The organism is Streptomyces sp. NPDC090045, from assembly GCF_044747975.1.
In the GTDB taxonomy this organism is placed as follows: Bacteria; Actinomycetota; Actinomycetes; order Streptomycetales; family Streptomycetaceae; genus Streptomyces.
Genome location: NZ_JBIVFA010000010.1, coordinates 5,255 through 61,160, shown reverse-complemented (window position 1 = coordinate 61,160; position 55,906 = coordinate 5,255). Strand labels below are relative to the sequence as shown.

Annotated in this window: 55 protein-coding genes, 2 pseudogenes and 1 riboswitch (1 of these 58 only partly in view); of the genes and pseudogenes, 40 read left to right on the top strand and 17 right to left on the bottom strand. The window is 72.4% G+C overall.

Features of this window, described 5'->3' with window-relative positions; translation table 11 throughout:
* The 7 genes and pseudogenes from ACIPYQ_RS25290 to ACIPYQ_RS25260 all read left to right on the top strand — a co-directional run.
* Positions 1-63 (top strand): annotated as a pseudogene (locus ACIPYQ_RS25290) (serine hydrolase); its annotated part reaches 117 nt to the left of the window's first position; the annotation flags it as partial.
* A 374-nt stretch (positions 64-437) separates the two neighbouring features.
* Positions 438-1,007: pseudogene (locus ACIPYQ_RS25285) on the top strand (rhodanese-like domain-containing protein).
* A gap of 63 nt (positions 1,008-1,070) precedes the next feature.
* Positions 1,071-1,343: a metal-sensitive transcriptional regulator gene (locus tag ACIPYQ_RS25280; RefSeq protein ID WP_401255201.1), complete on the top strand. Its 273-nt coding sequence runs from the start codon at positions 1,071-1,073 to the stop codon at positions 1,341-1,343.
* Positions 1,344-1,818: 475 nt separating this feature from the next.
* Positions 1,819-2,205 carry a hypothetical protein gene (locus ACIPYQ_RS25275; protein WP_401255198.1) on the top strand — a complete coding sequence of 129 codons (387 nt, stop codon included), beginning with the start codon at positions 1,819-1,821 and terminating at the stop codon, positions 2,203-2,205.
* Complete coding sequence (locus ACIPYQ_RS25270; RefSeq protein WP_401255195.1) at positions 2,205-2,363, top strand: DUF6126 family protein; 159 nt, start codon at positions 2,205-2,207, stop codon at positions 2,361-2,363. Before ACIPYQ_RS25275 ends, ACIPYQ_RS25270 begins: the two co-directional genes overlap by 1 nt.
* Before the next feature lie 451 nt (positions 2,364-2,814).
* A complete protein-coding gene (locus ACIPYQ_RS25265) occupies positions 2,815-3,189 on the top strand; it encodes a hypothetical protein (protein WP_401255192.1) in 375 nt (124 codons plus the stop codon).
* 191 nt (positions 3,190-3,380) lie between these two features.
* Positions 3,381-3,755: an ArsR/SmtB family transcription factor gene (locus ACIPYQ_RS25260; protein WP_401255189.1), complete on the top strand. Its 375-nt coding sequence runs from the start codon at positions 3,381-3,383 to the stop codon at positions 3,753-3,755.
* Between the two features lie 393 nt (positions 3,756-4,148).
* Here ACIPYQ_RS25260 and ACIPYQ_RS25255 read toward each other — a convergent pair whose 3' ends face one another.
* From ACIPYQ_RS25255 to ACIPYQ_RS25215, 9 genes are all read right to left on the bottom strand, one after another.
* Entirely contained in the window at positions 4,149-4,484 is a 336-nt protein-coding gene (locus ACIPYQ_RS25255) for an ArsR/SmtB family transcription factor (protein ID WP_401255186.1), read from the bottom strand.
* Between the two features lie 176 nt (positions 4,485-4,660).
* On the bottom strand, positions 4,661-4,882 hold the full coding sequence (locus ACIPYQ_RS25250; protein WP_030648694.1) for an alkylphosphonate utilization protein: 222 nt from the start codon (positions 4,880-4,882) through the stop codon (positions 4,661-4,663).
* 47 nt (positions 4,883-4,929) lie between these two features.
* Positions 4,930-5,340, bottom strand: a complete 411-nt coding sequence (locus ACIPYQ_RS25245; protein WP_401255182.1) for an STAS domain-containing protein — start codon at positions 5,338-5,340, stop codon at positions 4,930-4,932.
* 16 nt (positions 5,341-5,356) lie between these two features.
* A complete protein-coding gene (locus ACIPYQ_RS25240; protein WP_401255179.1) occupies positions 5,357-5,782 on the bottom strand; it encodes an ATP-binding protein in 426 nt (141 codons plus the stop codon).
* Complete coding sequence (locus ACIPYQ_RS25235; protein WP_401255177.1) at positions 5,779-6,201, bottom strand: pyridoxamine 5'-phosphate oxidase family protein; 423 nt, start codon at positions 6,199-6,201, stop codon at positions 5,779-5,781. The genes ACIPYQ_RS25240 and ACIPYQ_RS25235 overlap by 4 nt, the downstream gene beginning before the upstream one ends.
* Complete coding sequence (locus tag ACIPYQ_RS25230) at positions 6,198-7,925, bottom strand: SulP family inorganic anion transporter (RefSeq protein ID WP_401255768.1); 1,728 nt, start codon at positions 7,923-7,925, stop codon at positions 6,198-6,200. Before ACIPYQ_RS25230 ends, ACIPYQ_RS25235 begins: the two co-directional genes overlap by 4 nt.
* 2 nt (positions 7,926-7,927) lie before the next feature.
* Positions 7,928-8,269 carry an ArsR/SmtB family transcription factor gene (locus tag ACIPYQ_RS25225; protein WP_401255174.1) on the bottom strand — a complete coding sequence of 114 codons (342 nt, stop codon included), beginning with the start codon at positions 8,267-8,269 and terminating at the stop codon, positions 7,928-7,930.
* 503 nt (positions 8,270-8,772) lie between these two features.
* Positions 8,773-9,762: a sphingomyelin phosphodiesterase gene (sph, locus tag ACIPYQ_RS25220; protein ID WP_401255171.1), complete on the bottom strand. Its 990-nt coding sequence runs from the start codon at positions 9,760-9,762 to the stop codon at positions 8,773-8,775.
* Positions 9,763-9,886: 124 nt separating this feature from the next.
* Positions 9,887-10,090, bottom strand: coding sequence for a hypothetical protein (locus ACIPYQ_RS25215; protein ID WP_401255168.1), 204 nt, complete (start codon positions 10,088-10,090; stop codon positions 9,887-9,889).
* A gap of 92 nt (positions 10,091-10,182) precedes the next feature.
* Here ACIPYQ_RS25215 and ACIPYQ_RS25210 point away from each other — a divergent pair, with 92 nt between their 5' ends.
* Positions 10,183-11,085 (top strand): oxygenase MpaB family protein, encoded by a 903-nt coding sequence (locus ACIPYQ_RS25210; RefSeq protein ID WP_361751875.1) that lies wholly within the window; start codon positions 10,183-10,185, stop codon positions 11,083-11,085.
* A 63-nt stretch (positions 11,086-11,148) separates the two neighbouring features.
* On the opposite strand, the gene ACIPYQ_RS25205 is transcribed toward ACIPYQ_RS25210, so the two are convergent.
* Both ACIPYQ_RS25205 and ACIPYQ_RS25200 read right to left on the bottom strand, forming a co-directional pair.
* Positions 11,149-12,732, bottom strand: coding sequence for a M1 family metallopeptidase (locus ACIPYQ_RS25205; RefSeq protein ID WP_401255165.1), 1,584 nt, complete (start codon positions 12,730-12,732; stop codon positions 11,149-11,151).
* Between the two features lie 398 nt (positions 12,733-13,130).
* Positions 13,131-14,165: a helix-turn-helix domain-containing protein gene (locus ACIPYQ_RS25200; RefSeq protein WP_401255163.1), complete on the bottom strand. Its 1,035-nt coding sequence runs from the start codon at positions 14,163-14,165 to the stop codon at positions 13,131-13,133.
* Between the two features lie 108 nt (positions 14,166-14,273).
* Between ACIPYQ_RS25200 and ACIPYQ_RS25195 the strand changes: the two genes are divergently transcribed.
* The 8 genes from ACIPYQ_RS25195 (at position 14,274) to ACIPYQ_RS25160 (ending at position 23,284) form a co-directional block, all read left to right on the top strand.
* Positions 14,274-15,170 carry an alpha/beta hydrolase gene (locus ACIPYQ_RS25195; RefSeq protein ID WP_401255161.1) on the top strand — a complete coding sequence of 299 codons (897 nt, stop codon included), beginning with the start codon at positions 14,274-14,276 and terminating at the stop codon, positions 15,168-15,170.
* 149 nt (positions 15,171-15,319) lie between these two features.
* On the top strand, positions 15,320-16,447 hold the full coding sequence (locus ACIPYQ_RS25190; RefSeq protein ID WP_401255765.1) for a serine hydrolase domain-containing protein: 1,128 nt from the start codon (positions 15,320-15,322) through the stop codon (positions 16,445-16,447).
* Between the two features lie 60 nt (positions 16,448-16,507).
* On the top strand, positions 16,508-17,371 hold the full coding sequence (locus ACIPYQ_RS25185) for an SCO6745 family protein (RefSeq protein ID WP_362236091.1): 864 nt from the start codon (positions 16,508-16,510) through the stop codon (positions 17,369-17,371).
* A gap of 84 nt (positions 17,372-17,455) precedes the next feature.
* Entirely contained in the window at positions 17,456-19,933 is a 2,478-nt protein-coding gene (locus ACIPYQ_RS25180; RefSeq protein WP_401255157.1) for a Tex family protein, read from the top strand.
* A gap of 272 nt (positions 19,934-20,205) precedes the next feature.
* Complete coding sequence (locus ACIPYQ_RS25175; protein WP_401255154.1) at positions 20,206-20,706, top strand: hypothetical protein; 501 nt, start codon at positions 20,206-20,208, stop codon at positions 20,704-20,706.
* Positions 20,696-21,901, top strand: a complete 1,206-nt coding sequence (locus ACIPYQ_RS25170) for an MAB_1171c family putative transporter (protein ID WP_401255152.1) — start codon at positions 20,696-20,698, stop codon at positions 21,899-21,901. Before ACIPYQ_RS25175 ends, ACIPYQ_RS25170 begins: the two co-directional genes overlap by 11 nt.
* A gap of 7 nt (positions 21,902-21,908) precedes the next feature.
* Positions 21,909-22,700: an SDR family NAD(P)-dependent oxidoreductase gene (locus ACIPYQ_RS25165; protein WP_401255149.1), complete on the top strand. Its 792-nt coding sequence runs from the start codon at positions 21,909-21,911 to the stop codon at positions 22,698-22,700.
* Positions 22,697-23,284 carry a hypothetical protein gene (locus tag ACIPYQ_RS25160; protein ID WP_401255146.1) on the top strand — a complete coding sequence of 196 codons (588 nt, stop codon included), beginning with the start codon at positions 22,697-22,699 and terminating at the stop codon, positions 23,282-23,284. The genes ACIPYQ_RS25165 and ACIPYQ_RS25160 overlap by 4 nt, the downstream gene beginning before the upstream one ends.
* Here ACIPYQ_RS25160 and ACIPYQ_RS25155 read toward each other — a convergent pair.
* Positions 23,281-24,918: an ABC-F family ATP-binding cassette domain-containing protein gene (locus tag ACIPYQ_RS25155; protein WP_401255144.1), complete on the bottom strand. Its 1,638-nt coding sequence runs from the start codon at positions 24,916-24,918 to the stop codon at positions 23,281-23,283. The genes ACIPYQ_RS25160 and ACIPYQ_RS25155 overlap by 4 nt on opposite strands.
* 102 nt (positions 24,919-25,020) lie before the next feature.
* Between ACIPYQ_RS25155 and ACIPYQ_RS25150 the strand changes: the two genes are divergently transcribed.
* Both ACIPYQ_RS25150 and ACIPYQ_RS25145 read left to right on the top strand, forming a co-directional pair.
* The gene (locus tag ACIPYQ_RS25150) at positions 25,021-25,989 is read left to right on the top strand and encodes a GlxA family transcriptional regulator (RefSeq protein WP_401255141.1); all 969 of its coding nucleotides are present in this window, start codon (positions 25,021-25,023) and stop codon (positions 25,987-25,989) included.
* A 64-nt stretch (positions 25,990-26,053) separates the two neighbouring features.
* A complete protein-coding gene (locus tag ACIPYQ_RS25145; protein ID WP_401255138.1) occupies positions 26,054-26,683 on the top strand; it encodes a DJ-1/PfpI family protein in 630 nt (209 codons plus the stop codon).
* 38 nt (positions 26,684-26,721) lie between these two features.
* On the opposite strand, the gene ACIPYQ_RS25140 is transcribed toward ACIPYQ_RS25145, so the two are convergent.
* Positions 26,722-27,474 carry an enoyl-CoA hydratase-related protein gene (locus ACIPYQ_RS25140; protein ID WP_362234419.1) on the bottom strand — a complete coding sequence of 251 codons (753 nt, stop codon included), beginning with the start codon at positions 27,472-27,474 and terminating at the stop codon, positions 26,722-26,724.
* A 76-nt stretch (positions 27,475-27,550) separates the two neighbouring features.
* Here ACIPYQ_RS25140 and ACIPYQ_RS25135 point away from each other — a divergent pair, with 76 nt between their 5' ends.
* Both ACIPYQ_RS25135 and ACIPYQ_RS25130 read left to right on the top strand, forming a co-directional pair.
* The gene (locus ACIPYQ_RS25135; protein ID WP_401255135.1) at positions 27,551-28,243 is read left to right on the top strand and encodes an HdeD family acid-resistance protein; all 693 of its coding nucleotides are present in this window, start codon (positions 27,551-27,553) and stop codon (positions 28,241-28,243) included.
* A gap of 130 nt (positions 28,244-28,373) precedes the next feature.
* Positions 28,374-28,874 (top strand): ATP-binding protein, encoded by a 501-nt coding sequence (locus tag ACIPYQ_RS25130; RefSeq protein ID WP_401255763.1) that lies wholly within the window; start codon positions 28,374-28,376, stop codon positions 28,872-28,874.
* A gap of 26 nt (positions 28,875-28,900) precedes the next feature.
* Here ACIPYQ_RS25130 and idi read toward each other — a convergent pair whose 3' ends face one another.
* From idi to ACIPYQ_RS25115, 3 genes are all read right to left on the bottom strand, one after another.
* Positions 28,901-29,500 (bottom strand): isopentenyl-diphosphate Delta-isomerase, encoded by a 600-nt coding sequence (gene idi, locus ACIPYQ_RS25125; RefSeq protein ID WP_401255132.1) that lies wholly within the window; start codon positions 29,498-29,500, stop codon positions 28,901-28,903.
* A 154-nt stretch (positions 29,501-29,654) separates the two neighbouring features.
* Positions 29,655-30,947, bottom strand: coding sequence for a GNAT family N-acetyltransferase (locus ACIPYQ_RS25120; protein WP_401255129.1), 1,293 nt, complete (start codon positions 30,945-30,947; stop codon positions 29,655-29,657).
* 414 nt (positions 30,948-31,361) lie between these two features.
* Positions 31,362-31,505: a hypothetical protein gene (locus ACIPYQ_RS25115; protein WP_351287205.1), complete on the bottom strand. Its 144-nt coding sequence runs from the start codon at positions 31,503-31,505 to the stop codon at positions 31,362-31,364.
* On the opposite strand from ACIPYQ_RS25115, the gene ACIPYQ_RS25110 reads away from it, so the two are divergent.
* The 16 genes from ACIPYQ_RS25110 (at position 31,500) to ACIPYQ_RS25035 (ending at position 49,403) form a co-directional block, all read left to right on the top strand.
* Positions 31,500-33,116 carry a DUF5941 domain-containing protein gene (locus ACIPYQ_RS25110; RefSeq protein ID WP_401255126.1) on the top strand — a complete coding sequence of 539 codons (1,617 nt, stop codon included), beginning with the start codon at positions 31,500-31,502 and terminating at the stop codon, positions 33,114-33,116. The two genes, ACIPYQ_RS25115 and ACIPYQ_RS25110, sit on opposite strands and share 6 nt — an antisense overlap.
* A complete protein-coding gene (locus ACIPYQ_RS25105; RefSeq protein WP_401255123.1) occupies positions 33,113-33,862 on the top strand; it encodes a sugar phosphate nucleotidyltransferase in 750 nt (249 codons plus the stop codon). The genes ACIPYQ_RS25110 and ACIPYQ_RS25105 overlap by 4 nt, the downstream gene beginning before the upstream one ends.
* Positions 33,850-34,911 carry an iron-containing alcohol dehydrogenase family protein gene (locus tag ACIPYQ_RS25100; protein ID WP_361751912.1) on the top strand — a complete coding sequence of 354 codons (1,062 nt, stop codon included), beginning with the start codon at positions 33,850-33,852 and terminating at the stop codon, positions 34,909-34,911. The genes ACIPYQ_RS25105 and ACIPYQ_RS25100 overlap by 13 nt, the downstream gene beginning before the upstream one ends.
* Positions 34,889-35,668 (top strand): CDP-alcohol phosphatidyltransferase family protein, encoded by a 780-nt coding sequence (locus ACIPYQ_RS25095; RefSeq protein ID WP_361751914.1) that lies wholly within the window; start codon positions 34,889-34,891, stop codon positions 35,666-35,668. The genes ACIPYQ_RS25100 and ACIPYQ_RS25095 overlap by 23 nt, the downstream gene beginning before the upstream one ends.
* An 8-nt stretch (positions 35,669-35,676) precedes the next feature.
* Complete coding sequence (locus tag ACIPYQ_RS25090; protein ID WP_401255760.1) at positions 35,677-36,549, top strand: glycosyltransferase family 2 protein; 873 nt, start codon at positions 35,677-35,679, stop codon at positions 36,547-36,549.
* A 94-nt stretch (positions 36,550-36,643) separates the two neighbouring features.
* Positions 36,644-37,573 (top strand): ABC transporter permease, encoded by a 930-nt coding sequence (locus ACIPYQ_RS25085; protein ID WP_401255119.1) that lies wholly within the window; start codon positions 36,644-36,646, stop codon positions 37,571-37,573.
* On the top strand, positions 37,566-38,348 hold the full coding sequence (locus ACIPYQ_RS25080) for an ABC transporter ATP-binding protein (protein WP_030712860.1): 783 nt from the start codon (positions 37,566-37,568) through the stop codon (positions 38,346-38,348). Before ACIPYQ_RS25085 ends, ACIPYQ_RS25080 begins: the two co-directional genes overlap by 8 nt.
* Positions 38,349-38,712: 364 nt before the next feature.
* Positions 38,713-39,651 carry a squalene synthase HpnC gene (gene hpnC, locus ACIPYQ_RS25075; protein ID WP_401255112.1) on the top strand — a complete coding sequence of 313 codons (939 nt, stop codon included), beginning with the start codon at positions 38,713-38,715 and terminating at the stop codon, positions 39,649-39,651.
* Between the two features lie 44 nt (positions 39,652-39,695).
* Positions 39,696-40,616, top strand: coding sequence for a presqualene diphosphate synthase HpnD (hpnD, locus tag ACIPYQ_RS25070; protein WP_361751922.1), 921 nt, complete (start codon positions 39,696-39,698; stop codon positions 40,614-40,616).
* Positions 40,616-41,179: a hypothetical protein gene (locus tag ACIPYQ_RS25065; protein WP_401255108.1), complete on the top strand. Its 564-nt coding sequence runs from the start codon at positions 40,616-40,618 to the stop codon at positions 41,177-41,179. Before hpnD ends, ACIPYQ_RS25065 begins: the two co-directional genes overlap by 1 nt.
* A complete protein-coding gene (hpnE, locus tag ACIPYQ_RS25060) occupies positions 41,176-42,555 on the top strand; it encodes a hydroxysqualene dehydroxylase HpnE (protein ID WP_401255105.1) in 1,380 nt (459 codons plus the stop codon). The genes ACIPYQ_RS25065 and hpnE overlap by 4 nt, the downstream gene beginning before the upstream one ends.
* Before the next feature lie 98 nt (positions 42,556-42,653).
* Positions 42,654-43,754: a polyprenyl synthetase family protein gene (locus tag ACIPYQ_RS25055; protein WP_401255102.1), complete on the top strand. Its 1,101-nt coding sequence runs from the start codon at positions 42,654-42,656 to the stop codon at positions 43,752-43,754.
* 120 nt (positions 43,755-43,874) lie between these two features.
* Positions 43,875-46,262 (top strand): squalene--hopene cyclase, encoded by a 2,388-nt coding sequence (gene shc / locus ACIPYQ_RS25050; RefSeq protein WP_401255099.1) that lies wholly within the window; start codon positions 43,875-43,877, stop codon positions 46,260-46,262.
* The gene (locus ACIPYQ_RS25045) at positions 46,262-46,954 is read left to right on the top strand and encodes a 1-hydroxy-2-methyl-2-butenyl 4-diphosphate reductase (RefSeq protein ID WP_401255096.1); all 693 of its coding nucleotides are present in this window, start codon (positions 46,262-46,264) and stop codon (positions 46,952-46,954) included. Before shc ends, ACIPYQ_RS25045 begins: the two co-directional genes overlap by 1 nt.
* 5 nt (positions 46,955-46,959) lie before the next feature.
* Positions 46,960-47,991, top strand: a complete 1,032-nt coding sequence (gene hpnH, locus ACIPYQ_RS25040) for an adenosyl-hopene transferase HpnH (RefSeq protein ID WP_361751932.1) — start codon at positions 46,960-46,962, stop codon at positions 47,989-47,991.
* Positions 47,988-49,403 carry an aspartate aminotransferase family protein gene (locus ACIPYQ_RS25035; protein WP_401255092.1) on the top strand — a complete coding sequence of 472 codons (1,416 nt, stop codon included), beginning with the start codon at positions 47,988-47,990 and terminating at the stop codon, positions 49,401-49,403. Before hpnH ends, ACIPYQ_RS25035 begins: the two co-directional genes overlap by 4 nt.
* An 18-nt stretch (positions 49,404-49,421) precedes the next feature.
* Here the strand turns inward: ACIPYQ_RS25035 and ACIPYQ_RS25030 are convergent, their stop codons facing one another.
* Positions 49,422-50,213 carry a tyrosine-protein phosphatase gene (locus ACIPYQ_RS25030; RefSeq protein ID WP_401255089.1) on the bottom strand — a complete coding sequence of 264 codons (792 nt, stop codon included), beginning with the start codon at positions 50,211-50,213 and terminating at the stop codon, positions 49,422-49,424.
* Between the two features lie 282 nt (positions 50,214-50,495).
* A riboswitch (cyclic di-AMP (ydaO/yuaA leader) is annotated at positions 50,496-50,702 on the top strand.
* Between the two features lie 4 nt (positions 50,703-50,706).
* Here ACIPYQ_RS25030 and ACIPYQ_RS25025 point away from each other — a divergent pair.
* The 4 genes from ACIPYQ_RS25025 to ACIPYQ_RS25010 form a co-directional block, all read left to right on the top strand.
* Positions 50,707-51,684 (top strand): LysM peptidoglycan-binding domain-containing M23 family metallopeptidase, encoded by a 978-nt coding sequence (locus ACIPYQ_RS25025; protein WP_401255086.1) that lies wholly within the window; start codon positions 50,707-50,709, stop codon positions 51,682-51,684.
* A gap of 163 nt (positions 51,685-51,847) precedes the next feature.
* Complete coding sequence (locus ACIPYQ_RS25020) at positions 51,848-52,633, top strand: SGNH/GDSL hydrolase family protein (RefSeq protein ID WP_361751940.1); 786 nt, start codon at positions 51,848-51,850, stop codon at positions 52,631-52,633.
* Positions 52,634-52,737: 104 nt separating this feature from the next.
* Positions 52,738-53,940, top strand: coding sequence for an MBL fold metallo-hydrolase (locus tag ACIPYQ_RS25015; protein WP_401255082.1), 1,203 nt, complete (start codon positions 52,738-52,740; stop codon positions 53,938-53,940).
* Between the two features lie 180 nt (positions 53,941-54,120).
* On the top strand, positions 54,121-55,906 hold a 1,786-nt coding region (locus ACIPYQ_RS25010; protein ID WP_401255079.1), incomplete at its 3' end, for an ATP-binding protein.

Here is a 55,906-nt window from a genome sequence, read left to right as displayed (position 1 = left end):
GACGGAGTCCTCCACGAAGCACTTCACCGCCGACCCGGCGAAGCCGTCGAGCCCTCACCTCGCACACGCCGATGAGGTCCCTGGAGGTCGGCGCCAAGCCGACCAGCCAGTACGAGCTGCCGCTGGGGAGGAAGTGGGCCGCCCCGAGGGCTGGCATCCGCGCCTGACCCTATGGGCCCAGGAGGTACGCCAACCGAGTGGTGAACACCGCTTTCGTGACACTCCCGGTCCTGTGGACGTTTCTCATCCTTGAGGCGCGCCGTCGTTCCTGATGACTGCCTTGTGGACGTCGTGGATGAGGTGTTCCTGCGCCTCGGTGAGGCTGCAGGTGACGGGGTGCCTGAAGCCGGGGTCGACTTTCTCCGGCCGCCTTCACCGATACCTCCAGGGGTACCGGGCAGAACGGGCCGGCACCCCACCAGGACGGAACCCGCACCATGACCCACCCCCGCACCCTCGACGCCCACCAGGCCAGCAGCCGCCTGCACGAACCGATCGTCCTGGACGTCCGCACCCCCGGCGAATACGCCACCGGCCACCTCCCCGGTGCCCTCAACATCCCCCTTGACCACCTCACCCGCGCCCTGCCCGACATCCGCGCGGCCGCCGCCCGCGGAGACATCCTCGTCGTCTGCGCCTCCGGCGCCCGCTCCGAGAGCGCCTGCGACACCCTCGCCGACAACGGCATCACCACCGCCACCCTCACCGGAGGCACCGGAGCCTGGGCCGCCGGCGGCCACCCCCTCGACCACCCCCAAGGCGCCACCCGCACCATGGAGCATGGAACGCCAGGTCCGTCTCACCGCCGGCGCCGTCGTCCTGACCGGCCTCGCACTGGGCCGCCTGCGCCCCGCCTTCCGCCTCGCCTCCGCGGGCGTCGCCGTCGGCCTGGCCTTCTCCTCCCTCACCAACACCTGCGGCATGGCCGCCCTGCTCGCAAAACACCCCCACAACCGCCCCGCCAGGGCGACCTGGAGGCCACCCTTGCCGCCCTCCGCAACCACTGACCCAGAGGTCGGATACCCCCTGGGGTACCGTGGGACGAGAATGCAACGGCCCGGGAGGCGCCAGTGAAGGTCGACGACGACGCAGTCAACGCAGTCCTCAACCGACTGCGCCGCGCTCAAGGGCAGCTCGCCGGCGTCATCGCCATGATCGAAGCCGGACGCGACTGCAAGGACGTCGCCACCCAGCTCGCGGCGGTCTCCAAGGCCCTGGACCGCGCCGGCTTCAAGATCGTCGCCAGCGGCATGCGCCAGTGCATGACCGACGTCGGCGAGAACCAGGCCCCCATGACGGAGGAAGAACCCGAAAGGCTCTTCCTCGCCCTCGCCCTCGCCTGACCCGCCTCCGCACCAGAACGGACCGGCCCCCTCACCATGGCCGACGTGGCGCCACGGCGTGGAGCCGGCCGTGCCGCAACAGTAGGGAGGCGGCACCGTCGGCCCGCGCTACCTCCGCTGGACGGCCGAAGTCGTGGGGACCGGACGGATGGTGTACTCCACCGACTACCCCTTCACCTACGGGTTCCGCCCCGGCGGTTTCCCCTTCGTGGACACCGGCGCCGGCGTCGCCCGGTCCTTCCTGGAGGGCGCCCCCCTTCGCGGACGAACAGAAGGCCGACATCGCGCACTGCAACTGGGAACGTTCTGTGTCCCGCGGCGCAGACCAGGGGGCACGGTACGAACCGACCAGCCAGCGGGTCCACCGGATCCACTGACCCCCGCCCACCGTGAACCTCCCGGCGGACCCGCCCCCGCTAGACTTGCAGAGTTATGCAATTTACTAGTTCTGGATCTAATGGGCGGGGGTTGCGGTGTGGCCGGGTTCGAGGAAGCGGCGCTGGAACGGGTCCGCATGGCGCGGGCTCGTCTCCAGGCTGCGCGGGAAGCTGGCGATGCCTTCGAGGAGGCGCAGGCCGCGGAGGAGCTGGAGGACGCACTGCGCGTGGCCCACGATCACGGGGTGGCCACCGACGCCGGGGCCAGGCACGGCCTGCACTCCTTGACCCGCAGCAGCCGAAGCGCCGTCCAGCTGTATGAGATCACCTATCTCGGTACCGGTCCCGAGCCGGATGTCCGTATGGTCGCGGCCAGGGAAGTCGCGGCCGTCATTGAGCATGCCGACGAGCACGGCATGCAGATCCTGATCCGCCCGGGCCCCCGCCCGCTCCGGGAGCCGGACACCAGAGAGGAAGACGCGTGATGACGGACAACCCGCCCACGAAGAACACGGAGGCGGACCAGGAGAAGTGGAAGGAAAAGGGCGTCGCCATGCGGGCCTTCTTCTATATCTTCGGCACGCACGTATTCGCCGGGTTCATCTGGCTGCTGTTCTACCTGGGCCAGCACGCCCAGAAGTGAGATCTTGTCGGGCGGACACCACGGGCCGATGTGCGCCCCGGTGTCCCGCCCCAAAGCCGAGAGCCCTCGCCCAGGCATGCCGCGAGCCACGGCCGACCGCCGCCGCGGCGCGACAGACCAGGGCTCCCTGCTGCAGGTTCAGGACGTGAGGAAAGGCCGCGGGTTCGAGTTTCCGAAGGGGGCTCGTAGCCGGACTCGCGGGTGGTGCGTCCATAACGGTACCGGGGCGGGCCCGGGTTCGTCCGAGTATGCCTCTGCGCCGCGCGCCGCGAAGCCGGGCGGCGCGTCGACGGGCACCTCGCGGGGCGAATGTTAGGGCACGGGAGGTTGATTCCTGCCGGATTCCCGATGTTCCCGTAACTCCTGGCGGCGTGTGGGTAGCGTCTACGGTCATCACTCGGCCGGGGCGTGAGGCCGGCCGGGGTCGCCCAAGACAGAAGGAGCGGTACTGATGCTGACTGTGGAGACGTCTCTGAAGGAGGCGATGACCTCGATCGAGGGGAGCGTGGCGGCCGCGCTGGTCGACTACACGAGCGGGATGGCGCTGGGAACGCTGGGCGGGGGCAAGGACCTCGATCTGACGGTGGCCGCAGCGGGGAACACCGATGTGATCCGGGCGAAAGTCCGCACGATGGAGATGCTGGGCCTCAAGGACGACATCGAGGATGTGCTGATCACCCTCGGTAGCCAGTACCACCTCCTGCGGCTGATCAGGGGCCGCGGGGGCAACGGCCTGTTCCTGTACATCGTCCTGGACAAGGGCCGGGCGAACCTGGCCATGGCCCGGCACCAGCTCAGGCGCATCGAGAGGGAACTGGAGCTGTAGCCGTCCCCTTGTTTCCCGGCTCCGCTTGCCCACGAATTGAAAGAGTCTTCAACTCGGCACATCCGAATGTGATCAAGTCAGGGCGGGCCGGGCCGGGAGACGGGAGGATGGCTGGAGCCGGGCACCGAAAATCCGGCAGGTCCAGCTGCCGGCCCTGGAATGGTCGAACCGCGGGTTGGGAGTGTTGTCGCATGCAGGTGCCGCTGTACCAGGCCAAGGCGGAGTTCTTCCGCATGCTCGGGCATCCCGTCCGGATCCGTGTACTGGAGCTGCTCCAACACGGTCCTGTACCCGTACGCGAACTCCTGAACGTGATCGAGATCGAACCATCGAACCTCTCCCAGCAACTCGCAGTACTGAGACGGTCCGGCATCGTGATCTCCATCCGTGACGGCTCCACCGTCAGCTACGCCCTCGCCGGCGGCGACGTGGCGGAACTCCTGCGCGCCGCACGGCGCATCCTCACCGAACTCCTGGCCGGACAGAATGAACTCCTCGCCGAACTCCGGCACACCGACAGCTCGGCGCAGGCGGGGTCCTCGGCCCTCCCCCCTCCGGGGAGATGACCTCCGGCCGGAGGGGTGGGTTGCCGATGTTGCGGTGCTTCTGCGACTGCGCCGGCGCTTCTGCGAGGACGTCCCCGGCTGACCGGGTTCAGTGCCTGGGTCGGCCCCATTCCGTTCCGCCTGCTCCGCCCAGCTGGGCCGCGAACATTCGGTGAGGGTGGGGGAGTGGGGGTGGGACCGGTGCACGAGATGGGTCTGGCGGCGTAGGGGCTGACCGCGGCTCTGGGCGGCTACCGCGCCACCGTGTCGCCGCGGCACGGCGACGGAACTCACGGGAGTCACGACAGAGCGGCCGCCTTCCGGTGTCAGAAGCGCAGGTGAACCCGCACTGACGGAAGACGGCCGCCGTATGTGGGGTGCGGGCCCCGCAGGGCCGGCACCGTGGGGCACCGTTCAGGCGTGGCGGCTGGCCTTGAGGTCGGCCAGGAGTTCGGCCTGGCCTTCCAGGACGCCGGAGAGGATGCCGCGGGCCACCTTCAGGAGCTCGGCGAGCTGGGGGCTGGTGAGCTTGTAGTACACGTTGGAGCCTTCGCGGCGGGTGATCACCAGGTTGGCCTTGCGCAGGACGGCGAGCTGCTGGGAGAGGCTCGCGGCTTCCACCCCGACCTCGGGCAGCATCTCGGCGACGGCGTGCTCGCGTTCGGACAGGAGTTCCAGGACGCGGATGCGGACCGGGTGCCCCAGCGTTTTGAAGAACTCTGCCTTGAGCTGGTACAGCGGTGTGCTCACCTGGGTACCTCGGTCGTGACTGCCCATCTCATCCACCCGGAACCGTTCCTTCGTAGGGGCATCCGTTCGCCCCTCTTCACACCTTGCGGCCTCCACAATTGCAGATCCCTGCAACTCGCGGGACCCGGCGGGGCGCCTTCGTGACGTTCGGCCCCGAGACGTGGGTCCTTCGCCGGTCAGGCCTTCTTGAGGAACTCGGTCTTCAGGACCAGGCCCTTGACCTTCTTCGTGTTGCACTCGACCTCGCCGGGGCGGGAGGTGAGGCGGATGTTCTTGACCAGGGTGCCGCGCTTGAGGGTCTCGGAGGTGCCCTTGACCTTCAGGTCCTTGGTCAGGGTGACCGAGTCCCCGTCCTCCAGGACGGTGCCGTTGGAGTCCTTGAAGATGATGTCGCTCATGGCGTAGGTGTCCTTCGTCGCTGTTCTTGTGGAGGGTGGTGCTGGTATCAGGTGAGGGTGGGTGCCTCGGGGGACTGCGGAGCGGGCCAGTCGTCGGTGGTCCACTGCTTGAGGGTGCCGTGGGCGCCGTGGGCGGCCAAGGCTGCGGCGAGGTCGCAGTGGACGGGGACGGGCGGGCAGGTGGCGTCGGGGACGAGGGAGCCGTCCGCGGGTATCGCGGCGAGCTCGAGTCTGCGGCCGTTTTCGGCGAGGCGGCGTGCGGCTTGGGCGACGGCGATCTGCCCGCCGGCCGACCAGCCCAGCAGGCCGGTGAGGTCGAGGACGACCGGGCCGGTGCCCCTCGCGATCGCCCAGCCGATGGCGCCGGTGAACCGGTCGGTGGCGTCCGCGCCGAGATACCCGGCCAGGGACAGCACGCCCAGGTCCTGGCGGGTGGTGTAACGCCATTCGATCGTCATCGTCAGCTCCTCGGGTTCACAGGGGAAGGGTGATCCAAATGGCTTTGCCGCGTCCGTCCGCATCCGCCCGTACGACGGCGGTGCCGCCGAGCTCCATCGTCATCTCCACCACCATGGCCAGACCGCTGCGCGGGGCGGTGGCAAGGCCATCGAACAGGGCGGGCAGGTAGGGGTGGCGGTCGTGGACAGCGAACGCGAACGCCCCCGGCCCGTGCGCGTAGGTGACCGTGATGATCGGGGACGTCACGGCGGCGTGGCGGACGGCGTTGGTGACCAGCTCGGCCAGGATCAGCAGCGCCGGACCGACACTCGGGTGGCGAAGGCCCACCCCGCACTCGACGAGGGCAAGCTCGGTGGTCTCGCGGGCGATGCGGACGGCCGAGCCCATGGCCGGCACGTCCAGCACATGCCGGTAGGGCATCGCCTCGACCTGCACGCTCACCGCCCCGCCGCCGTCACGGTGCGGGCCAGGCGGAACCCGGACACCGACTGCGGGTGCAGCCGCAACAGGGTGTCGTGCGGGCCGTGCGCCCATCCCGGCAGGGTCCGCCGGTAGTGGGCGGCCTCGTCCGGGTCGGCGATGACATCTGCCGGGCCGTGCGCGCTGACCGTCCAGCCGGTGCCGGCCGGGCTGCGGATCTCGTCCACCTGGTAGGTCAGCAACGCCCGGCCGGGGACGGTGGCGGCTTGTACGGGGGCCCGGACGACGAGGCGTCCGTACTCCATCACGTGTGCGGCGGGGCGGACGACGGCCAGCTCCCTCTGGATGTAGACGAGTCGGCCTCGGGCGGAGCCTTCGAGGAGCCACAGGGCCTCGGTGCCGGAGACCTCGATCATGCGCAGGTCGGCGGGGACTGTCATCGTGCGGCCTTCCGGATGCGGTGCGGTCGGTGATGCGTACGGGGCAGAAGGCCCGCCTGCTCCAAGTGCTTGCGGGCCCCGGCAATCGCCTCCGGGGTGGTGGCGTACTCGCGGCCTGCCAGGCGCAGCAGCTCCAGGGCGCCGACGGCGTCCAGGGCCTGGCGCTGAGCGGGCCGGATACCGGAGGTCAGCACGGCGATGCCGCGCCGGTTCAACTTCTCGACCGCGTCTTTCAGGACGAGGGCGCCGGTGGCGTCCAGGGTGGTCACCCGCGCCATGCGCAGGATCACCACCTTCACGTCAGAGACCTCGGAGAGTTCGAGGAGGAAGCGGTGGGCACCGGCGAAGAAGAGCGGTCCGTCGATGCGGTAGGCCACGATGTGCTCGGCCAGCAGAGCGTGCTCCTCGTCGCTGTGCTCGCCGGGCAGGTCCGGGCGGAAGTCGATCTGCTCCATCCGGGCCTGACTCGCCACCGCCTTCAACGCGAGGGCTCCGGCGACGACGAGGCCGATGATCACCGCGTACACGAGGTCGAGGACCAGGGTGGCAGCGGCGGTCAGGACCAGCACGACGGCGTCAGAGCGGGTCGCCTTCATCATCGCGCGCAGCGAGCCGACCTCCACCATCCGGATCGCCGTCGCCAACAGCACACCAGCCAGCGCCGCGAGGGGGATCTTCGAGACGAGAGGCGCTGCGGCGAACACGATCACCGCGAGCACCGCCGCGTGCGTGAGCGCGGCCAGCCGGGAGGAGGCGCCCGTACGGACGTTGACCGCGGTCCGGGCGATGGCGGCGGTGGCCGGGACGCCGCCGAACAGCGGGGCGGCCAGGTTCGCGACGCCCTGCCCGAACAGTTCCTTGTCCGGGTCGTGCCGCTGCCCGACCGTCATCCCGTCCGCCACGGTCGCCGACAGCAGGGATTCCAGCGCGGCCAGGGCGGCCACGGCGACCGCCGGGGCCAGCAGTGAGCCGAAGGCGGAAGCATCGAGGAAAGCGAGGGACGGGGCGGGGAGCCCGGAGGGAAGGTCACCGATGGGGGCCGCCGCCTCGAGGTGGAAGAGCTGCGCGACCGCGGTCGCGGCGATGACAGCGACGATCGAGAACGGGACCGTCGGCTTCCAACGCGCTCCGGCCAGCATCACCGCCGCGACACCCAGCGAGAGGCCGATCGCTGTCCAGTTCGGGGAGGCCAGGAACTCCACGAGCGCCCGCCAGGCCACCAGCAGGACCTTCTCGCCTGCTGGCTTCTCGACCCCGAGGGCGGAGGGGATCTGCTGGAGGCCGATCACGCACGCGATCCCCAAGGTGAAGCCCTCCACCACGGGCGCCGGCACGTACCGCATGTACTGCCCGGCCCGCAGCAAGGCGAGAGCGATCAGCAGCACGCCGGCCATCAGCCCGACGGTGAGGACGCCGCCGGGCCCGTACTGGGCGACGATCGGCACCAGGACCACGGTCATCGCACCGGTCGGGCCGGACACCTGGAGATTCGACCCGCCGAACAGGGCGGCGAGCGCGCCCGCGACCACGGCGGTGGCCAGCCCCGCTTCCGCGCCCAGCCCGGAGGAGACCCCGAACCCGAGGGCGAGGGGAAGGGCGACGATCGCCACGGTGAGGCCGGCCAGAAGGTCCCGGCGGGGGCCGCGGGCCATGACCGCGTAGTCGGCCCGGGCGGGCAGGACGGAGCGGACCCGTCCGAGCACAGCCGTCAGCGCAGCGTTCATGCTCACGAGGCCGGGACCTCGGACTCGCGCAGTTCCTCCAGCAGTTCGCTCTGCCCCGTCAGGACCTCGGTCAGGATCCGCCTCGCCGCCAGCATCAGCTGCGCGACGTCCCCGCCCGCCAGTTCGTAGACGACCGTCGCGCCGTTACGGGTCGAGGTGACGATCCCCGAGCGGCGCAGGACCGCGAGCTGCTGGGACAGTGCGGAGGGCTCGACCTCGATCGCGGCCAGTAGGTCCCGCACCGGCATCGGCTCGTCCTGCAGCAGCTCCAGAACCCTTATCCGCACCGGGTGCCCAAGCATCCGGAAGAACTCGGCCTTCGCCTGATACAGCGGAACCGGCATGGCCTCGCACCCTTCTCACCACCCCGGGCTCTGGGGCGAACGGCTTGGTGCCGTGCCCGCGGCTACCTACAGGCACAGCACTCACAGCATCTATGAAATTGCAGACTTCTGCAATTTGATGATTCTGTCAGCTGTGTCGTTCGGCGCGGACCTCGACGCCCCCTGGTCGGCGAGACCCGCCCGATGACGGCTGGCCGGAACGCCCGAGTGGTGGGCCGACGGCGCAAAGGACAAGATCGTGAGACGGATTGCCGTATCCCAGATCGCGGAGCACCCGGGGCTGCGTCGGGCCGTGTGTCGTACCGTGTGCGGTCTCGCAAGGGGGCTCGAACGGCAGATCGGCAAGGACCGGACCGGGCGCGCGGACTGGCCGCCGTCGCGGAGGCTGACGGGCACGGGCCGGGTGCCGAGCCGGGCGTGGTGCCGGTGTGGGCTCCGGCGGGCGTTGTGCCTGCTGAGGAGCCCACGACCGGCTGAGTAGGTCTCGGTGCGGTGCGCCGCCGTTAGCGGCCGATCAGCGGGTAGTGGTCGGAGAGGTTGGTGTACGTGTAGGAGGTGCCCCAGCTGGAGACCGTCCAAGGGGCCGACTGCTCCTTGACCACGTTGTTCTCCCAGCCCGCGGGACGGGCGTTGCCCTTGCGGTAGAGGACGTAGTCCAGGTCCTCGCGCGGGTCGGTCGGGTAGCGGTAGTTCGCTATCGAGTTCAGCGCGGTGTCGAAGGAGTACGGGTGGCCCGTGCGGGTGTCGGAGCCCGCCAGGTCGGCGTTGGCGAGCAGGGCGGCGTACTCGGGGGTGCGCGAGTCGACGTTCAGGTCGCCCGCCACGATGACCTGCTCGTTCGCCGGGATGTTCTTCCCGTCCAGGAAGGCGTCGATCGCGCGGAACTGGCGGGCGCGCATGTCGGCCGCCTCGCCCGCGCCGCAGCCCGGGTCGGTGGACTGGGCGTGGGTGCCGACCACGTGCACCTTCGCGCCGTTCACGTTCAGCACCACGTAGGCGAAGCCCTTGTTGGACCACCAGTCGGCGCCGCAGGCGTCCTTGAAGACCACCTGCTCCTTGCGGACGATCGGCCACTTGCTCAGGATCGTGACGCCGCCGTCCTCCGGGGTGGTGGAGGAGTACGCGCCGCCCGTGGCGTCCCAGCCGCTCTTGCTGCGGCCGACGACCGGGGTCTGGTACGGGTACTGCGCGGCCGAGTTGGCCTTCAGCGCGTCCGACGCGCCGTTGTCGAAGGCCTCCTGGAGCACGACGACGTCGTGGCCCTGGTAGAAGGAGGTCTTGGGGATCTCCGCGGCCCGGTGGTCCTGGCCCCAGTTCGGGTAGAGGTTCTTGCTCATCAGGAACACGTTGTACGACAGGACGCTGAGCCGCGGGGCGGCGGCGCCCTCCGCGGCCGTGGCGGCGGGCGCGGAGGTGGCGGCCAGGGCGCCGGCGGCGACCGCCGCTACGGCCGCGGCTGCGGCACGGTGGCGACGGGGGGAGTTCTGCGGCATGGGGGACTCCATCATTCCTGCGGGAAGATCGGCTCCGTCATCCAAGCAGCCACGGTTACCTCTGGGTAACACCCGTGCAGCGACTTTCTGTCCGGGCCGCGACGATCACGCGCCGGGGCCGCCGTCAGTCCTCCGGGGAGGTCCAGGTGAACCCGGCGAGACCGCCCGCGGACTCCTCCCGGCGCTCCCTGCCGCGCCGCCGCAGGACCAGGCGCAGCAGGACGAGGACGGCCCCGGCGGCCGCGCAGACGAGGGCGGACGTCACGGCGACGACCGCGAGCACGGAGGGCAGGAGGGCTTCCAGCCACGCGGAGGGAGACAGGTCCATCGCTGCAGGATGGCGCGCGCACCGGCCCGCCGGAAGGCCTCCGGCCCAGGTCATACTGGGAACCGTAAGAGATCGACTGCTTGGGGGCGCGCATGACCGGGACCGACCGTGGGGCCGCGCGGGTGACACCGGGGCCGTCCGCCGCCCGCACCGATCCCCGGCCGCCTCCGCCCGGCGGGGTGCTCTGGACCATCGCCGGCGACGTCCGGGCCCTGCTGATGCTGCCCGCCGCCTTCACCCTCCAGGTCGCCCACCCCGCGATCGGGGCCGGCGTCGACCAGTACTCCGTCTTCCGCACCGACCCCTGGGGCCGCGGCGAGCGCTCGCTGCGCTCGGTCCAGCTGTGGGTGTACGGCGGGGAGGAGGCCGCCGAAGAGGGCCGCCGGGTCCGCCGCCTGCACAAGGAGATCCAGGGCACCGACACCCGCGGCCGGCGCTACCACTCCCTCGACCCCGCCTGCTACTCCTGGGTGCACGCCACCGGCTTCCCCGTCTACCTGTACGCCGGGCGCTACCTGCTGCGCCGCTTCACCCCCGCCCAGGAGCGGCAGCTCTACCGGGAGTGGCTGATGGTGGGCCGGATCCTCGGCATACACGACCGGGACATGCCGCAGAGCATCGAGGAGTACTGGACCTACTGGGGCCGGATGCTCGCCGAGGAGATCGAGCCCACCAAGGTCGCCCGCGAGCTGGTCGCCACCGACGTGCCGCTGCCCCGGCCCGAGGCCGGTTCCCTCGCCGTACGCCTGCTGCTGCGGCTGACCTGGCCCGTCCTGCGGGCGGCGTTCCTGCACCTGCGGGCCTTCGTCACCGTCGGGTACATGCCGCCCGAGGCGCGGGCCGCGCTCGGGCTGGAGTGGAGCCCGGCCCAGGAGCGCAGGCTCCGCCGGTTCAGCACGGTCCTGCGGCTGCTCGTACCGCTGCTGCCGGAGCGGCTGCGGTACCTGCCGATCGCCTACCGGGCGCGGGCCGCGTGGCATGCGGGAGGCCGGTGACCGACCCGGCGCACGCGGCCCCGCCGGATGCGGGGGCCGCGTGCGGTGCGGGCCGGTGCGGACTCAGTGCCGGTGGCCGGGCCCGGAGCCGTGCTCGGAGCCGTCCTCGGAGCCGTGCGCGGTGTCGTGGATCGTGTTGGTCTCCGCGATCTTCTTCCAGGACTTCGGCTCCGCGGTGGGCTTCGCCGGGGCGGACTGCGCCGGGCCGGACTGCGCCGAGCGGGCCGCCGGCTTCGCGGCCGCCGGGTTCAGGGCCGAGGCCTCCGGCTTGCCCGGAGTGTAGAGCCAGGTCTCGAAGAGCTGCGCGAGGGGCTTCTTCGACACCTTCTCGGCGTACCGGACGAAGTCCCCGACCTTCGCGTTGCCGTAGGCCCGCTCGGTCGGCCAGCCCTTGAGGATCTCGAAGAACTTCTCGTCGCCGATCTCGTTGCGCAGCGCCTGCAGGGCGATGGCGCCGCGGTCGTAGACGGCCCCGTGGAACTGGTTCTCCGGACCCGGGTCACCCGGCTTGACCTGCCAGAACGCGTCCTCGGCCGGGCGCAGCGCGTAGGCCCAGTCGGCCAGCTCCTGCGCGGTGCCCTCGCCCTCCTTCTCCGACCACAGCCACTGGCTGTAGCGGGCGAAGCCCTCGTTGATCCAGATGTCCTTCCAGCCCTCGACGGACACGCTGTCGCCGTACCACTGGTGCGCCAGCTCGTGCACGACCACCGAGACGTTGGCCCCGTTGCGGAACTGCCCCGGGCCGTAGAACGGCCGCGTCTGGGTCTCCAGGGCGAAGCCGGCGGTCACGTTCGGCACGTAGCCGCCCAGCGCGTTGAAGGGGTACGGCCCGAAGACCCCCTCCAGCCATTCGGTGACCTCGCCGGTCCGCTCCACGCTCGCGCGGGCCGCGCCCGCGTTGTCGCCGAGGTCCTTGCTGTACGCGTTGAGGATCGGCAGCCCGCTCGCCGTCTTGTCGGTGGTGATGTCGAACTTGCCGACGGCGAGGGTGGCGAGGTACGTCGCCTGCGGCTTGTTGGACCGCCAGTTGTACCGGGTCCAGCCGAGCCGCGAGGTCTGGGACTGCAGCACGCCGTTGCTGATCGCCTGGGTGCCGTCGGGCACGTTGACCGAGACGTCGAAGGTGGCCTTGTCCAGCGGGTGGTCGTTGCTCGGGAACCACCAGGCCGCCGAGTCGGGCTCCTGCGCCGCGACGCCGCCGTCGGGCGTGCGGTGCCAGGCCGTCCAGCCGTCCACCTTGAACTCGGAGGGCTTCCCGGAGTACTTGACGACGACGGACAGCGGGGTGTTGCGCGCCAGCGGCTTCGCCGGGGTGACCTCCAGCTCGTGGGCGCCGGACGTGGCGAACTTCGCCTTGGCGCCGTTGACCCGGATCTCGCTGACCTGGAGGCCGAAGTCCAGGTTGAAGCGGGACAGGTCCTGCTTGGTGGTGGCGAGGAGGGTGGCGGTGCCTTCGAGCAGGTCCGTCTTCGGCTGGTACTGCAGGCGCAGGTCGTAGTGGGACACGTCGTATCCGCCGTTGCCGCTGGCCGGGTAGTAGGGGTCGCCGATACCCGGGGCACCCGGACCGGCACTCGCCGCCGACGCCGGGATCACCAGCAGAAGGGAAGCGGCGAGCACGCTCGGGGCGATGACTTTGCGGTGCACGAATGACTCCAAGTGGTAGGGGAGGCAGGTCCGTTCCAGGTCTTGTCGCTCGACCGTATTCACCCGTGATCACTCACGTCATGTCCATGGCCCCTGCTGTCACACGATCGCCATTCGGCCGTCACGGTACGGCGTACGGTCCGGGGCGCGCGCCGGGTGCGCCGCGCGCCGGGTGCACCCCGCCGAGGGCCCTGCGCCATCCGGCCGGGGCCCGTGACCTGCGGCGCAGCCGTCGGCCCACCGGCCGGACGGCGCCCGTGCGGCCCATGCCGCGGCGTCGGGGAGCGGCGCTGCGACGAGCCGCGTGCGGTCCTGCGGATCGTCCGGATCGGCCGGATCGGGCCTGAGGAACCGGACCTGACGAGCCGGCGGAAGCCCTCCGCCTTCGCGGGCGGGGCTCAGTCGTCGAGGAGGCGCCAGGTGGTGAGGGCGAGGGTGGCCCGCAGGAGGGCGGCGGGCTCGGTGAGGTCGAGGCCCAGGGTCTTCCCGATCTGGTCGATCCGGCGGGCGACGCTGCTGTGGTGCAGGTGGAGGAGGTCGGCGGCCCGGCGCAGGGAGCCGGTGGCGCAGTAGGCGTCCAGCGTCGCCAGGTCCTCCGGGTGGGCGGCCACGCGGGCGACCGCGGCCACGTCACCGTTCTCGCGCGCGGCGACCCGCGGTATGTCGGCCAGCAACGCCAGCGCACCCAGGTCGTCGTGGCGGACGACGGGTTCGCGCGGGGTGGTGAACCGCAGGGCGGTGCGGGCCTGCCGCCAGGAGCGGTCGGGGCTTCCGGCGGCGCCGATGCCCGCCCGTACGTCCGCCGGGAACCGGGCCGCGTCGACGGCGGTGGCCAGGATGACGCCCACGTCGGCGACCGACGCCGCCTTCACCGGGCGGGCCGGGCACACCAGGGCGCCGATCCGGTCGAGCGGCAGCCGCGACCGTACGGCGACGGCGCGGACGGGCGCTCCGGCGGCGAAGCCCAGCAGCCGCAGCGCCCGGGCCCGGGCCGCCTCGTCGCCGTCGGAGCTGATCGCCAGTTCGACGAGCGCGGGGTCGGCCATGGTGGTCGGGGCGGGGCCGTACCGTTCGACGACCGCCGCGGCGGCGAGGGCGAGCCGGTCCAGGAGCACGTCGTCGAGCGGGTTCGGCGGGCCGGGGCGCTCCAGCCACACCGTGCCGATCTCCTCCTCGTCCAGGGTGATCGGCGCCGTGGACGACGCGGCGGGCGGCGGGTCGGACACCCGTCCGCCGTCGGGCGCGACCCGGACCACCCGCCCCGTGCCGTGCAGCCGGAAGCCGGCCACGCATTCGGCCAGGCCCGCCGATGCCCGGGCGAGCGCCGGGAGGTCCACGCGCCGGCGCATCAGCGTGTCGTAGAACGCGACGACGCGGATCGCACCCTCGGCGTACGAATCGAGTCCCGACAGCCGTACGGCCAGTGCCTCCATGGCGCAAGGATAGGCACCGGCCGGTGCGCCGATCGGCGCACGATCGGGGCGCGATGCGCGACGGACGGCGGACGACCCGGCCCGGCGGGGACCGTGAGGATGGGCGTCATGGATCCCGAACTCGAAGCATTCATCCCCTTGCTGGCCCCGATCGACCTGAGCGACCCGGTCAGCGCACGCAAGCACTTCGCCGAGCGCGCCGCCGCGGTGCCGGCGCCGGACACCTCGCGCATGGAGGTCGAGGACCGCACGGTGTCCGCCGACCCGGACGTGCCGGTGCGGATCTACCGCCCGCACGGGGCGCAAGGAGCCGTGGTCTGGCTGCACGGCGGCGGCGGGGTCTTCGGCGACCTGGACACCGAGCACCCCTGGGCCGCCCGGATCGCGGACCTCTCCGGGACGGTGGTGATCTCGGTGGGTTACCGCCTGGCGCCCGAGCACCCGTTCCCCGCCGCCCTGGACGACGCCTACGCCGTACTGAACTGGACGGCCGGGCACGCGGACGAACTCGGCATCGACCCGGCGCGGATCGCCGTCGGCGGACACAGCGCCGGTGCGAACCTCGCCGCCGCGACCGCGCTGCGGGCCCGTGACGAGCAGGGGCCCGCGATCCGCTTCCAACTGCTCAACCAGGCGGGACTGGACGACCGTCAGGAGACCTGGTCGGCGCGGAACTTCACCGACACGCCCTGGTTCAACCGCGACCAGGTCGCCGCGGCCTGGCGGCACTACCTGGGCTCCCGGCCCGCCACCCCGTACGCCGCCCCGGCGCGGGCCGCCGACCTGTCCGGGCTGCCCCCCGCCTACATCGCCGCGGCGGAGTTCGACCCGAACCGCGACGAGGACATCGACTACGCGCGGCGCCTGCTGCAGGCGGGCGTGTCCGTCGAACTGCACCAGTGGCCCGGCACCTTCCACGGGTCCCAGGCGATCGTGTCCGCCGAGATCTCGCAGCGGCAGAACGCCGAACTCGCCGGAGCACTGCGCCGCGCCCTCGCCGCATGAGCCGTGGACACCGATTCACCGATCACGAAAGGACGGACGTGTTGAAGATCCGACTGGCGGTGTGCGCAAGCGTGGCCGCGCTGAGTGTCTGTGCGGGAACGGCGTCGGCAGCTCCCGCGAGCCCGTCGACCGCCTCCGCTCCCGCCGAGCTGAAATCCGCCCTGGACGGTGTCCACCGCGCGGGAATCCCGGGGGTGTACGCCGAAGTGCGCGATGCCGGCCGGACATGGCGCGGGGCCTCCGGGGTCGCCGATGTCGGGACCGGACGCCCCGTCAGGCCCGACATGCGCCAGCGCGTCGGCAGCATCACCAAGACCTTCACCGCCGCCGCGGTCATGCAGCAGGTCGAACAGGGCCGCATCCGGCTCGACGCGCCGATCGGCGACCATCTGCCGCAGCTGGTACCGGGGGAGCGCGGCAGGAAGATCACGGTCCGGATGCTCCTCGATCACACCAGCGGCCTGCCCGACTACATCCCCTACGCCTTCCCCTCCCTGCAGGAGATGTCGCCCAAGAGCCTGGACGACAACCGGTCCAGGCGGTTCCGCCCGGCCGAGCTGATCGGGATGGGGGTCGGCGCGCCTCCCGCGAGCGAGCCCGGAGCCACACCGGGGGTGTACTCCAACACCAACTACCTGCTCCTCGGCCAACTCCTGGAGCAGGTCACCGGCACCCCGGCCGAGGAGTACATCACCCGGAACGTCATCGAGCGCGCCGGGCTCCGGCACACCGGGTTCCCGACCGGGCCGCGCATCGAGGGACCGCACGCGCGGATGTACGAGGCCCTGTGGGGCCTGATCGACCCGCCGCGCGACTACAGCGTCTACGACACGTCCTGGACGGGCACGGGGGCGGCCCTCGTATCGACCATGGAGGACCTCAACCGCTTCTACGCCAGGCTGCTCGACGGGAAGATCGTCAACCGGTCGTCGCTGGCACAGATGCAGCGCACGGTCCCGGTCGTCGCCCTGGACGGATCGACGATCGATTACGGCCTCGGTCTGCACAAGGTCGTCGTCGAGGGGTGCGGCACCTTCTGGGGCCACGACGGCACGGTCTGGGGGGCCGGAACGATGTCCCTGTCCCGGGCCGACGGCAAGCGCCAGATGTCCGTCGCCGTCAATCTCCAGAGGTGGAACGAGCCGGACTCCTCGGGCAACCCGCGGCACCACCCCATCGACGACGCGCTAAGGGCCCTGTACGGGCAGGCGATGTGCGGTGACGCGGAGGCCCACCCCCGGCCGGCCGGGGGTACGGGGAAGGTGTCCACGGGGTGAGACGCGCACCACGGGCCGCGACCCTACCGGACGTACCAAACAGTCGGTAGCCTGCGGCGCATGACGTCTCTCCTGCTTGCCGCCCGTCGCTGCTGGCACGCCGCGATCAACCCGCTGCACGCCGCCGTCTACTTCTCGCCGGAGATCGCCAAGGAATTCGCGGGCCTCGGGATCACCGATCCCGTGGCCGTGAACCTCGCCCACCGCTCGGCCGCGATGGGCGCCGTCGGGGCCGGCACGGTCACCGCCACCTTCTACAACTACCGCCACGACCTCGTCGCCCGGCACCTGCCCGCGGTCTGGGACACCACCACCCCCGAGGAGGCACTCGCCGCCCGGCTGCGGGCCGCCGACGGCTCCCTGCGCCGGCTCCTCGGCGCCGAGACCGTGGCCTCGCCCGAGCTCGCCGAAGCCGCCGACCTGGCGATGCGGGCCACCGAGGGCTGCACCCGGCACGCCCGCACCCTGTACGCGGCCCACGCGGACCTCCCCGTACCCGAGGAGCCGCACCTGCGCCTGTGGCACGCCACCACCCTGCTGCGCGAGCACCGCGGCGACGGCCACCTCGCCGCCCTGCTCCTGGCGGACCTCGACCCGGTCGAGGCACTGGTCAGCCACACCGCCACCGGCAAGGGCATGACCCCGAAGTGGCTCAAGGGCATGCGCGGCTGGGTGCAGGCCGACCTGGACGCCGCGGCCGACCGGCTGCGCGAGCGCGGCGTGCTCGACGCGGGCGGCGAGCTGACCGAGCAGGGCGCCGCCCTGCGCGAACAGCTGGAGAGCGACACCGACCGCCTCGACGCCGGCCCCTACCGGCACCTCGGCGAGGCCGGCCTGGCCCGCCTCACCGAGCTCGGCGGCGCCCTCGTGGTCAAGGCCGTGACCGCCGGGGCCTTCCCCGCGGACCTCATGGGCAAGGGCTGACGGACAGGGCTCCCGCCGTCCGTCACCGCCACCTGCCACAATTGGCAGCCTTCCAGTGCAAACGAAGGCAGGCGGGACCCGATCGTGACGATGTCCATCGAAGGCAGGATCGCCGAGGAGCTCGGCGTACGGGAGCGGCAGGTCAAGGCCGCCGTCGAGCTGCTCGACGGCGGCTCCACCGTGCCGTTCATCGCGCGCTACCGCAAGGAAGCGACCGAGATGCTCGACGACGCCCAGCTGCGCACCCTCGAGGAGCGGCTGCGGTATCTGCGCGAGCTCGAGGACCGGCGCGCGGCGATCCTGGACTCCGTACGGGAGCAGGGCAAGCTCGACGCCGAGCTGGAGGCCCGGATCAACGCGGCCGACACCAAGGCCCGGCTGGAGGACATCTACCTCCCCTTCAAGCCCAAGCGGCGCACCAAGGCGCAGATCGCCCGCGAGGCCGGGCTGGAGCCGCTCGCGGACGGCCTGCTGGCCGACCCGTCGGTGGAACCGGCCGCCGCGGCAGCCGCGTTCGTCGACGCGGACAAGGGCGTCGCCGACCCGGCGGCCGCCCTCGAAGGCGCCCGCGCCATCCTCACCGAGCGCTTCGGCGAGGACGCCGACCTGATCGGTGAACTGCGCGAGCGCATGTGGGGCCGCGGCCGGCTCGCCGCGAAGGTCCGCGAGGGCAAGGAGGAGGCGGGCGCCAAGTTCGCCGACTACTTCGACTTCGCCGAGCCGTTCACCGCGCTGCCCTCGCACCGCGTGCTCGCCATGCTGCGCGGCGAGAAGGAGGACGTCCTCGACCTCAACCTGGAGCCGGAGAACCTCGAAGACACGGCGGTGCCCGGTCCGTCCACGTACGAGGGCATGATCGCCCGCCGCTTCGGGGTGAACGACCGGGGCCGGCCGGGCGACAAGTGGCTGGGCGACACGGTCCGCTGGGCCTGGCGTACGAAGATCCAGGTGCACCTCGGCATCGACCTGCGGATGCGCCTGCGCCAGGCCGCCGAGGACGAGGCCGTACGGGTCTTCGCGTCCAACCTGCGCGACCTGCTGCTCGCGGCCCCCGCCGGCACCCGGGCCACGCTCGGCCTGGACCCGGGCTTCCGCACCGGCGTGAAGGTCGCCGTCGTGGACGCCACCGGCAAGGTCGTGGCCACGGACGTGATCTACCCGCACGTGCCCGCCAACAAGTGGGACGAGTCCCTCGCCAAGCTGGCCCGCCTCGCGAAGGAGCACGCGGTCGAGCTGGTCGCCATCGGCAACGGCACGGCCTCCCGCGAGACCGACAAGCTCGCCGGGGACCTCATCACGCGCCACCCCGAGCTGGGGCTCACCAAGGTGATGGTCTCGGAGGCCGGCGCCTCCGTGTACTCGGCCTCGGCCTTCGCCTCTCAGGAACTCCCCGGCATGGACGTGTCGCTGCGCGGCGCCGTCTCCATCGCCCGCCGCCTGCAGGACCCGCTCGCCGAGCTGGTCAAGATCGACCCGAAGTCGATCGGCGTCGGCCAGTACCAGCACGACCTGTCCGAGGTGAAGCTCTCGCGCTCCCTCGACGCGGTGGTCGAGGACTGTGTGAACGGCGTCGGCGTGGACGTCAACACCGCCTCCGCGCCCCTGCTTTCGCGCGTGTCGGGCATCAGCGGAGGCCTCGCCGAGAACATCGTGGCCCACCGCGACGCCAACGGCCCCTTCCGCAACCGCAAGGGGCTCAAGGACGTGGCCCGCCTCGGCCCGAAGGCGTACGAGCAGTGCGCGGGCTTCCTGCGGATCCGCGGCGGGGACGACCCGCTGGACTCCTCCGCCGTGCACCCCGAGGCGTACCCGGTGGTCCGGGCGATGGGGAAGACGGCCGGCGGCGAGGTCGCGGCCCTGGTCGGCAACACGGCCGTCCTGCGGTCCCTGCGCCCCGAGCAGTTCGTCACCGAGGCCTTCGGGCTGCCCACGGTCACCGACATCCTGCGCGAGCTGGAGAAGCCGGGCCGCGACCCGCGTCCCGCCTTCAAGACGGCCACCTTCAAGGAGGGCGTGGAGAAGATCGGCGACCTGGCCCCCGGGATGATCCTGGAGGGCGTGGTCACCAACGTGGCCGCCTTCGGCGCCTTCATCGACATCGGCGTCCACCAGGACGGCCTGGCGCACGTCTCGGCGCTGTCGAAGAACTTCGTCAAGGACCCGCGGGACGTGGTCAAGCCGGGCGACATCGTCCGCGTGAAGGTCATGGACGTGGACATCCCGCGCAAGCGGATCTCGCTGACCCTGCGCCTGGAGGACGAGGCCGGCGCGGAGCGCGGCGCGGGCGCCCCCAGGCAGCGCGAGGACCGGCGGGGCGGCGGCTCCGGCGGCGGCCGTCCCCCGCAGCAGCGGGGCGGTGGCGGCGGCGCCCGCGAGGGCGGCCGGCAGCAGGGCGAGCGTGGCCAGGGCGGCCAGGGCGGCCAGCGCCAGGGCGGTCAGGGCCAGGGCGGTCAGGGCCGGCGCCAGGGCGGCGGCGGTGCCCCCGCCCCCGCGAACAGCGCGATGGCCGACGCGCTGCGCCGCGCGGGCCTCACGGCCCCCGAGGAGCGCCGCAAGCGGTAGGCGCCGTCAAGGGCGGCTTGCAGCCACCCGGCGCGTCAGGGTCTTCGTGCGCAGTGGCCGAATCGGTTCCCCACCTGGGGACTTGCCTTGCCAACTCGCGTACAAGATCTGTAGGCATGGTGGAACGCCCGTTCGTCATCCGGCGGACGGGCTTCCGTGTTCCCCCCTCAGGACCCGCATTCCCCGAGGCCGCCTTGAAGGCACAGGACGTCATGCCCATGCCCGTACACGCCTACCGACGCTGCCCCGGAAAGGGTCCGAAGAGGGATCACATGCCCCACCGGCAACTCAGCCTTCGCAAGAGGTGCGAGAACATTCTCGGCCATCTGGATCTGACCCGCCCCTTCTCCCTCGACGCGCTGTGCAACCGGATAGCCGAGCAGCGCGGCCGCCCCATCCGCCTCCACCCGCTCCCCAAGGAGGCGGCGGAGTCCGGGGTGTGCGGACTGTGGGTGGGCACGGCCAGCGTCGACTACGTCTTCTACGAGGCGCAGACCACCCCGCTGCACCGGGAGCACATCGTCCTCCACGAGCTCGGCCACATCCTCTTCGGACACCACTCGCTGGAGGGCGAGGAGACCGACGGCAACGCCCCCACCGTGCTCGGGCGCACCAACTACACCACCCGCCAGGAGCAGGAGGCGGAGATGCTCGCGAGCATGATCCGCATCCGCACGGCGAACGCCGGCCCGCGCCCCGCGGACCGGGCCCGGGGCACCCTGGCCCGGCTGGAGTCGGCCATGGGCTACGAGTGGGGCAACGATGGCAGCTGACCTCACCGCCTTCGGCAACTGGCTCGCCGTTCCCAGCGTGGTGTGCCTGTGGGCCGCCGTCCTGCTCCGCGCCCCCGGAGCCCTGCGCTCGCCCCAGCAGCGCGGCCTGTGGCTGGCCGTCGCCACCGCCGCCGCCGCGATGTCCCTGAACCTTCCGGACGTGGTCGCCTACGCGATGGACCGCGGCGCCGGCTACGCCCACACCATCGGCCTCGTCCGCAACCTCATCGGAGTGCTGTCGGCGGGCGCCGTGCTCTACTTCGTCGCCGCCACCACGCGCGGCCGCCGCCTCCAACTCGCCTCCTGGATCGCCACGGTGGCGTGGCTGGGCGCCCTCCTGGCCCTGGACGCGGCCGCACCCGGACACGGCACCCACACCATGCCGCCGGTCGGCGACCCGGTGCCCTCCCTCGCGTACTGGCTGGTGCTGATCTCCGCCCACGTCATCGCCAACACCGTCTGCGTGTCCCTGTGCTGGCGCTACAGCCGGCGCACCGAGAGCCGGGGCCTTGCCGCCGGACTGCGCCTGTTCGGCCTCGGCACCGCCCTCGCCGGGCTGTTCTGGCTGGCATACCTGCTCAAGGCCCTGTTCGGCAGCACCTGGGCGATGCCCGCGCTCCCGCTGCTGATGAACCTGCACGGCCTGCTGCGCGCCGCCGCGATCCTCGTGCCCACCCTCTTCACCCTCCGCCGCACCGCCGCCGACACCGCCACCGCCTGGCGGCTGTGGCCGCTCTGGCGCGACCTGGTCGAGGCCGTCCCGCACGTGGCCCTCAACAAGCCGCGCGCCGGCCGGGTGGTGGAGCTGCTGTGGCCGCCGGTCCCGCGCAACCTGCTGGTGTACCGCAAGGTCATCGAGACGCGCGACGCGATCCTGATCCTGGGGGAGTACGCGGCCCCGGGCGCCCTGGAGCGGGCCCGTGGCCAGGCCGCCGGACAGGGGGTCCCCGAACAGCGGCGCACCGCGGCCGCGCTGGCCCGCGTACTGCAGGAGGCGCGGCAGGCGAAGCTCGACGGACGGCCCGGGCAGCCGGGCGAGGCCGCCGCGCTGGAGCTCCCCGCCTCGATCCACACCTCGCAGGAGGGCGGGGACCTGGCGGACGAGGCCCGGTTCCTCGTCGACGTCGCCCAGGCGTACGCCGCGCCCGCCGGCAGCACGTCCGCCGGCACCACGTCCGCCCGCACCAGGAAGTGAAACCGTCTTGACGACCGCAGGAACCACCGTACTGATCACCGGGGCGAGCGCCGGACTGGGCGCGGCCTTCGCCCGCGGCTTCGCGGCCAAGGGCTGCGACCTCGTCCTCGTCGCCCGCGACAAGGCGCGGCTCGAAGACGTCGCCCGGCAGCTGGGCCGCGAGTACGGCACCGTGTGCGAGGTGCTGCCCGCCGACCTGCTCGATCCGGGGGACTGCGCGGTGGTCGCCGAGCGGCTCGCCGACCGGTCCAGGCCCGTGGACATGCTGGTCAACAACGCGGGCTTCGGGCTGCCCGCGCCCTTCCCGTACAGCCCGGTCGAGGACGAGGAGCGGATGCTCGACCTGCTCGTGAAGGTCCCGCTGCGGCTCACCCACGCCGTCCTGCCGGGCCTGCGCGAGCGCCGCCGCGGCGCGGTCCTCAACGTCTCCTCGGTGGCGGGGCTCCTGCCGACCGGCACGTACGGCGCCGCCAAGGCCTGGATCACCGCGTTCAGCGAGTCGCTCCGGGTGGACATGGAACCGTACGGGGTCCGGGTGCTGGCGGTGGTCCCCGGCTTCACCCGCACCGAGTTCCAGGAGCGCGCCGGGATGGACGTCAGCGCGCTGCGCGACGCGGTCTGGCTGGAACCGGAGGCCGTGGTCGCCCAGGCGCTGAAGGACCTGGCCCTGCGCCGCCCGGTCAGCATCACCGGCCGCCGCTACCGGGCGTACGCCCTGGCGGCCCGGCACCTCCCGCGCGCCTTCGTGGCCCGGAAGATGGCCCGCAAGCGCCGGCCACCGGTGGAGCGGACCGCATGATCCCGTCCGTGGACCGGGCCCGCGAGGCCCTGCGGTCCGGTCTGCCGCCCGCCGAGGCGTACGCCGTACTCGCGGTCGGCGCCGACTTCCGGCAGACCGCCCTCGTGGTGTGCGACGCGCTCGGCATCCCGCGCGCGGACGTGGAGGACCGGCTGCGGGGCACCGAGGAACTGTGGAGCGACTTCGCCCCCGGCGAAGAGGAACTCCTCGGGGAACTCCTCGACCTCGCCGCGGTGTTCGACGTCGATGTGACGCTGGACGAGCCGGGCGAGCACATCCGCGGCCTGATGCAGCGGGCCACGGACGCGCTGGGCGGCATCGCCAGCGGGGTCGCCTTCGGCATCGGCCGCAAACTGGACACCGGCCGCCTGCCCGCGGCGTACGCCGTACTCGTCGGCCTGCCGGTCCACGAGGGCGGCGACCCCGTCCGCTACCGGGCGGAGCTGATCGCGGCCGGCGAACTGCTCGCCGCCTGGCTGCCGCCCGAGGACGAGGCCGCCGCCGCTCTGGTCCGCGAGGCCCGCGAACGCTGCGCCCTGCGGGGCACCACGGGGGACGGCCGTCCGGCCCAAGACACGCCCTAGAGCTCGGTGACCTTGCCGTCCTCGACGCGGAGGCGGCGGGTCACCGAGACCGCGTCGAGCATGCGGCGGTCGTGGGTGACCAGGAGCAGGGTGCCCTCGTAGGCGTCCAGGGCGGACTCCAGCTGCTCGATCGCCGGGAGGTCGAGGTGGTTGGTGGGCTCGTCCAGGACCAGCAGGTTCACCCCGCGGCCCTGGAGCAGCGCCAGCGCGGCGCGGGTGCGCTCGCCGGGGGAGAGGGTGGCCGCCGGGCGCAGCACGTGGGCCGCCTTGAGGCTGAATTTGGCCAGCAGGGTGCGCACTTCGGCCGGCTCGGTCTCCGGGACTGCCGCGCAGAAGGCCTCCAGCAGGGGCTCGTCCCCGAGGAACAGGCCGCGGGCCTGGTCGACCTCGCCGACCAGGACGCCGGAGCCGAGGGTGGCGGAGCCCGAGTCCGGGGTCAGCCGGCCCAGCAGGACCGCGAGGAGGGTGGACTTGCCGGCGCCGTTGGCCCCGGTGATCGCCACCCGGTCCGCCCAGTCGATCTGCAGGCTGGCCGGGCCGAAGGCGAAGTCGCCGCGCTTGACGGCCGCTTCGCGCAAGGTGGCCACGACCGAGCCGGAGCGCGGGGCCGCCGCGATCTCCATGCGCAGCTCCCACTCCTTGCGCGGCTCGTCCACGACCTCCAGCCGCTCGATCGCGCGCTGCGTCTGGCGGGCCTTGGCGGCCTGCTTCTCGCTGGACTCGCCCCGCAGGTTCTTGCCGATCTTGTCGTTGTCGGAGGCCTTGCGGCGGGCGTTGCGCACGCCCTTGTCCATCCAGTTGCGCTGCATCTGGGCCCGGCCCTCCAGGGCCGACTTCTTGCCCGCGTACTCCTCGAACTCCTCGCGCGCGTGGTCGCGGGCACGCTCGCGCTCCTCCAGGTACGCGTCGTAGCCGCCGCCGTAGAGGTTGATCTGCTGCTGGGCCAGGTCGAGTTCGAGGACCTTGGTGACGGTCCGCGTCAGGAACTCTCGGTCGTGGCTGATGACGACCGTGCCCGCGCGCAGCCCCTTCACGAACCGCTCCAGCCGCTCCAGACCGTCCAGGTCCAGGTCGTTGGTGGGCTCGTCCAGGAGGAACACGTCGTAGCGCGACAGCAGCAGCGAGGCGAGGCCCGCGCGGGCCGCCTGACCGCCCGAGAGCGCCGTCATGGGCAGGTCCAGGCCCACCATGAGGCCGAGCTCGGCCGCGACCTCCTCGGCCCGCTCGTCGAGATCGGCGCCGCCGAGGTCCAGCCACCTGTCCAGCGCGGTCGCGTACGCGTCGTCCGCGCCCGGCGTCCCGTCCACCAGCCCCTGCGTCGCCGCGTCGAGCTCCGCCTGCGCGGCGGCCACGCCCGTACGCCGGGCCAGGAAGCCCCGGACCGACTCGGACGGCCGGCGCTCCGGCTCCTGCGGGAGGTGGCCCACGGCGGCGGTCGGCGGGGAGAGCCGCAGCTCCCCGGTCTCGGGGGTGTCCAGCCCGGCGAGCAGGCGCAGCAGGGTGGACTTTCCGGCGCCGTTCACGCCGACGAGGCCGATGACGTCACCGGGGGCGACGACGAGGTCGAGATCGGCGAAGAGCGTGCGCTCACCGTGCGCGGCGGTGAGCTTCTTGGCGACGAGGGTTGCAGTCATGATGTGCCGATCCTATCCGGGCGGGCGGACCTCCCCCGGATGGCCGAATAGGTGGGAAGCACGTCATTGCGGCCATCGGGGCCCGCGTCACACCATGGGGTCATGTCGTCGCGAAACGTGCTCGTCGTCCTCTACGACGGGGTGCAGAGCCTGGACGTGACCGGACCCGTGGAGGTGTTCGCCGCCGTGGCCCGGTTCCCGGGGCTGCCCGCCTACACGATCGCCACGGTGTCGCCGGGAGGAGCGCCGGTCCGTACCAGCAGCGGGCTGACGCTGGTGCCGGACGCGGACCTGGAGAGCGCCCGGCCGGGCGCCGGGACCACCCTGCTGGTGCCCGGGGGCCGGTACACGGGGGACTTCGAGCCGCGGCTCACCGACTGGCTGCGCGCCCACGGGGGTGGGGCGGAGCGGCTGGTGTCCGTGTGCACGGGCGGACTGCTGCTGGCCGAGGCCGGTCTGCTGGACGGGCGGCGGGCGACGACGCACTGGTACGTGTGCGAGCAGATGGCGCGCGACTACCCGGCCGTGGAAGTGGAGCCCGACCCCATCTACGTGCGGGACGGACCGGTGGCCACCTCGGCCGGGGTCACGGCCGGGATCGACCTCGCGCTCGCGCTGGTGGAGGAGGACCACGGGAAGGACACCGCACTGACCATCGCCCGGCATCTGGTGGTGTTCCTGCACAGGCCGGGCAACCAGGCACAGTTCAGCGCGCAGCTGGCGGCCCAGACGGCCCGGCGGGAGCCGCTGCGGGACGTACAGCAGTGGATCACCGAACACCCGGACGGCGACCTCAGCGTCGAGGCGCTCGCCGCACGGGCCCGCCTCTCCCCGCGCCACTTCGCCCGGGCCTTCCAGACGGAGACGGGGGTGACCCCGGGGCGGTACGTGGAGCGGGTGCGGGTGGAGCACGCCCGGCGACTGCTGGAGGAGGGCTCCTCGGGCATCGCCCAGGTCGCCCGCGCCTGCGGGTACGGCACGCCGGAGGCGCTGCGCCGGGCCTTCGTGAAGACGCTGGGCCAGCCCCCTACGGAATACCGCCGCCGCTTCGGCCCGCCCCGGGCCCGCTAGACCGATTCGACAGCCGAGAACGCACCACACACCGACAGCTCACACCGACAGCTCCGGAGGAGCCATGCAGATCGCCGTACTGCTCTACGACCGCTTCACCGCCCTCGACGCCATCGGGCCCTTCGACACGCTCGGGCGGCTGCCGGACGCCGAGGTCGTGTTCGTGTCCGAGCGGCCCGGGCCCGTGCGGACGGACAACGGGTCGCTCGCGCTCGTCGCCGACAAGGCGCTCGGCGAGGTGACCCGGCCCGACATCGTCATCGTGCCCGGCGGGCCGCACCCGGAGGTGGAGATGAAGAACCCCGCCGTCATGGAGTGGCTGCGGGCCGTCGACGCCACCAGCACGTGGACCACGTCCGTCTGCACCGGATCGCTGCTGCTCGCCGCGGCCGGCCTGCTCGACGGGAGGCGGGCCGCCGGCCACTGGCTGTACCTCGACCAGCTGCCGCAGTTCGGGGCCGAGCCCACCGGGGAGCGGGTGGTCTTCGACGGGAAGTACGTCACCGCGGCCGGGGTGTCCTCCGGGATCGACATGGGCCTCACCCTGCTCGGCAGGATCGCGGGGGACGAGATCGCCCAGACCGTCCAGCTGATGACCGAGTACGACCCCCAGCCGCCCTACGACGCCGGGTCGCCGGAGAAGGCGCCCGCCGAGCTCGTCGCCCGGCTGCGGGCGCACAGCCCGCTGGCGTAGGCCGGGGCGGCACCTGCGCGGGACGCGGCGTCACCGCCTCACGGCGTCCAGGTGAAGCGGGGCGCCCGGCGCTCCAGGAACGCGGCGACGCCCTCCTCGGCGTCGCCGCTCACCGCCGCCTGGGCGTCCCAGTGCCCGTCCCGGTCCGTCCGGCCGTCCGCGAACTCCTTGGCCGCCGCCTGCGTCAGCTGCGAGCGCGAGGCCAGGATCCGGGTGAACTCGGCGACCCGCTTGTCCAGCTGCCCGGCCGGCAGCAGCTCGTTCAGGAACCCGGCGCGCAGCGCCTGGTCCGCGCCGATCAACTCCGCAGAGAAGAGGAGGTACTTGGCCCAGGCCGGGCCGACCAGGGAGGCCAGCCTCCGGGTGGAGGAGGCCGGGTAGACGATGCCCAGCTTCGCCGGGGTCACCCCGAAGGACGCGCCCTCCTCCGCGAAGCGCAGGTCACAGGCGGCCGCCAGCTGGCTCCCGCCGCCCACGCAGAACCCGCGGATGGCCGCCAGCGTCGGCTTGGGGAAGGCGGCCAGGGCCTCCTCCGCCGTCACGGCGAGGGCCCTCGGGTCCTCGTCCCCGGTCAGCGAGGAGATGTCGGCGCCCGCGCAGAAGGTCGGTCCGGCCCCGGTCAGGACGAGCGCCCGTACCTCCGGGTCGCCCGCCAGGCCCGTCAGCAGCTCCGGGAGCGCCCGCCACATCGAGGCGGTCATGGCGTTGCGCTTGGCGGGGTGCGAGACGACGACGGTGGCGACCCCGTCGGCGACCGTGTGCAGGAGGGTGGCGTCGAGGTCTGCGTCCATGCGCCGGATGCTATCCCGGGCGGCCAAACCTATGATCAGGGGAGGCGGTCCGAGGGTGCGAGGAGGTGGCGCGTCCATGGGCACAGACCGTGCAGACCGTACCGACGCCGAAGCCGGGGGCCGGGAACCGCAGCGGGAGAAGAAGAAGCTCAGCCGCAGTTACGGCCTGCTGGCACTGCTCGGTGTGATCCTCGTGCTGGCCGGCCTGGTGGGCCTCGTCTACACCGGCCTGGCGACGCTCACCTCGATGTTCCTCTTCGGCTGGCTGCTGCTGATCGGCGGCGTGGTGGGCCTGCTGCAGGCCGTCCAGTCGCGCAAGAGCAACTACTTCTGGCTCGCCGTCGTCGTCGCCGCGATCAATCTCGCGGCGGGCTTCGTGATCCTGCGCCGTCCCGAGGCGAGCGCCGAGGCGCTGACCATGTTCGCCGCGCTGCTCTTCCTGACCGGCGGACTGTTCCGGCTGGTCGGAGCACTGGTGGTGCGGGGAGCGCACTTCGGGCTCGCGCTCGTCCAGGGCGCCTTCGGGGTCCTGCTGGGGATCCTGATCCTCTCCGGCTGGCCCGGCAACAGTCTGTACGTGATCGGAACCTTCTTCTCCCTCGCCCTCCTGTTCGACGGCCTGAGCCTCATCGTCCTGGGCATGGGGGCCCGGCGCATCCTGGGCTTGGTCAGCGAAGACGAGGAGCCGGGGGAGGCGGCCGCGGCGGACGGGGCCCGCGAGTCGGCCGCGAAGCGCCCGACAGAAGATCAGGAACAGTCGAACAACTGACTCTGTCATACGCCAGTGGTCAGAATGTGTCCGATTGACGCTGACTTCTGGTCAGCAGTCCGGTCCGGACCAGCCCGTTCCCCACTCTTGACGCGTGGAGACGATCGAGCGTGAAGACGGGGGACGGAAGATGGATGTCAGCGGGAGCGTCCCGCCAGCCAAGGAGGGGGAGCCGGAGGCTCCGGCCGACCCCCTCGCGTACGAGGGCGTGTGGAGGTTCACGGCGCCCGCGGTAGAAGAATCCGTTCCGCAGGCCCGCCGGGCGGTCCGGGACCTGCTCGGGCGCCAAGGGGTGCCGGCCCCTCAGGACCTCGTGTACTCCCTGCTCCTGATCGTCTCCGAACTGGTGACGAACTCGGTCCGGCACGCCGCCCTCCTCTCGCCGGAGGTCGCGGTCGAGGTCGCGATCGGCCGGGAGTGGGTACGGGTGGCGGTCGAGGACAACCACCCGTACCGGCCCAAGGCGCTGGAGGCCGACTTCGGCCAGACCGGCGGCCGGGGCCTGCTCCTCGTACGGGAGGTCACGCGCGAGGCCGGCGGGGTCTGCGACGTCGAGCACACCTCGACCGGCGGCAAGGTCATCTGGGCGGCCCTGCCGCTCACCCCCACCACCCCGCCGTCCGCCGGCTGAGCGGCGGACGGCGGGACGGCGTACGGCTACCAGCCGGCCGCGTCGCCGGTCAGCTCGCGGATCGCGGGCCGCGCCGCGTCCAGCACGGTCATGAACCAGGCCGAGAACGGCACTTCGGCATGCCGCTTGGCCAGCTCCTCGGCGGTGACGAAGGCGGTGTCCTCGACCTCCTCCGGATCGGCCCGCACGACCGCCTGCGCGAGTCCCACGAACAGGTGATTGAACTCCTGCTCCACCAGGCCCGAAGCGGGGTCCGGGTGGTTGTAGCGCACCGTCCCCGCCTGCGCGAGCAGCGAGGGCGACAGCCCCAGCTCCTCGTGGGTCCGCCGGGCCGCGGCCGCGAACGGCGACTCCCCGGGATAGGGGTGACCGCAACAGGTGTTCGACCAGACGCCGGGGGAGTGGTACTTCCCGAGGGCCCGCTGCTGGAGCAGCAGACGACCCTGCTCGTCGAAGAGGAACACCGAGAACGCCCGGTGCAACTGCCCGGGCGCCTGGTGGGCGGAGAGCTTCTCCGCCGTGCCGATGGTGTTGCCGGACTCGTCGACCAGTTCGAGCATGATCGGTTCTTGAGTACCGGTGCCGTTGGACGCGCTGTTCGCGGCGGTGGCTGGTGTGGTCGGCATACCCATCCTTCGCTTCGGACTTCGGCCTTCAGTCTGCCGTACAAAAGAGGCTTGTCCCCACTTCGGAGATCCGCGCATGTCCGCCCCCCGTCCCGTGCTAGGCGACGAGGGGCGGATCACATCACGTACGACATCACGTGATGTCGCGCAGGCGTCAGATCCCGAACGGCGCCGGGTACCCGATCGTTCCCGTCGGCACCGGAACGGAATCATCCAGCACCAGCGCCATCATCGCCTCGTCCGGGACCTCGAAGGGCGCCCGGATTCCGAAGTGCGACGCCGGCACGAAACCGAAGCGCGGGTAGTACTCCGGGTGCCCGAGCACGAGGACCAGCGACTCCCCGCGCTCCGCGGCCGCCGCCAGCAGGGCCCGGACGACCGAGCTGCCGGCGCCCGAGCGCTGCAGCGCGGGATCGGCCGCCACCGGGGCCAGGGCCAGCGCCGGAGCGCCGTCGACCTCGCACCGGGTCAGCAGGGCGTGAGCCGCCACCGAGCCGTCCGGGGCCTCGGCCACGTACGACAGCCCGGGCAGCCAGGCCGCGTCCCCGCGCAGCGCGTCCACGAGGTCCGCCTCCAGCGGGGTCTCGAACGCCGCGAGGTTGACCTCCCGTACGGCGGCCACATCGGCCGCGGTCTCCGGGCGGGCGGGCCAGGCGCCGCCGTCCCCGGCCGTCACCGGGCGCAGGACGTAGCCCGTGTACCCGTACTCCTGCCCGTGCCGGGCCCGTACGTCGAGCTCCTCGCGGGTCGCGGCCAGGGCCGCGGCCATGGCGGGGGCGGCGGCGCCGGAAAGGGTGCGGACCCGCTCGGCGAGCGGTTCGTAGTACTCGGCCCAGTCGGAATCGGGCAGGTGGTGCACGCCGAGCACCTGGTACCCGGCGGCCTGGGCGGCCGCGAGGTTGCCGGCGGTGGTGCGCAGCGCGCAGTGCGGGTCCCAGAAGGCGCGGGCGCCCGCGGACGGCTCGGGCACCGTCCACTGGCACTCGGTCAGGACGAGGGTGCCGCCCGGGGCGAGCAGCCGCTTCCACCGCGCGAGCGCGGCGTCGAAGCCGAGGATGTAGGCGGAGCCCTCCGCCCAGACGAGGTCGAAGGAACCGTCCGCGAAGTCCTCGCCCGTGAGCGCGCCCATGTCCGCCTCGACGGTACGGACGCGGCCGGCGAGCCCCCGGGCCGCGGCGGCCGTGCGGAGCTCTTCGAGGAAGGGGGCGTGCCGGTCGACGGCGGTCACCTCGGCGCCCCCGCCCGCCTCGGCGGCGAGCAGCAGGGCGCTGCGGCCGGGACCGCAGCCCAGGTCGAGGACGCGCGGCCGCTCGGGCAGCGGTCCGCACAGGGACAGCAGCCGGCGGGTGCTCGCGTCGGAGCCCGGGGCCTGCCGGGGCAGGCCGTGGTGCAGGGCGAAGAAGGCCTCGGTGAAGGCGTCGTCGGTGAAGGTGTTGGTGTCGGTCAACGTGAACCCTTGGAACGGGGGCTCCGGCCGACGAGGCCCAGCGGTGTGATCAGGCCCGGCCGGATGCCCGGAGGAAACGGGAAGTGGGGATGCACCGGAGTTCGCTGCGCATGGCCGCGACCACTACGACGGTCATCAACCCACCTCTTTCCACTCGACACGTTCAGGGGCGTGTCCACCGTAACATCCGGGCCGTTTGTGGTACCGCGCCGTGATCACCGATGATGATCGCGACCCGGCCCGGGGCCGCGATATTCGGCTTATCGGGGCGTAAACGGGTGATGAACGCCTGCTTCCATTCATCCGATAGCCTCTGCCGACGTGCCGCCGCCCCCCAGGCGCCCGTCCGGAATCCGTTACAAGGAGTGAGTTCGCCTGCCGACCGTCATCCTCACCGGCCTGCCGGTCCCCGGATCACCGCTCGCGGACGAGCTGCGCTCCCTCGGCTTCGAGGTCCGCCCCGCCACCGGTCCCGAGGACGCCGCCGCCGCACTGGCCGCCGTACCCGCCGACCAGCGGGTGGCCGTCGTGGACAGCGCCTTCGTCGGGCACGTGCACGCACTGCGCCTCGCGCTGACCGATCCGCGCTTCGACGCCTGCGCCGTGACCGGCGCCCTCGCCGTCCAGCCCGGAGCCCGCGACGCCCTCGACAAGGCCGCCGTCGCGACCGGAGCCGAAGCCGACGGCGCCGCCCCGTACGCGGACCGGCTCGCCGCCGCGGTCGAGGCCGCCGGAATCTCCGTCCAGCGCCCCGAGCTGGGCACCCTCGTCGCAGCGGTGCCCGCCGGTCCGGCGGAACGGGACGCGGCGACCGCCGCCGTCGCCGCCGTCGACGACGAGGCCGTGCGCCTGCGGACCGCCGTGAAGTCCCGCGACGGCTTCTTCACCACCTTCTTCATCAGCCCGTACTCGCGCTACGTCGCCCGCTGGTGCGCACGCCGCGGCTTCACCCCGAACCAGGTCACCACCGCCTCGCTGATCACCGCGCTGATCGCGGCCGGCTGCGCCGCCACCGGCGAGCGCTGGGGCTACGTGGCGGCCGGCGTGCTGCTCCTCGTCTCCTTCGTACTGGACTGCACCGACGGGCAGCTCGCCCGCTACTCGCTCCAGTACTCGACGATGGGCGCCTGGCTCGACGCCACCTTCGACCGCGCGAAGGAGTACTCCTTCTACGCGGGCCTCGCGCTCGGCGCCGCCAGGAACGGCGACGACGTCTGGGCCCTCGCGGTCGGCGCCATGATCCTCATGACCTGCCGGCACGTCGTGGACTTCTCCTTCAACGAGGCCAACCACGACGCCACCGCCAACACGAGCCCCACGGCGGCGCTCTCCGACAAGCTCGACAGCGTCGGCTGGACCGTGTGGGTCCGGCGGATGATCATCCTGCCGATCGGCGAGCGCTGGGCGATGATCGCGGTCCTGACCGCCCTCACCACCCCCCGCATCGTCTTCTACGCCCTGCTCGTCGGCTGCGCCTTCGGCGCCCTCTACACCACCGCCGGCCGGGTCCTGCGCTCGCTGACCCGCAAGGCCACCCGCACCGACCGCGCGGCCCAGGCCCTCGCGGACCTCGCCGACTCCGGGCCGCTCGCCGAGCTCCAGGCCCGCCTGCTGCGCGGCCGCGCCGGGTCCTTCGGGTCCGTGTACGTGGCGGCCCTGGGCGCGGCGCTGATGATCGGGGCGGCCCTGTGGCTGCCGTTCGGCGACCCGCGGCTGATCGCCGTCGCGGTGATCTACGTCATGGCGTCCGGGCTGGCCGTCGCCGCGCCGCTCAAGGGCGCCCTGGACTGGCTGATCCCCCCGCTGTTCCGGGCCGCCGAGTACGTCACGGTCCTCGTGCTGGCCGCCAAGGCGGACGTCCCCGGAGCCCTTCCGGCGGCATTCGGCCTGATCGCGGCGGTCGCCTACCATCACTACGACACGGTGTACCGCATCCGCGGCGGCACCGGCGCGCCCCCGCACTGGCTGGTGCGGACGATCGGCGGCCACGAAGGCCGGGTCCTGCTGCTCACGGTCCTGGCGGCCGTCCTCGCCTCGCGCGAAGCGGACTTCCCCGTCGCGCTCACGGTCACGGCCGTGTTCGTGGCACTCGTGGTGCTCGTCGAGAGCATCCGGTTCTGGGTCTCCTCCGGAGCACCCGCCGTACATGACGAAGGAGAACCAGCATGATCGGCCTTGTACTCGCTGCCGGTGCCGGACGCCGTCTGCGTCCCTACACCGACACCCTGCCCAAGGCGCTCGTGCCGGTCGGCCCCGAGGGTGACGAGGAGAGCCTCACGGTTCTCGACCTGACCCTCGGCAACTTCGCCGAGGTCGGCCTGACCGAGGTCGCCATCGTCGTCGGCTACCGCAAGGAAGCCGTGTACGCGCGCCGGGAGGCCCTGGAGGCCAAGTACGGCGTCAAGATCACGCTGATCGACAACGACAAGGCCGAGGAGTGGAACAACGCCTACTCCCTGTGGTGCGCGCGTGACGTCCTCAAGCAGGGCGTGATCCTCGCCAACGGCGACACCGTCCACCCGGTCTCCGTCGAGAAGACCCTGCTCGCCGCCCGCGGCAACGGCCAGAAGATCATCCTCGCGCTCGACACGGTCAAGAACCTGGCCGACGAGGAGATGAAGGTCGTCGCCGACGGCAAGGGCGTCCAGAAGATCACCAAGCTGATGGAGCCCTCCGACGCCACCGGCGAGTACATCGGCGTCACCCTCATCGAGCCCGAGGCCGCCGAGCAGCTCGCCCAGGCCCTGAAGACCACCTTCGAGCGCGACCCCGACCTCTACTACGAGGACGGCTACCAGCAGCTCGTCAACGACGGCTTCACCATCGACGTGGCCCCCATCGGCGACGTCAAGTGGGTCGAGATCGACAACCACGACGACCTTGCCAAGGGCCGGACGATCGCATGCCAGTACTGACGAGGCTCATCCCCTCGCCCGTCGTCGTCGACATCAGTCGCGGGGCGATGGACGATCTGGCCGGCCTCCTGGCCGACCAGCGGATCTCCGCCTCCGGCAAGCTGGCCATCGCGATCAGCGGGGGCTCCGGCGTGGCGCTGCGCGCCAAGCTGGAGCCCGTACTGCCGCACGCCGACTGGTACGCGGTCGTCGACGGCACCATCGACTCCGCGGTCAAGCTGGCCGACGACATAAAGGGCCGCCGCTACGACGCCGTCGTGGGCCTGGGCGGCGGCAAGATCATCGACGTGGCGAAGTACGCCGCGGCGCGGGTCGGCCTGCCCATGGTGGCCGTCGCCACCAACCTCTCGCACGACGGCATCTGCTCGCCGGTGTCCATCCTGGACAACGACAACGGCCGCGGTTCCTACGGCGTCCCGACCCCCATCGCCATGGTCATCGACCTCGATGTGATCAAGGACGCCCCGGTGCGGTTCATCCGCGCCGGCATCGGCGACGCGATCTCCAACATCTCGGCGATCGCCGACTGGGAGCTCTCGCACGAGATCACCGGCGAGCCCGTCGACGGCCTGGCCGCCGCCATGGCCCGTACCGCCGGCGAGTCCGTGCTGCGCCACCCCGGTGGCTGCGGCGACGACGAGTTCCTCACCGTGCTCTCCGAGGCGCTGGTGCTCTCCGGCATCGCCATGTCGATCAGCGGGGACTCCCGCCCGTCGTCCGGCGCCTGCCACGAGATCAGCCACGCCTTCGACCTGCTCTACCCGGGGCGCTCCGCGCTCCACGGCGAGCAGGTCGGCATCGGCGCCGCCTTCGCGATGCACCTGCGCGGGGCCGCCGAACTGTCCGGCCTCTTCACCGAGGTGCTGCGCCGGCACGGCCTGCCGGTGGCGCCCGAGGAGATCGGATTCAGCGTCGACGAGTTCGTCACGGCCGTCGAGTACGCCCCCCAGACCCGTCCGGGACGCTTCACGATCCTGGAGCACCTCAACCTGTCCGCCGCCGAGATCAGGGACGCTTACGCCGACTATGCCAAGACCATCCGTAGCTGAACTCCGGCCCGTCGTGCACCCGGCGGGCGTCAAGGACCGGGTCAGCGGCGAGCACTGGGGCGGGCGCCTCTACATGCGCGAGATCTCCCTGCGCATCACCCGCCTCCTGGTCACCACCAAGGTCACGCCGAACCAGCTGACCTACGTGATGACCCTCGCCGGTGTCCTCGCCCTTCCGGCCCTGCTGGTGCCCGGCATCCTGGGCGCCTTCCTCGGCGTGGTCGCGGTCCAGCTCTACCTGCTGCTCGACTGCGTCGACGGAGAGGTCGCGCGCTGGAAGAAGCAGTTCTCGCTCTCCGGGGTGTACCTCGACCGGGTCGGGGCCTACCTGTGCGACGCGGCCGTCCTCGTGGGATTCGGCCTGCGCGCCTCCGACCTGTGGGGCACCGGGCGGATCGACTGGCTCTGGGCCTTCCTGGGCACCCTCGCGGCGCTCGGCGCGATCCTGATCAAGGCCGAGACCGACCTGGTCGGCGTCGCCCGCCACCAGGCCGGCAAGCCGGTGGTCAAGGACGCGGCGGCCGAGCCGCGCTCGTCCGGCATGGCCCTCGCCCGCCGGGCCGCCGCCGCGCTCAAGTTCCACCGCCTGGTCCTCGGCATCGAGGCCTCGCTGCTCATCCTGGTGCTGTCCGTCCTGGACCAGATGCGCGGCGACCTGTACTGGTCCCGCGTCGGTGTGGCCGTCCTGGCCGGCATCGCGGTGCTGCAGACCGTGCTGCACCTGGTGTCGATCCTGGCCTCCAGCAGGCTCAAGTGACCGCCCCGATGCGGCTGGGCGCCGTGATCATCACCATGGGCAACCGGCCCGACGAGCTCAAGGCGCTCCTCGACTCGGTGGCCCGCCAGCAGGGCGACCCCGTCGAGGTGGTCGTCGTGGGCCAGGGCGTCGAGGTCACCAGCCTGCCCGAGGGTGTGCGCAGCATCACGCTGCCCGAGAACCTGGGCATCCCCGGCGGCCGCAACGTCGGCATCGAGGCCTTCGGCCCCGGCGGCCGTGACGTGGACGCGCTGCTCTTCCTGGACGACGACGGGCTGCTGGAGCGCACCGACACCGCCGAGCTGTGCCGGCAGGCCTTCACCGAGGACCCCGGACTGGGGATCATCAGCTTCCGCATCGCCGATCCCGACACCGGTGTGACCCAGCGCCGGCACGTGCCGCGGCTGCGCGCCTCGGACCCGATGCGCTCCTCCCGCGTGACCACCTTCCTGGGCGGCGCCAACGCCGTCCGCACGACGGTGTTCGAGCAGGTCGGGGCGTTGCCGGGGGAGTTCTTCTACGCCCACGAGGAGACCGACCTGGCCTGGCGGGCGCTCGACGCCGGGTGGCTGATCGACTACCGGGCGGACATGGTCCTGCTGCATCCGACCACTGCCCCCTCCCGGCACGCGGTCTACCACCGTATGGTGGCTCGTAACCGGGTGTGGCTCGCCCGCCGCAACCTGCCCGCTCCGCTGGTCCCGGTCTACTTGGGCGTCTGGCTCCTGCTGACGCTCGTACGCAGGCCCTCGGCACCGGCGCTCAAGGCCTGGTTCGGCGGATTCCGAGAGGGATGGACCACTCCCTGCGGACCCCGCCGCCCCATGAGATGGCGTACGGTCTGGCGGTTGACCCGGCTGGGCCGACCGCCTGTCATCTGACCAGCCCGCGTCTGGGAACATGACGCGATCACGGGCCTCGCGCCACCAGCCTGATGCCCACCTGGCCGCATCTTGAGGACGAAAGTTTCAACTTGTGAGTGACACAACCCACGACGGCGCCCTCGCCACGAGCAAGCCGCCGTCCGAAGACGCGGGGCTCAGCTCCGCGGAGCTCGCCAGGAAGTACGGCCTGTCCGTCAGCGGTGCCCGGCCCGGTCTGGGCGACTACGTGCGCCAGCTCTGGGGCCGGCGCCACTTCATCATGGCCTTCTCCCGGGCCAAGCTGGTCGCGCAGTACAGCCAGGCGAAGCTCGGCCAGGTCTGGCAGGTGGCGACCCCGCTGCTGAACGCCCTGGTCTACTGGCTGATCTTCGCGCTGATCCTCGAGGCGGACCGCGGCATGGAGCCGGGGGTCTACATCCCCTTCCTGGTGATCGGGATCTTCGTCTTCACCTTCACCCAGAGCTCGCTGATGGCGGGTGTCCGGGCGATCCCCGGGAACCTCGGCCTGGTCCGCGCGCTGCACTTCCCGCGCGCCTCCCTGCCGATCTCCTTCTCGATGCAGCAGCTCCAGCAGCTGCTGTACTCGATGATCGTCGTGCTCGTGATCGTCCTGTGCTTCGGGAACTACCCGAAGCCGTCCTGGCTGCTGGTCATCCCGGTGCTGGTGCTGCAGTTCGTCTTCAACACCGGCCTCGCCATGGTCTTCGCGCGGATGGGCTCCAAGACCCCCGACCTCGCGCAGCTGATGCCGTTCGTCACGCGGACGTGGATGTACGCCTCGGGCGTCATGTTCTCGATCAACACGATGCTCAAGGAGAGGCCCCAGTGGATCGCCGACGCGCTCCAGTGGAACCCGGCGGCCATCTACATGGACCTGATCCGCTTCGCCCTGATCGACGACTACGGCGCGGAGAACCTGCCGCCGCACGTCTGGGCGTTCGCGGTCGGCTGGGCCGTCCTGATCGGCCTCGGGGGATTCGTGTACTTCTGGAAGGCTGAGGAGCGTTACGGCCGTGGCTGAGAACTCCAAGGGGCGCGTCCCCACCGTCATCGCCGACGACGTCCACATCGTCTACCGGGTCAACACCGGCAGTTCCGGCAAGGGCAGCGCCACCGCGGCGCTGAGCAAGATAATCCGCCGGGGCAAGGGCGACGCCCCGGGCGTGCGCCGGGTCCACGCCGTGCGCGGGGTCTCCTTCACGGCGTACCGCGGCGAGGCGATCGGCCTGATCGGATCCAACGGCTCCGGCAAGTCGACCCTGCTGCGCGCCATCGCCGGGCTGCTGCCCTGCGAGGCCGGCAAGGTCTACACCGACGGCCAGCCCTCGCTGCTGGGTGTCAACGCGGCGCTGATGAACGACCTCACCGGGGAGCGCAACATCGTCCTCGGCGGTCTCGCGATGGGCATGAGCCGCGAGCAGATCAAGGAGCGCTACCAGGGCATCGTCGACTTCTCGGGCATCAACGAGAAGGGCGACTTCATCTCCCTGCCGATGCGCACCTACTCCTCCGGCATGGCGGCGCGACTGCGCTTCTCCATCGCGGCGGCCAAGGACCACGACGTCCTGATGATCGACGAGGCCCTGGCCACCGGTGACCGCAGCTTCCAGGTGCGTTCGGAGAACCGCATCCGCGAACTGCGGGAGAAGGCCGGCACGGTCTTCCTCGTCAGCCACAACAACAAGTCCATCCGCGACACCTGTGACCGGGTGCTCTGGCTGGAAAAGGGCGAGCTCCTGATGGACGGGCCCACCGAGGAGGTCGTCTCGGCCTACGAGAAGGCCTCCAACGGCTGACCTCCGGGTCGCGCGGCGCCCGTCGAGGCGCTCGTCCGCACTTCCCGAAGGCCCCCGCTGCCGTGCGTGGCGGGGGCCTTCGGCGTGCTTTCGCATTTCGCGGCGACATTCGACGCCGGAGCGAATACCCGAGAGGCCTCCGCGACGTTCTACAGCGTAAGCTGAAGCGGTCCTGAATCGCGGCAAGAGGGGACGATTCCCCGCAGGTGAACGGCCCTGGGGCAGCCCCGGGGAAACCCCCGGCGGCGTGTCCGAAATAGGATGTATTGGGTCGGCAGTGTAGAACGGGAGATGTGACGGCAATGGCTACGGGAATTCTCCGGCCCCCAGGCACGACGGCCGTCCCCGCCCCTGGCGGCGGGCGGTGACCGCGGCGCACGGCATCCGGCCCCTGTCCGACACGGTCCACGTGAGCGCCACCCTCGACAAGGCATCGGCGGAGAACTTCCCCGTCGCCCCCGCTTTCCTTCCGCGCGCCTGGCGCGACGGGTTGACGGCCGTCTACGGGTACGCCCGCCTCGTCGACGACATCGGCGACGGCGACCTCGCCCCCGGCGGGCGCGACGCCGTACTCCTCGGCCTCGACCCGGCCGCGACCGACGACCGGCTCGCGATGCTCGACGCCTTCGAGGCGGACCTGCTCCGGGTCTTCAACGGTTCCGGCGGCCCGGCCGGCCCCCCGAGGCACCCGTTGCTGCTCGCCCTGCAGCCCGTGGTCCGCGCCCACGGCCTCACCCCCGAGCCCTTCCTCGGGCTCATCGAGGCCAACCGCCAGGACCAGCGGGTCACGCGCTACGAGACCTACGGGGACCTGGTCGGCTACTGCGAGCTCTCCGCGAACCCGGTCGGGCGCCTCGTGCTCTCCCTCACCGGCACCAGCACCCCCGAACGCATCCGCCGCTCCGACGCCGTCTGCACCGCCCTGCAGATCGTCGAGCACATCCAGGACGTCGCCGAGGACCTCGGCAACGACCGGATCTACCTGCCCGCCGAGGACATGCGGCGTTTCCACGTGAGCGAGGCCGATCTTGCGGCCCCGTCCGCCGGCGCGTCCGTACGCGCCCTGGTCGCATTCGAAACTGAGCGCGCACGCGAGCTGCTGAATGAAGGCACCCCCCTCGTGGGTAGCGTGCACGGCAGACTCCGGCTGCTGCTCGCGGGCTTCGTGGGGGGAGGTCGCGCAGCCCTGCGAGCCGTCACGGCCGCCGGCTTCGACGTACTCCCCGGTCCGCCCAAGCCCACCAAGAGCGGCCTGCTCCGCGAGGTTGCCGCCGTCCTGCGCACAGCGCCGAGAAAGGGGTGAGCCCGACCGTGGAGGGCCCCACACACGCGTCCGCACCGGCTGCGATGTCCGCACCGGTTTCGGCCGCCTACAGCTACTGCGAGGCCGTCACCGGTTCACAGGCGCGCAATTTCGCGTACGGCATCCGGCTGCTGCCCACCGACAAGCGGCAGGCGATGTCCGCGCTGTACGCCTTCTCCCGGCGCGTCGACGACATCGGCGACGGCACGCTGCCGCCCGAGGCCAAGCTGGCCCGGCTGGAGGAGACCCGCGCCCTGCTCGGGCGGATCCTGGCCGAGGAGGTCGACGAGGACGACACCGACCCGGTCGCCGTCGCCCTCGCGCACGCCGCCCGCCGCTTCCCGATCCCGCTCGGCGGCCTCGACGAACTCATCGACGGCGTCCTGATGGACGTCCGCGGCGAGACCTACGAGACCTGGGACGACCTCAAGGTCTACTGCCGCTGCGTGGCCGGGGCCATCGGGCGGCTCTCGCTCGGCGTGTTCGGCACCACGGCGGGCGCGGCCGACTCCGGGCGCGCGTCCGAGTACGCCGACACCCTCGGCCTCGCCCTGCAACTCACCAACATCCTGCGCGACGTTCGCGAGGACGCGGGCAACGGACGCACCTACCTGCCCGCCGAGGACCTCGCCAAGTTCGGCTGCTCGGAAGGGTTCGGCAGCGACCGGATGTCCGCCGGCTCCGACTTCGCCGGACTCGTCCACCACGAAGTCCGGCGCGCCCGCGCCCTGTTCGCCGAGGGCTACCGGCTGCTGCCGATGCTCGACCGGCGCAGCGGCGCCTGCGTGGCCGCCATGGCCGGCATCTACCGCCGCCTCCTCGACCGGATCGAGCGGGAGCCGGAGGCGGTGCTGCGGGGCCGCGTCTCGCTGCCGCCGCACGAGAAGGCGTACGTCGCCGTCCGCGGCCTGTCCGGCCTCGACGCGCGCACCATCTCCCGCCAGAACACGCGGAGGCGGCCCTGATGCCCCCGACGACCCTGCCCCCGGGGACGCCCCCGTCCCCGGCACGCGCGGCCGCGGCGGCGCACCGGGCCGGCGCGACCGGTGCCCCGGTGACCGTCGCCGTCGCGGGGCACCGCGCCGCGCGGGCCGACCGCGCAAGTGCGCCCGCCGCCGCGCGCCGCTCGGGCGTGAACGATGCCCCGTTGACCGTCGCTGCCGCGGCGCACTGGGCCGTTTGGGCCGACCGTGCGGGTGCGCCCGCCGCCGCGCGCCGCTCGGGCGCGATCGGTGCCCCGGTGGCCGTCGCCGTCGCGGCGCACCGAGCCGTGCGGGCTGACGGCGCGGGTGTGCCCGTCAGCCCGCGCCGCTCGGGCGCGAACGACGCCCAGGTGAACTTCGCCGCCGCGGGGCGCCCGTGGTCGGCGGGTCGGGACGGCGGCCGGGCAACCGGCGCGGTGGCGGGTGCGTCTCTTACGGAGGACTCCGGACCCGCCGGGCGGGCCGCCGCACGCGGGGCGGCGCCGTCCGCCCAGGACCGACCGGCCGGCCCGGAGGGCGACCGCACCACGGGGGAGGGCGCATGACCGGCACGGACCAGCACGCCGTCGTCGTGGGCGGCGGCCTCGCCGGGGTCACCACCGCCCTCGAACTCGCCGACGCCGGGCTCCGCGTGACCCTGCTGGAGGGCCGCCCCCGGCTCGGCGGGCTCGCCTTCTCCTTCAAGCGCGGCGACCTCGACGTCGACAACGGCCAGCACGTCTACCTGCGCTGCTGCACCGCCTACCGGTGGTTCCTCGACCGCGTCGACGGCGCCGCCCTGGCCCCCCTGCAGGACCGGCTCGACGTACCCGTCCTCGACGTGGCCCACCCCGGCGGCCCGCGCCTGGGACGGCTGCGCCGCAGCGCCCTGCCCGTACCCCTGCACCTGGCCGGGTCGCTGGCCCGCTACCCGCACCTGTCCCTCGCCGAGCGCGCGAGCGTCGGCCGCGCCGCCCTCGCGCTGCGCCGCCTCGACCCCGCCGACCCGGCCCTGGACGGCCTGGACTTCGCGACCTGGCTCGGCCGCTACGGCCAGAGCCCGCGCGCCATCGAGGCCCTGTGGGACCTCGTCGGCATCGCCACCCTCAACGCCACCGCCGCCCAGTCCTCGCTGGGCCTGGCCGCCATGGTCTTCAAGACCGGCCTGCTCTCCGAGAACGGCGCCGCCGACATCGGCTGGGCCCACGTACCGCTGGGCGACCTGCACGACGGCCTCGCCCGCAAGGCCCTCGACGCCGCCGGCGTACGGACCGAGCTGCGCACCCGGGTCACGGGCATCTCCCGCAGCGCCGAGGGCGACTGGCGGATCGACACCGAGGAAGAGTCCCTCGACGCCGGGACCGTCGTGCTGGCCGTCCCGCAGCGCGAGGCACACGGACTGCTGCCGGCCGGCGCCCTCGCCGACCCCGACAAGCTCCTCGACATCGGCACCGCACCCATCCTCAACGTCCACGTCGTCTACGAGCGCAAGGTGCTCAAGCAGCCCTTCTTCGCCGCACTCGGCTCCCCGGTGCAGTGGGTCTTCGACCGCACCGAATCCTCCGGGCTCCCCGACGGCGGCCAGTACCTGGCGCTGTCCCAGTCCGCCGCCCAGGACGACATCGACGAACCGGTCTCGGTCCTGCGCGCCAAGTACCTGCCCGAGCTGGAGCGGCTGCTCCCCGCCGCGCGGGGCGCCAAGGTACGGGACTTCTTCGTCACCCGGGAGCGGACCGCCACCTTCGCCCCCACCCCCGGGGTCGGCCGGCTGCGCCCCGGGGCGCGCACCGACACGCCGGGGCTCTACCTGGCCGGTGCGTGGACTGCCACCGGTTGGCCCGCGACCATGGAGGGCGCCGTCCGGAGCGGAATGAGCGCGGCGCACGCCGCACTCGCCGCGCTCGGCCGCCACCGCGACCACCCTCTGCAGGAGGCGGCATGACGATCACCACGAGCACGACGAGCACGACGAGCACGACGAGCACGACGAGCACGACCAGCAACACCGGCACAGCACGTACAGGAACAAGAGGAGAGCCAGTGAACCCGGGGAATCCGGCCGTCGAGAACACGGATGCCAGTGTGGGCACGGCCGGAAGGGGCGTGGAGAAGGCGGACACGATCGCCCTCCTGGAGCGCGGCCGCACACTGTCGACCCCCGTGCTCCGCGCCGCCGTGGACCGGCTCGCCGCGCCCATGGACACCGTCGCCGCCTACCACTTCGGCTGGATCGACGCCCAGGGCAACCCGGCGGACGGTGACGGTGGCAAGGCCGTCCGCCCCGCCCTCGCACTGCTCTCCGCCGAAGCCGCGGGCGCCGCGCCCGAGGTCGGCATCCCCGGCGCCGTCGCCGTCGAGCTCGTGCACAACTTCTCGCTGCTGCACGACGACCTGATGGACGGCGACGAGCAGCGCCGCCACCGCGACACGGTGTGGAAGGTGCACGGACCGGCCCAGGCGATCCTGGTCGGCGACGCCCTCTTCGCCCTCGCCAACGAGATCCTGCTGGAGCTCGGCACCGTCGAGGCCGGCCGGGCGACCCGCCGGCTGACCACCGCCAGCCGCAAGCTCATCGACGGCCAGGCCCAGGACATCTCCTACGAGCACCGCGAGCGCGTCAGCGTCGAGGAGTGCCTGGAGATGGAGGGCAACAAGACCGGCGCGCTCCTCGCCTGCGCGGTCTCCATCGGCGCCGTGCTCGGCGGCGCGGACGACCGTACGGCCGACAAGCTGGAGGAGTACGGCTACCACCTGGGCCTCGCCTTCCAGGCCGTCGACGACCTGCTCGGCATCTGGGGCGACCCGGAGGCCACCGGCAAGCAGACCTGGAGCGACCTGCGCCAGCGCAAGAAGTCCCTGCCGGTGGTCGCCGCCCTCGCGGCCGGCGGACCCGCCTCCGAGCGGCTCGCCGAACTGCTCGCCGCGGACGCCAAGGCCAGCGACTTCGAGAACTTCTCGGAGGAGGAGTTCGCGGCCCGCGCGGCCCTCATCGAGGAGGCCGGGGGCCGCCAGTGGACCGCCGACGAGGCACGCCGCCAGCACGCCGTCGCGATCCGGGCCCTCGATGACGTGGACATGCCGCAGCGGGTGCGCGAACAGCTCGTGGACCTCGCCGACTTCGTCGTCGTGCGCAAGAGGTGACCGCCACCCGACAGCGGATATGAATCGCGAGTCGCCGGCCGGAGCCGCCATCTGAGAGTGGCGCGCACCGGCCGACGGCAGACCCCAGCACAGCACAGGACACTGTTCTAAGGGGAAGCCATGACAGCGACGACCGACGGCAGCGCCGAGGGCGCTGCCGCTGGCAGCGAATCAACCCCGGGCCTCCCGGCGGCTCCCGGCGTGGGGCACGCTCGCGGCCCGGCCGCCGAAGCGGGGCCCCCGGCCCCGGTCCCGCCCCGCCCGGCCCGGCCCGGCCCGCAGGCCGAGTACGGCGACGCTCCCGGCGCCGCCGGCCCGCGCGCCGAGTACGGCCCGCGCGCCACGCCCGGAGCGGACGGCGGCCGCGTGCACGTGAGCCCGCTCGGGGACCTGCCGGGCACGGCGCTGGCGCCGGGCACCGCACCGCCCGACTCCGGCCCGGAGACCGTCCCGCCCGGCGAGCCCGACGGCCGCGTGCGCGTGAGCGTGCTCGCGGACGTGCTCCCGGCACCGGACCGGGCGGGAGCGGACCGGGAGGGACTGGACCGGACGGCACCGCACCCGGCGGCACCGGACCGGGCCGCCGCGGACCTGCCCGGGCCGCCGGACGGCGCCCCGCCGGGCGTGTACGAGGCCACCGCGCGGGCGGCCCGGCACCTGCTGGAGCGTCAGGACGCCGAGGGCTGGTGGAAGGGCGACCTGGAGACCAACGTCACCATGGACGCGGAGGACCTGCTGCTGCGGCAGTTCCTCGGCATCCGGGACGAGGCCACCACCCGCGCCGCGGCCCTGTTCATCCGCGGCGAGCAGCGGGAGGACGGCACCTGGGCCACCTTCCACGGCGGCCCGTCCGAACTGTCCGCCACCATCGAGGCCTACGTGGCGCTGCGCCTCGCCGGGGACGCGCCGGACGCCCCGCACATGGCCCGCGCCTCGGCCTGGATCCGGGCCCACGGCGGGATCGCCGCCGCCCGCGTCTTCACCCGGATCTGGCTGGCGCTCTTCGGCTGGTGGAACTGGGACCACCTGCCCGAACTCCCGCCCGAGCTGGTGTTCCTGCCGTCCTGGGTGCCCCTGAACATCTACGACTTCGGCTGCTGGGCCCGCCAGACCATCGTCCCGCTCACCGTGGTCTCCGCACTGCGCCCGGTCCGCCCGGCCCCCTTCGCCCTCGACGAACTGCACGCCGACGCACGGGTGCCGAACCCCGCCAGGCGCCCCGCCCCGCCGACCAGCTGGGAGGGCGCCTTCCAGCGGATGGACAAGGCCCTGCACGTCTACCGGCGGTTCGCCCCGCGCCGGCTGCGCAAGGCCGCCATGGCCACCGCCGGCCGCTGGATCGTCGAGCGGCAGGAGAACGACGGCTGCTGGGGCGGGATCCAGCCGCCCGCCGTGTACTCCGTCATCGCCCTGCACCTGCTCGGCTACGACCTCCGGCACCCCGTGATGCGCGCCGGACTGGAATCCCTGGACCGCTTCGCGGTGTGGCGCGAGGACGGCGCCCGGATGATCGAGGCCTGCCAGTCCCCGGTGTGGGACACCTGCCTGGCCGCCATCGCCCTCGCCGACGCGGGCCTGCGCCCCGACCATCCGGCGCTGGTCAAGGCGGCCGACTGGATGCTGGGCGAGGAGATCACCCGCAGCGGGGACTGGGCGGTACGGCGGCCGGGGCTGGCCCCCGGCGGCTGGGCCTTCGAGTTCCACAACGACACCTACCCCGACATCGACGACACCGCCGAGGTCGTCCTCGCACTGCGCCGCATCCGGCACCCCGACCCGGCCCGCGTCGAGGGGGCCATCGCCCGCGGGGTGTCCTGGAACCTCGGCATGCAGTCGAAGGACGGCGGCTGGGGCGCCTTCGACGCCGACAACACCAGCCCCTTCCCGAACCGGCTGCCGTTCTGCGACTTCGGCGAGGTCATCGACCCGCCCTCGGCCGACGTCACCGCCCACGTCGTGGAGATGCTGGCCTTCGAGGGCCGGGCGGGCGACGCCCGGACCCGGCGCGGGATCGCCTGGCTGCTCGCCGAACAGGAGCCGAACGGCGCCTGGTTCGGCCGCTGGGGCACCAACTACGTCTACGGCACCGGGTCGGTGGTCCCGGCGCTCACCGCGGCCGGCATCGCCCCGGGACATCCCGCGATCCGCCGGGCCGTGCGCTGGCTGGAGACCGTACAGAACGAGGACGGCGGGTGGGGCGAGGACCAGCGCTCCTACAAGGACCCGTCCTGGGCCGGGAAGGGGGCCTCCACCGCCTCGCAGACCGCGTGGGCGCTGATGGCCCTCCTGTCGGCCGGCGAGCGGGACGGAAAGGCCGTCGAACGCGGCATCGGATACCTGATGGAGACGCAGCGGGAGGACGGCTCCTGGGACGAGCCGCACTTCACGGGCACCGGCTTCCCCTGGGACTTCTCCATCAACTACCACCTGTACCGGCAGGTGTTCCCGCTGACCGCGCTCGGCCGCTACCTGTACGGGGAGCCGTTCGCCCCGGGCGGGGGCCTCTGATGTCCGCCGCGCCGGAGCGGACCGAGGGGGACCGGGCCGGGAACCCCGGCCCGCTCCTGGTCGCCTGCGCCCTGCGCATCGAGCAGGCGGCGCTGCGCAGCGCCGGGCCCGGGACGGCCCGCGGCCCGGGCGGGGGCCACTCCCTGCTGCGCACCGGAATGGGCCCGCGCGCGGCCGAGCGGGCCGTCGCCCGGGCACTGGACCAGCCCGGGATGGACCGGGCCGCCGTCCTCGCCACCGGGTTCTGCGCCGGACTGGTCCCCGGCATGCACCCCGGCGACCTGGTCGTCGCCGAGGAGACCCGGGACCCGCAGGGGGCCGTCACCTGCACCGGCACCGCCCTGCTCGCCGAGGCACTGGCCCGGGCCGCACCGGGCCGGACCGTGCACACCGGCGCACTGACCGGATCCGACCACGTCGTCCGCGGCCAGGAGCGCGCGCAGCTGCGCGCCACCGGCGCCATCGCGGTCGACATGGAGTCCGCGGCCACCCTGTGGACCGCCACCCGCGGCGGGCCTACACCGGGCGGCGGCCGCCCGGTTGCGGCCGTCCGGGTGATCGTGGACGCTCCGGAGCATGAGCTCGTCCGTATCGGCACGGTTCGCGGGGGAATATCGGCCTTCCGCGTTCTGCGTGCCGTACTGCCCGCGTTTTACGAATGGCACCGTTCTTTGCTGCTCCCCAGGAGGTGAGCCAGATGGCCATGCCGCTGCGCCAGTCCATCAGGGTCGGGACCTATCTTCTCGAACAGAAGCTCCGCAAGCGTGAGAAGTTCCCGCTGATCGTCGAGCTGGAGCCGCTCTACGCCTGCAACCTGGCCTGTGAGGGCTGCGGAAAGATCCAGCATCCGGCCGGGGTCCTCAAGCAGCGCATGCCGGTCGCCCAGGCGGTCGGCGCCGTGCTGGAGTCCGGCGCGCCGATGGTGTCCATCGCGGGCGGCGAGCCCTTGATGCACCCGCAGATCCACGAGATCGTCCGGCAGTTGGTGGCGAGGCGGAAGTACGTCTTCCTCTGCACCAATGCGATGCTCCTGCGCAAAAAGATCGAGAAGTTCACGCCTTCTCCCTATTTCGCCTTCGCCGTGCACATCGACGGCCTGCGCGAGCGCCACGACGAGTCCGTGGCCAAGGAAGGCGTCTTCGACGAGGCGGTCGCGGCCATCAAGGAGGCGAAGAAGCGCGGGTTCCGGGTGACCACCAACTCCACCTTCTTCAACACGGACACCCCGCAGACCATCATCGAGGTGCTCAACTACCTCAATGACGACCTGCAGGTCGACGAGATGATGATCTCGCCCGCCTACGCCTACGAAAAGGCCCCCGACCAGGAACACTTCCTCGGCGTCGAACAGACGAGGGAACTCTTCAGGAAGGCCTTCGCGGGCGGCAACCGGCGGCGCTGGCGGCTCAACCACTCGCCGCTCTTCCTGGACTTCCTGGAAGGGAAAGCCGATTTCCCCTGCACGGCCTGGGCCATTCCGAATTACTCCCTCTTCGGCTGGCAGCGCCCCTGCTATCTGATGAGCGACGGCTACGTACCGACGTACCGGGAACTGATCAACGACACCGACTGGAGCAAGTACGGCCGCGGAAAGGACCCGCGCTGCGCGAACTGCATGGCGCACTGCGGCTACGAGCCCACCGCCGTCCTCGCCACCATGGGCTCGCTCAAGGAATCACTGCGGGCGGCCCGGGAGACGATCGGCGGCAACCGGGGCGCGTCGGCATGACCCCGGCGGAGGAAGGAGCGGGCGCCCGGGGCAAGGGCTTCGACCTCGGCGCCCTGCTCGCCGCGCGCGGAGGGGAGCGGTACGAGCTGCACGCCCGGCACCTCAACCACCAACTGCCCCGGATGCTGCACACCATCGGCTTCGACAAGGTCTACGAGCGGGCCGAGGGCGCCCACTTCTGGGACGCCGAGGGCAACGAATACCTGGACATGCTGGCCGGCTTCGGGGTGATGGGCCTGGGCCGCCACCACCCGGTCGTCCGCCGGGCCCTGCACGACGTCCTGGACGCGCAGCTCGCCGACCTCACCCGCTTCGACTGCCAGCCGCTGCCCGGGCTGCTGGCCGAGAAGCTGCTCTCCTACAGCCCGCACCTGGACCGGGTCTTCTTCGGCAACAGCGGCACCGAGGCGGTGGAGACGGCCCTGAAGTTCGCCCGGTTCGCCACCGGGCGGCCCAGGATCCTCTACTGCGACCACGCCTTCCACGGCCTGACCACGGGCTCGCTGTCGGTGAACGGGGAGGGCGGGTTCCGCGAGGGCTTCGCCCCCCTCCTCCCCGACACGAAGATCGCCCTGGGCGACCTGGGCGCCCTGGAGCGGGAGCTGCGCAAGGGCGACGTCGCCGCGTTCGTGGTCGAGCCGATCCAGGGCAAGGGCGTCCTGGAGGCCCCGCCCGGGTTCCTGCTCGCCGCGCAGGAACTGCTGCACCGGCACAAGGCGCTGCTGATCGCGGACGAGGTGCAGACCGGCCTCGGACGTACCGGGGACTTCTACGCGTACCAGCACGAGCCGGGCGTGGAACCGGACCTGGTGTGCGTGGCCAAGGCGCTGTCGGGCGGCTACGTGCCGGTCGGGGCGACCCTGGGCAAGGACTGGATCTTCAAGAAGGTCTACTCGTCCATGGACCGGGTGCTCGTGCACTCCGCGAGCTTCGGGTCCAACGCGCAGGCGATGGCGGCCGGGCTGGCGGTGCTGTCGGTCATGGAGGACGAGGAGCTCGTCGCGCACGCCCGGGCCACGGGTGACCTGCTGCGCGGGCGGCTCGCGGCCATGGTGGACGAGTACGAGCTGCTGCACGAGGTGCGGGGGCGCGGGCTGATGATCGGCATCGAGTTCGGCCGGCCGTCCTCGCTGGGGCTGCGCAGCCGGTGGACGATGCTGCAGGCGGCCCGCAAGGGGCTCTTCGCCCAGATGGTCGTGGTGCCGCTGCTCCAGAAGCACCGGATCCTCACCCAGGTCTCCGGGGACCACCTGGAGGTCATCAAGCTCATCCCGCCGCTGGTCGTGGACGAGCGGGACGTCGACCGGTTCGTCGGCGCCTTCCGCGCGGTCATGGACGAGGCGCACGGCGGGTCCGGGCTGATGTGGGACTTCGGCAGGACGCTGGTGAAGCAGGCCGTCGCCCAGCGCTGACGGCCCGCTCCGGGCGGTCTAATCCAGCAGGCGGTCGCGCAGCCGGCCGAGGGTCTCGGGCTTCAGCCCGAGGCCCTCCGCCAGGTAGGGGTCCACCCCGCCCCAGGTCTCGTCGATGGTCTCGAACGCGGCGACCAGGTACTCGGCGCGGGCGTCGAACAGCGGCGCGAGCAGCTCCATCACCTCGGGGGAGCGGGCCTCCTCGGACCCGCTGCTGCGGCGCACCCGGTAGCGGCGGTGCGGGGCGTTCGACTCCAGGTAGTCCGCCACGATCGCCTCGCGCTCGACGCCCAGCGCGAGCAGGGTCACGGCGATCGACAGGCCGGCCCGGTCCTTGCCGGCCGCGCAGTGCAGGAGGGCGGGGACGCTGTCCTCGGCGAGGGCGTGCACGACCCGGCTGTGCTCGGCGGTGCGCTGCTCGATGATCCTGCGGTACGAGTTCGTCATCCGGGCCGCGGCCTTGCCGTCGCCCAGGATCGCGCGCAGCTGGTCGAGGTCGCCGTCGCGCACCAGCCGCCAGAACTCCCGGCCGTCGGCCGGATCCGAGAGCGGGATGTTCACGTTCCGTACGCCCGGCAGTTCCACGTCCGGTCCCTCCAGCGCGTGGTCGGCGCCGTTGCGGAAGTCGAAGACGGTGTGGAGGCCGAGCGAGGCGAGGAACTCTGCATCGGTTTCGGTGGCATGTGCGAGATGTCCGCTTCGGAAGAGTCGTCCCGTCCTGACCCTTCGTCCATCAGAAGTCGGCAATCCGCCCACATCGCGGAAATTGCGCACTCCGGTCAGCTCCGGCTCCTGTATCTGCTGGGTCACGTGAGCTCCTCCGCTTCATGGTGGGACATCTGTCCGAATTAAGCTGTTTGGCGCCAACTTGCCATATCCGGAGGCGAGATCGGGCACGTCCCCGTGAGCCAGATCATACGGTGACCGTGAGTGCCTGATCGCGAATGGCGAATGGCCCCGTCGGAGCGGTTGTTGACGGCGGGTAATGGACGGAGGGTGACCGGAATTCCTCCGATTCCCCATCCCTGGGATTCCGTCAGGAAATTCACGGCTTGTTCCCTGCTGGCGCAAGGGATTACCTTCGCGATCGATCCGGGTGGATCGCCGAATCCTGCCGCCGCCCGGAAACCGCACTCGACCATTCGTGCGGCAGGAGCGGGGGAACCAGGTAAGCCGCTGTTCCGGAGATCTTTTTCGCCGGGACGGCTCGGGGTGAAGACGTACATGCGCCGTTCAGGTACGTCCGGACATCTCCAGTCCGAACCCGACAGCTCACCTCGCAGGCGCCGGAGAGGAATTCGCCATGCCTGCAAAGGGTAAGCACCGCCGTCCCAAGTCCCTTTCGATATCGCGCGGTTTCGCCGTCGCAGGCACCGGTGGCGCGGCCCTCGCACTGCCGCTGATCGGCGCCGCGGGCGCCCAGGCGGTCGGCGCCCCCGCCGCGGCGACCGCGGTGGCCCCCGTCGTGGCCCCGCAGCTCCCCGCCGCGCTGCAGGCCGCGCCCGCCGCCGCCGTGCAGAGCGCGCCGAGCGTCTACACGGTCGTGCCGGGCGACTGCCTCTCCATGATCGCCGCCGAGCGCCATCTGTCCGGCGGCTGGGAGCAGCTGTACGCCGACAACCGCGAGGCGGTCGGCGCCAACCCGTCGCTGATCCACCCCGGCCTGAAGCTGAACCTCGGCGGTGCGGCCGAGGCGGCTCCGGTGGAATCCGCTCCCGAGGCCGAGTACGCCCCCGAGGCCGCTCCGGAGTCCGCCCCCGAGACGGCGCCGAAGGCAGCCCCGAAGTCCGCCCCCAAGGCGGCCCCGAAGCCGGCCGCGAAGGCCCCCGCGCAGCAGGACTCGGCCGCCGAGGCCCCTGCCGGGCAGCAGTCGGCCGCCGGCTTCGTCGCCCCGCTCGGCGGCGGCGTCTCCACCGCGTACAAGGTCGCGGGCAGCATGTGGTCCTCCGGCTACCACACCGGCGTCGACTTCATCGCGAGCTCCGGCACCACCGTCAAGGCCGTCGGCGCGGGCACCGTGGTCTCCGCCGGCTGGAGCGGCGCGTACGGCAACGAGGTCATCGTCCAGCACGCGGACGGCAAGTACTCCCAGTACGCCCACCTGTCCCAGCTGTCCGTCTCCTCCGGCCAGAGCGTCACCGCCGGCCAGACCCTCGGCCTCTCCGGCTCCACGGGCAACTCCACCGGCCCGCACCTCCACTTCGAGATCCGCACGGGCCCCTCGTACGGCTCCGACATCGACCCGCTGGCCTACCTCCGCTCCAAGGGTGTGACCATCTGACGGCACCCGCCGTCGGAGCACGGACACGCGTGAGGCCGGGACCCGAGGGGGGTCCCGGCCTCACGTGTACTTATTCCTTATCCCCCACGTGGTAGAGATCACGGTCCGTCAACCCCTCATTACGTTGGCGTAGGTTGGTTACGGGAGTGAAGTATGGGTTCTCGTGGCAGCGACGACGACGAAACTCAAGACCATCGGCTCGTACGCGGCGATCGGGGACAGCTTCACCGAGGGCGTGGGGGACCCGGGACCCGGGGATTCTTTTCTCGGCTGGGCGGACCGGCTCGCCGTGCTCCTGGCCGATCAGCGTGACGAGCACGACTTCCGTTATGCGAATCTGGCGGTGCGCGGAAAGCTCCTCGACCAGATCGTGGCCGACCAGCTTCCGAGAGCCAAGGCCCTCGCGCCGGACCTGGTCAGCTTCTGCGCGGGCGGCAACGACATCATCCGGCCCGGCAGCGACCCGGACGACGTGGCGGAGCGGTTCGAGGCGGCCGTGGCCGACCTCGCCGGCGCGGTCGGCCAGGTCATGATCACGACCGGCTTCGACACCCGGGGCGTACCGGTCCTCAAGCACCTCCGGGGCAAGGTGGCGACGTACAGCGCGCACGTGCGCGCCATCGCCGACCGCTACGACTGCCCGGTGCTCGACCTCTGGTCGCTGAAGTCCGTACAGGACCGGCGGGCGTGGGACGCGGACCGGCTGCACCTCTCGCCCGAGGGGCACACGCGGGTGGCGCTGCGGGCGGCGCAGGTGCTCGGGCTGGACGTGCCCACCGACCCCGACCAGCCGTGGCCGCCGCAGCGGCCGCGCGGCTCGGTGGACGTGACCCGCGACAACATCCAGTGGGCGCGCGACCACCTCGTGCCGTGGATCGGCCGGCGGCTGCGCGGGGAGTCCTCCGGGGACCACGTCGAGGCGAAGCGGCCCGACCTGCTGCCGCTGTAGGCGGAAGGGGACGGGGGCGCCAAGCGGAATCCTTCGGGGCCGGTGTGCGTTGGGATGGTGGTAGAGAGACGACCACCCCTTACTCCATCCTCCCTGGAGGCGCTTTGACCGGCTCCCGTCCCCTGCGTCCCCGGCTGCGCGCCCTGCGGCCCGAAGCCTTCGGCGCGGACCCGTCCGGTGCCCGGCTGGAGCGCATCCGCCGCTCGCCGAACTTCGCCGACGGCGTCTTCCAGAACCCGGTCGGGGCCCGGAACAGGCCCTCGGGGTCGATGGCGGAGTTCGCCAAGATCTACTTCCACCGGGAGCAGCGGGTGCGGCGCAGTCCCGCCGCACCCATTCCCGTGTACCCGACGACCCTGGCGGAGCTGGCGAAGCCGCCCGCGAGCGGTCTGCGGCTGACCTGGATGGGCCACTCCAGCGTGCTCGCGGAGATCGACGGCCGCCGCGTGCTGTTCGACCCGGTGTGGGGCGACCGGTGCTCCCCCTTCCCCTTCGCCGGCCCCAAGCGGCTGCACCCGGTGCCGGTCCCGCTAACCTCCCTGGGCGAGGTCGACGTCGTGGTCATCTCCCACGACCACTACGACCACCTCGACCTGCCCACCATCAAGGCCCTGGCCGGTACGGACACGGTCTTCGCCGTCCCGCTGGGCGTGGGCGCGCACCTGGAGCGCTGGGGCGTGTCCGCCGACCGGCTGCGCGAGCTGGACTGGAACGAGAGCACCAAGATCGCCGGACTCTCCCTGACGGCCACCCCCGCCCGGCACTTCTGCGGACGCGGCCTGCGCAACCAGCAGCACACCCTGTGGGCCTCCTGGGTCGTCGCGGGCGACGAGCACCGGATCTACCACAGCGGGGACACCGGCTACTTCCCCGGCTTCAAGGAGATCGGCGCCGAGCACGGGCCCTTCGACGCCACGATGATCCAGATCGGGGCGTACTCGGAGTACTGGCCCGACATCCACATGACCCCCGAGGAAGGCATGCGCGCCCACCTCGACCTGCAGGGCGGCACCGCGCACGGCACGATGCTGCCGATCCACTGGGGCACCTTCAACCTGGCCCTGCACCCGTGGGACGAGCCGGGCGAGGGCACCCTGACCGCCGCCGAGGGCGCCGGGGCGGCCATCGCGCTGCCGATCCCGGGCCAGCCGTTCGAGCCGGGGTCCGGCGAGGGTCCGGCCGCGCCCTGGTGGCGGCCGTTCGTCGCGGGCGGCGCGGCCGTCGCCCCGGTCGCCACCCCGGCCCCCGTCACCGCGGAGCGGCCGCAGGCCGAGAGCCGCGAGGAACCCGAGGCCGTCGGGTCCTGACGGACCGCCGGGCGCATTTCGGGCGGTTGTACGAGCGCTCCACCGGGAGCGGGAAGCACCCCCTCGAAGTTCCCCAACTGGCGTTACGGGGTGGGACGGCGGGGTCTAGCGTGGGTATCCGGTGATCAACACCGGGCCCCGGGAACGCTGGGGGCCGGGCCCCACGTACCGAGGACGCCGATGTCCGGACCCCGCGCACCCCGCCATGCCCCGTCGAGACACGCCGTCACCGGTCCCGGCCGGCAGCTGCGCCCCCAGCTGGTGCGCGCGGCCGTCCTGCCCACGCTCGCCGCCGCGCTCAGCGGCGCCGCCGCGGTGATCTTCACCCTCCAGCTCGGCGGCGGTGCGGGCGACCGCGACGGCCGGCTGTGGCCGGTGCTCACCGGCTGCGCCCTGCTCGTGGTCGGCGCCCTCGCCGCCGCCCTGCTCGGGGCCCAGCGCGCCGCCAAGACCGTACGGGACCGGTGCGAGGCGCTGCGCCGCTCCAGCGTGCGCGGCCGCCAGGAGCTGCGCGCCGCAGCCGACCGGCTGGAACGGGGCGAGACCCCGCCCCGCCTGGTACGGGGCGGCCCGGCGCCCGGCGGCGACCCGGCCGGGGTGGACGAGTTCTGGCTGCTCTCCCAGGAGCTGCGCGGCGCCCGCGAACAGGCGCACGCCACCCTCGTACGGCTGGCCGGCCCGGTCACCCCCTCCGACAGCGAGCGCAAGGTCGAGGTCTTCGTCAACCTCGCGCGTCGCCTGCAGTCCCTGGTGCACCGGGAGATCGCGCTCCTCGACGACCTCGAGGACACGGTCGAGGATCCGGACCTGCTCAAGGAGCTCTTCCACGTCGACCACCTCGCCACCCGGATCCGCCGGCACGCCGAGAACCTCGCCGTGCTGGGCGGGGCCGCCTCCCGCCGCCAGTGGACCCGGCCGATCGAGCTGAGCGAGGTCCTCCGCTCCTCGGTCGCGGAGGTCGAGCAGTACACCCGGGTCAAGGTCGTGCCCCCGGCCGGCGGCAGCGTCCGCGGGCACGCCGTCGCCGACGTGGTGCACCTGCTGGCCGAACTGGTCGAGAACGCCACGGTCTTCTCCGCCCCCGACACCGACGTGGTGCTGCGCGCCGAGCGGGTCACCGCGGGGATCGCGGTCGAGGTGGAGGACCGGGGTCTGGGCATGCCGGTGGAGGAACAGCACCGGATGAACGCCCTGCTCGGCGACCCCGACCAGATCAGCGTCCGGCACCTGCTGGCGGACGGGCGGATCGGGCTGTTCGTCGTCTCGGCGCTGGCCCGCAGGCACGGGATCGCCGTCGAGCTCAAGTCCAACATCTACGGTGGCGTGCTCGCCGTGCTCGTGCTGCCGCAGGAGCTGCTGGGAGCGGAGGCGCCGAGCGCCGCCGACGCGGCGGGTGGCTCCCGGTCCACCTCGTGGGGCACGGGCGAGGCCCCCTCGATCCCCCACCTGGAACCGGTCCCCGTACCGGCGCCCTGGCAGCCGCCCCCACAACGCGGCCCCGCCCAGTCGGGCCCTCTCCCCCCGACCGCCACCCCGTCGAGCCCTGCCCCGGCGGGCGCCACCCCGTTAGGTCCCGTCCGGTTGGGCGCCCCTCCGTCGGGCCCCGCCTCGTCGGGCCCTGCGTCGTCGGGCCCTGCCCGGTTGGGCGCCGCCCCGTCGGGCCCTGCTCCGTTGGGCGCCGACCCTGCGGGCCCCGCCTCGTCGGGTGCCACCCCGTTAGGTCCCGTTCGGTTGGGCGCCACTCCGTCGGGCCCCGCCTCGTCGGGCCCTGCTCCGTCGGGCGGCGGCCCTGCGGGCTCCGCTCCGTTGGGTGCCGCCCTGTCGGGCCCTGCCTCGTCGGGCCCTGCCCGGTTGGGTGCCACTTCGTCGAGCCCTGCCTCGTCGGGCCCTGCCCGGTTGGGTGCCACTTCGTCGAGCCCTGCCTCGTCGGGCCCTGCCCGGTTGGGTGCCACTTCGTCGAGCCCTG

Coding starts and splice junctions, on each gene's coding strand:
- ACIPYQ_RS25150 (WP_401255141.1), top strand. CDS start 25,021: ATGTCGTCGCGAAACGTGCTCGTCGTCCTCTACGACGGGGTGCAGAGC.
- ACIPYQ_RS25035 (WP_401255092.1), top strand. CDS start 47,988: ATGACCCCGGCGGAGGAAGGAGCGGGCGCCCGGGGCAAGGGCTTCGAC.
- ACIPYQ_RS25170 (WP_401255152.1), top strand. CDS start 20,696: ATGGCAGCTGACCTCACCGCCTTCGGCAACTGGCTCGCCGTTCCCAGC.
- hpnE (WP_401255105.1), top strand. CDS start 41,176: ATGACCGGCACGGACCAGCACGCCGTCGTCGTGGGCGGCGGCCTCGCC.
- ACIPYQ_RS25175 (WP_401255154.1), top strand. CDS start 20,206: ATGCCCCACCGGCAACTCAGCCTTCGCAAGAGGTGCGAGAACATTCTC.
- ACIPYQ_RS25135 (WP_401255135.1), top strand. CDS start 27,551: ATGGGCACAGACCGTGCAGACCGTACCGACGCCGAAGCCGGGGGCCGG.
- hpnD (WP_361751922.1), top strand. CDS start 39,696: ATGTCCGCACCGGTTTCGGCCGCCTACAGCTACTGCGAGGCCGTCACC.
- ACIPYQ_RS25100 (WP_361751912.1), top strand. CDS start 33,850: ATGCCAGTACTGACGAGGCTCATCCCCTCGCCCGTCGTCGTCGACATC.
- shc (WP_401255099.1), top strand. CDS start 43,875: ATGACAGCGACGACCGACGGCAGCGCCGAGGGCGCTGCCGCTGGCAGC.
- ACIPYQ_RS25025 (WP_401255086.1), top strand. CDS start 50,707: ATGCCTGCAAAGGGTAAGCACCGCCGTCCCAAGTCCCTTTCGATATCG.
- ACIPYQ_RS25155 (WP_401255144.1), bottom strand. CDS start 24,918: ATGACTGCAACCCTCGTCGCCAAGAAGCTCACCGCCGCGCACGGTGAG.
- ACIPYQ_RS25140 (WP_362234419.1), bottom strand. CDS start 27,474: ATGGACGCAGACCTCGACGCCACCCTCCTGCACACGGTCGCCGACGGG.
- ACIPYQ_RS25225 (WP_401255174.1), bottom strand. CDS start 8,269: ATGCCGGTTCCGCTGTATCAGGCGAAGGCCGAGTTCTTCCGGATGCTT.
- ACIPYQ_RS25265 (WP_401255192.1), top strand. CDS start 2,815: ATGCTGACTGTGGAGACGTCTCTGAAGGAGGCGATGACCTCGATCGAG.
- ACIPYQ_RS25210 (WP_361751875.1), top strand. CDS start 10,183: ATGACCGGGACCGACCGTGGGGCCGCGCGGGTGACACCGGGGCCGTCC.
- ACIPYQ_RS25105 (WP_401255123.1), top strand. CDS start 33,113: ATGATCGGCCTTGTACTCGCTGCCGGTGCCGGACGCCGTCTGCGTCCC.
- ACIPYQ_RS25065 (WP_401255108.1), top strand. CDS start 40,616: ATGCCCCCGACGACCCTGCCCCCGGGGACGCCCCCGTCCCCGGCACGC.
- ACIPYQ_RS25200 (WP_401255163.1), bottom strand. CDS start 14,165: ATGGAGGCACTGGCCGTACGGCTGTCGGGACTCGATTCGTACGCCGAG.
- ACIPYQ_RS25270 (WP_401255195.1), top strand. CDS start 2,205: ATGACGGACAACCCGCCCACGAAGAACACGGAGGCGGACCAGGAGAAG.
- ACIPYQ_RS25145 (WP_401255138.1), top strand. CDS start 26,054: ATGCAGATCGCCGTACTGCTCTACGACCGCTTCACCGCCCTCGACGCC.
- ACIPYQ_RS25250 (WP_030648694.1), bottom strand. CDS start 4,882: ATGAGCGACATCATCTTCAAGGACTCCAACGGCACCGTCCTGGAGGAC.
- ACIPYQ_RS25160 (WP_401255146.1), top strand. CDS start 22,697: ATGATCCCGTCCGTGGACCGGGCCCGCGAGGCCCTGCGGTCCGGTCTG.
- ACIPYQ_RS25090 (WP_401255760.1), top strand. CDS start 35,677: ATGCGGCTGGGCGCCGTGATCATCACCATGGGCAACCGGCCCGACGAG.
- hpnH (WP_361751932.1), top strand. CDS start 46,960: ATGGCCATGCCGCTGCGCCAGTCCATCAGGGTCGGGACCTATCTTCTC.
- ACIPYQ_RS25245 (WP_401255182.1), bottom strand. CDS start 5,340: ATGACGATCGAATGGCGTTACACCACCCGCCAGGACCTGGGCGTGCTG.
- ACIPYQ_RS25185 (WP_362236091.1), top strand. CDS start 16,508: ATGACGTCTCTCCTGCTTGCCGCCCGTCGCTGCTGGCACGCCGCGATC.
- ACIPYQ_RS25215 (WP_401255168.1), bottom strand. CDS start 10,090: ATGGACCTGTCTCCCTCCGCGTGGCTGGAAGCCCTCCTGCCCTCCGTG.
- ACIPYQ_RS25230 (WP_401255768.1), bottom strand. CDS start 7,925: ATGAACGCTGCGCTGACGGCTGTGCTCGGACGGGTCCGCTCCGTCCTG.
- ACIPYQ_RS25095 (WP_361751914.1), top strand. CDS start 34,889: ATGCCAAGACCATCCGTAGCTGAACTCCGGCCCGTCGTGCACCCGGCG.
- ACIPYQ_RS25235 (WP_401255177.1), bottom strand. CDS start 6,201: ATGACAGTCCCCGCCGACCTGCGCATGATCGAGGTCTCCGGCACCGAG.
- idi (WP_401255132.1), bottom strand. CDS start 29,500: ATGCCGACCACACCAGCCACCGCCGCGAACAGCGCGTCCAACGGCACC.
- ACIPYQ_RS25045 (WP_401255096.1), top strand. CDS start 46,262: ATGTCCGCCGCGCCGGAGCGGACCGAGGGGGACCGGGCCGGGAACCCC.
- ACIPYQ_RS25195 (WP_401255161.1), top strand. CDS start 14,274: ATGGATCCCGAACTCGAAGCATTCATCCCCTTGCTGGCCCCGATCGAC.
- ACIPYQ_RS25260 (WP_401255189.1), top strand. CDS start 3,381: ATGCAGGTGCCGCTGTACCAGGCCAAGGCGGAGTTCTTCCGCATGCTC.
- ACIPYQ_RS25130 (WP_401255763.1), top strand. CDS start 28,374: ATGGATGTCAGCGGGAGCGTCCCGCCAGCCAAGGAGGGGGAGCCGGAG.
- sph (WP_401255171.1), bottom strand. CDS start 9,762: ATGCCGCAGAACTCCCCCCGTCGCCACCGTGCCGCAGCCGCGGCCGTA.